General features: G+C 73.9%; 48 protein-coding genes (1 of these 48 only partly in view). 34 read left to right on the forward strand and 14 right to left on the reverse strand.

Translation table 11 applies throughout. The features are described from left to right. Nucleotides 1-123: 123 nt before the first annotated feature. The 3 genes from ABT160_RS30455 to ABT160_RS30465 all read right to left on the reverse strand — a co-directional run bounded on the left by ABT160_RS30455 (nucleotide 124) and on the right by ABT160_RS30465 (nucleotide 2,143). Nucleotides 124-543, reverse strand: a complete 420-nt coding sequence (locus tag ABT160_RS30455) for a hypothetical protein (RefSeq protein WP_351651135.1) — start codon at nucleotides 541-543, stop codon at nucleotides 124-126. A gap of 283 nt (nucleotides 544-826) precedes the next feature. Beyond that, nucleotides 827-1,063 carry a hypothetical protein gene (locus ABT160_RS30460; protein ID WP_351651136.1) on the reverse strand — a complete coding sequence of 79 codons (237 nt, stop codon included), beginning with the start codon at nucleotides 1,061-1,063 and terminating at the stop codon, nucleotides 827-829. Between the two features lie 240 nt (nucleotides 1,064-1,303). Further along, nucleotides 1,304-2,143: a TauD/TfdA family dioxygenase gene (locus ABT160_RS30465; protein WP_351651137.1), complete on the reverse strand. Its 840-nt coding sequence runs from the start codon at nucleotides 2,141-2,143 to the stop codon at nucleotides 1,304-1,306. Nucleotides 2,144-2,612: 469 nt separating this feature from the next. Here ABT160_RS30465 and ABT160_RS30470 point away from each other — a divergent pair, with 469 nt between their 5' ends. The 6 genes from ABT160_RS30470 to ABT160_RS30495 are packed head-to-tail and all read left to right on the forward strand — an operon-like array spanning nucleotide 2,613 to nucleotide 7,661. Then, complete coding sequence (locus ABT160_RS30470) at nucleotides 2,613-3,812, forward strand: efflux RND transporter periplasmic adaptor subunit (protein WP_351651138.1); 1,200 nt, start codon at nucleotides 2,613-2,615, stop codon at nucleotides 3,810-3,812. Further along, a complete protein-coding gene (locus tag ABT160_RS30475) occupies nucleotides 3,809-4,528 on the forward strand; it encodes an ABC transporter ATP-binding protein (RefSeq protein ID WP_351651139.1) in 720 nt (239 codons plus the stop codon). The genes ABT160_RS30470 and ABT160_RS30475 overlap by 4 nt, the downstream gene beginning before the upstream one ends. Next, nucleotides 4,525-5,781, forward strand: coding sequence for an ABC transporter permease (locus ABT160_RS30480; protein ID WP_351651140.1), 1,257 nt, complete (start codon nucleotides 4,525-4,527; stop codon nucleotides 5,779-5,781). The genes ABT160_RS30475 and ABT160_RS30480 overlap by 4 nt, the downstream gene beginning before the upstream one ends. Before the next feature lie 10 nt (nucleotides 5,782-5,791). Continuing rightward, nucleotides 5,792-6,298 carry a hypothetical protein gene (locus ABT160_RS30485; protein WP_351651141.1) on the forward strand — a complete coding sequence of 169 codons (507 nt, stop codon included), beginning with the start codon at nucleotides 5,792-5,794 and terminating at the stop codon, nucleotides 6,296-6,298. Continuing rightward, the gene (locus tag ABT160_RS30490) at nucleotides 6,295-7,158 is read left to right on the forward strand and encodes an efflux RND transporter periplasmic adaptor subunit (RefSeq protein ID WP_351651142.1); all 864 of its coding nucleotides are present in this window, start codon (nucleotides 6,295-6,297) and stop codon (nucleotides 7,156-7,158) included. Before ABT160_RS30485 ends, ABT160_RS30490 begins: the two co-directional genes overlap by 4 nt. Beyond that, entirely contained in the window at nucleotides 7,155-7,661 is a 507-nt protein-coding gene (locus ABT160_RS30495) for a hypothetical protein (protein WP_351651143.1), read from the forward strand. Before ABT160_RS30490 ends, ABT160_RS30495 begins: the two co-directional genes overlap by 4 nt. Before the next feature lie 31 nt (nucleotides 7,662-7,692). On the opposite strand, the gene ABT160_RS30500 is transcribed toward ABT160_RS30495, so the two are convergent. Next, on the reverse strand, nucleotides 7,693-8,760 hold the full coding sequence (locus tag ABT160_RS30500; RefSeq protein ID WP_351651144.1) for an aldo/keto reductase: 1,068 nt from the start codon (nucleotides 8,758-8,760) through the stop codon (nucleotides 7,693-7,695). Between the two features lie 322 nt (nucleotides 8,761-9,082). On the opposite strand from ABT160_RS30500, the gene ABT160_RS30505 reads away from it, so the two are divergent. Beyond that, nucleotides 9,083-9,739 (forward strand): deoxynucleoside kinase, encoded by a 657-nt coding sequence (locus ABT160_RS30505; protein ID WP_351651145.1) that lies wholly within the window; start codon nucleotides 9,083-9,085, stop codon nucleotides 9,737-9,739. A 154-nt stretch (nucleotides 9,740-9,893) separates the two neighbouring features. Here the strand turns inward: ABT160_RS30505 and ABT160_RS30510 are convergent, their stop codons facing one another. Beyond that, a complete protein-coding gene (locus tag ABT160_RS30510; RefSeq protein WP_351651146.1) occupies nucleotides 9,894-12,014 on the reverse strand; it encodes an FG-GAP repeat domain-containing protein in 2,121 nt (706 codons plus the stop codon). 206 nt (nucleotides 12,015-12,220) lie between these two features. Between ABT160_RS30510 and ABT160_RS30515 the strand changes: the two genes are divergently transcribed. From ABT160_RS30515 to ABT160_RS30540, 6 genes are all read left to right on the forward strand, one after another. Further along, the gene (locus tag ABT160_RS30515; protein WP_351651147.1) at nucleotides 12,221-13,627 is read left to right on the forward strand and encodes an amidohydrolase family protein; all 1,407 of its coding nucleotides are present in this window, start codon (nucleotides 12,221-12,223) and stop codon (nucleotides 13,625-13,627) included. A gap of 114 nt (nucleotides 13,628-13,741) precedes the next feature. Continuing rightward, nucleotides 13,742-15,229, forward strand: coding sequence for a nucleobase:cation symporter-2 family protein (locus ABT160_RS30520; RefSeq protein WP_351651148.1), 1,488 nt, complete (start codon nucleotides 13,742-13,744; stop codon nucleotides 15,227-15,229). A gap of 24 nt (nucleotides 15,230-15,253) precedes the next feature. Further along, a complete protein-coding gene (locus ABT160_RS30525) occupies nucleotides 15,254-15,997 on the forward strand; it encodes a GntR family transcriptional regulator (protein WP_351651149.1) in 744 nt (247 codons plus the stop codon). A gap of 85 nt (nucleotides 15,998-16,082) precedes the next feature. Beyond that, entirely contained in the window at nucleotides 16,083-18,416 is a 2,334-nt protein-coding gene (locus ABT160_RS30530; protein WP_351651150.1) for a molybdopterin cofactor-binding domain-containing protein, read from the forward strand. Nucleotides 18,417-18,491: 75 nt separating this feature from the next. Next, on the forward strand, nucleotides 18,492-19,421 hold the full coding sequence (locus ABT160_RS30535) for an amidohydrolase family protein (RefSeq protein ID WP_351651151.1): 930 nt from the start codon (nucleotides 18,492-18,494) through the stop codon (nucleotides 19,419-19,421). A gap of 69 nt (nucleotides 19,422-19,490) precedes the next feature. Beyond that, nucleotides 19,491-20,882 (forward strand): UbiD family decarboxylase, encoded by a 1,392-nt coding sequence (locus ABT160_RS30540; RefSeq protein ID WP_351651152.1) that lies wholly within the window; start codon nucleotides 19,491-19,493, stop codon nucleotides 20,880-20,882. A 22-nt stretch (nucleotides 20,883-20,904) separates the two neighbouring features. On the opposite strand, the gene ABT160_RS30545 is transcribed toward ABT160_RS30540, so the two are convergent. Then, the gene (locus tag ABT160_RS30545; protein ID WP_351651153.1) at nucleotides 20,905-22,053 is read right to left on the reverse strand and encodes a DUF4034 domain-containing protein; all 1,149 of its coding nucleotides are present in this window, start codon (nucleotides 22,051-22,053) and stop codon (nucleotides 20,905-20,907) included. Between the two features lie 201 nt (nucleotides 22,054-22,254). On the opposite strand from ABT160_RS30545, the gene ABT160_RS30550 reads away from it, so the two are divergent. The 3 genes from ABT160_RS30550 to ABT160_RS30560 all read left to right on the forward strand — a co-directional run bounded on the left by ABT160_RS30550 (nucleotide 22,255) and on the right by ABT160_RS30560 (nucleotide 25,823). Then, nucleotides 22,255-22,962, forward strand: coding sequence for a spherulation-specific family 4 protein (locus ABT160_RS30550; protein ID WP_351651154.1), 708 nt, complete (start codon nucleotides 22,255-22,257; stop codon nucleotides 22,960-22,962). A gap of 171 nt (nucleotides 22,963-23,133) precedes the next feature. Next, entirely contained in the window at nucleotides 23,134-24,111 is a 978-nt protein-coding gene (locus ABT160_RS30555) for an LLM class F420-dependent oxidoreductase (protein WP_351651155.1), read from the forward strand. 62 nt (nucleotides 24,112-24,173) lie between these two features. Next, the gene (locus ABT160_RS30560) at nucleotides 24,174-25,823 is read left to right on the forward strand and encodes a class I adenylate-forming enzyme family protein (RefSeq protein ID WP_351651156.1); all 1,650 of its coding nucleotides are present in this window, start codon (nucleotides 24,174-24,176) and stop codon (nucleotides 25,821-25,823) included. Nucleotides 25,824-25,925: 102 nt separating this feature from the next. Here the strand turns inward: ABT160_RS30560 and ABT160_RS30565 are convergent, their stop codons facing one another. Then, the gene (locus ABT160_RS30565) at nucleotides 25,926-27,086 is read right to left on the reverse strand and encodes an acetyl-CoA C-acyltransferase (protein WP_351651157.1); all 1,161 of its coding nucleotides are present in this window, start codon (nucleotides 27,084-27,086) and stop codon (nucleotides 25,926-25,928) included. Nucleotides 27,087-27,132: 46 nt separating this feature from the next. Here ABT160_RS30565 and ABT160_RS30570 point away from each other — a divergent pair, with 46 nt between their 5' ends. From ABT160_RS30570 to ABT160_RS30590, 5 genes are all read left to right on the forward strand, one after another. After that, on the forward strand, nucleotides 27,133-28,365 hold the full coding sequence (locus ABT160_RS30570) for an acetyl-CoA acetyltransferase (RefSeq protein ID WP_351651158.1): 1,233 nt from the start codon (nucleotides 27,133-27,135) through the stop codon (nucleotides 28,363-28,365). Continuing rightward, nucleotides 28,355-29,878, forward strand: a complete 1,524-nt coding sequence (locus ABT160_RS30575; protein ID WP_351651159.1) for a carotenoid oxygenase family protein — start codon at nucleotides 28,355-28,357, stop codon at nucleotides 29,876-29,878. Before ABT160_RS30570 ends, ABT160_RS30575 begins: the two co-directional genes overlap by 11 nt. A gap of 35 nt (nucleotides 29,879-29,913) precedes the next feature. Next, nucleotides 29,914-30,876, forward strand: coding sequence for a winged helix-turn-helix transcriptional regulator (locus tag ABT160_RS30580; protein ID WP_351651160.1), 963 nt, complete (start codon nucleotides 29,914-29,916; stop codon nucleotides 30,874-30,876). Nucleotides 30,877-30,949: 73 nt separating this feature from the next. Further along, nucleotides 30,950-31,531, forward strand: a complete 582-nt coding sequence (locus tag ABT160_RS30585) for a hypothetical protein (protein ID WP_351651161.1) — start codon at nucleotides 30,950-30,952, stop codon at nucleotides 31,529-31,531. A 204-nt stretch (nucleotides 31,532-31,735) separates the two neighbouring features. Next, a complete protein-coding gene (locus ABT160_RS30590; RefSeq protein WP_351651183.1) occupies nucleotides 31,736-32,872 on the forward strand; it encodes a serine hydrolase domain-containing protein in 1,137 nt (378 codons plus the stop codon). A gap of 22 nt (nucleotides 32,873-32,894) precedes the next feature. Here the strand turns inward: ABT160_RS30590 and ulaA are convergent, their stop codons facing one another. From ulaA to ABT160_RS30620, 6 genes are all read right to left on the reverse strand, one after another. Then, complete coding sequence (gene ulaA, locus ABT160_RS30595; RefSeq protein WP_351651162.1) at nucleotides 32,895-34,469, reverse strand: PTS ascorbate transporter subunit IIC; 1,575 nt, start codon at nucleotides 34,467-34,469, stop codon at nucleotides 32,895-32,897. A gap of 18 nt (nucleotides 34,470-34,487) precedes the next feature. Next, nucleotides 34,488-35,261, reverse strand: coding sequence for a PTS sugar transporter subunit IIAB (locus ABT160_RS30600; RefSeq protein ID WP_351651163.1), 774 nt, complete (start codon nucleotides 35,259-35,261; stop codon nucleotides 34,488-34,490). A 316-nt stretch (nucleotides 35,262-35,577) separates the two neighbouring features. Then, nucleotides 35,578-36,444: a hypothetical protein gene (locus tag ABT160_RS30605; protein WP_351651164.1), complete on the reverse strand. Its 867-nt coding sequence runs from the start codon at nucleotides 36,442-36,444 to the stop codon at nucleotides 35,578-35,580. 46 nt (nucleotides 36,445-36,490) lie between these two features. After that, the gene (locus tag ABT160_RS30610) at nucleotides 36,491-37,093 is read right to left on the reverse strand and encodes a 4'-phosphopantetheinyl transferase family protein (RefSeq protein ID WP_351651165.1); all 603 of its coding nucleotides are present in this window, start codon (nucleotides 37,091-37,093) and stop codon (nucleotides 36,491-36,493) included. Between the two features lie 22 nt (nucleotides 37,094-37,115). Continuing rightward, nucleotides 37,116-37,358, reverse strand: coding sequence for an acyl carrier protein (locus tag ABT160_RS30615; protein ID WP_351651166.1), 243 nt, complete (start codon nucleotides 37,356-37,358; stop codon nucleotides 37,116-37,118). 67 nt (nucleotides 37,359-37,425) lie between these two features. Continuing rightward, a complete protein-coding gene (locus tag ABT160_RS30620) occupies nucleotides 37,426-38,298 on the reverse strand; it encodes a class-II aminoacyl-tRNA synthetase family protein (RefSeq protein WP_502984330.1) in 873 nt (290 codons plus the stop codon). Between the two features lie 369 nt (nucleotides 38,299-38,667). Here ABT160_RS30620 and ABT160_RS30625 point away from each other — a divergent pair, with 369 nt between their 5' ends. The 12 genes from ABT160_RS30625 to ABT160_RS30680 all read left to right on the forward strand — a co-directional run bounded on the left by ABT160_RS30625 (nucleotide 38,668) and on the right by ABT160_RS30680 (nucleotide 55,661). Next, nucleotides 38,668-39,753, forward strand: a complete 1,086-nt coding sequence (locus ABT160_RS30625) for a phytanoyl-CoA dioxygenase family protein (protein WP_351651168.1) — start codon at nucleotides 38,668-38,670, stop codon at nucleotides 39,751-39,753. Beyond that, a complete protein-coding gene (locus ABT160_RS30630) occupies nucleotides 39,735-41,042 on the forward strand; it encodes a DUF6271 family protein (protein WP_351651169.1) in 1,308 nt (435 codons plus the stop codon). Before ABT160_RS30625 ends, ABT160_RS30630 begins: the two co-directional genes overlap by 19 nt. Nucleotides 41,043-41,230: 188 nt before the next feature. After that, nucleotides 41,231-42,967 carry a condensation domain-containing protein gene (locus ABT160_RS30635; protein ID WP_351651184.1) on the forward strand — a complete coding sequence of 579 codons (1,737 nt, stop codon included), beginning with the start codon at nucleotides 41,231-41,233 and terminating at the stop codon, nucleotides 42,965-42,967. A 1-nt stretch (nucleotide 42,968) separates the two neighbouring features. After that, nucleotides 42,969-44,300 (forward strand): MFS transporter, encoded by a 1,332-nt coding sequence (locus ABT160_RS30640; RefSeq protein WP_351651170.1) that lies wholly within the window; start codon nucleotides 42,969-42,971, stop codon nucleotides 44,298-44,300. A 328-nt stretch (nucleotides 44,301-44,628) separates the two neighbouring features. Continuing rightward, nucleotides 44,629-45,192, forward strand: a complete 564-nt coding sequence (locus tag ABT160_RS30645) for a bacilysin biosynthesis protein BacA (RefSeq protein ID WP_502984331.1) — start codon at nucleotides 44,629-44,631, stop codon at nucleotides 45,190-45,192. Beyond that, nucleotides 45,189-46,457 (forward strand): DUF6421 family protein, encoded by a 1,269-nt coding sequence (locus ABT160_RS30650; protein ID WP_351651172.1) that lies wholly within the window; start codon nucleotides 45,189-45,191, stop codon nucleotides 46,455-46,457. Before ABT160_RS30645 ends, ABT160_RS30650 begins: the two co-directional genes overlap by 4 nt. Nucleotides 46,458-46,465: 8 nt before the next feature. Beyond that, nucleotides 46,466-47,599, forward strand: coding sequence for a DMT family transporter (locus tag ABT160_RS30655; protein ID WP_351651173.1), 1,134 nt, complete (start codon nucleotides 46,466-46,468; stop codon nucleotides 47,597-47,599). After that, a complete protein-coding gene (locus ABT160_RS30660; protein WP_351651174.1) occupies nucleotides 47,596-48,912 on the forward strand; it encodes an ATP-grasp domain-containing protein in 1,317 nt (438 codons plus the stop codon). Before ABT160_RS30655 ends, ABT160_RS30660 begins: the two co-directional genes overlap by 4 nt. Continuing rightward, nucleotides 48,909-49,805 carry a branched-chain amino acid aminotransferase gene (locus ABT160_RS30665; protein WP_351651175.1) on the forward strand — a complete coding sequence of 299 codons (897 nt, stop codon included), beginning with the start codon at nucleotides 48,909-48,911 and terminating at the stop codon, nucleotides 49,803-49,805. Before ABT160_RS30660 ends, ABT160_RS30665 begins: the two co-directional genes overlap by 4 nt. A gap of 164 nt (nucleotides 49,806-49,969) precedes the next feature. After that, on the forward strand, nucleotides 49,970-50,986 hold the full coding sequence (locus ABT160_RS30670) for a protein-glutamine glutaminase family protein (protein WP_351651176.1): 1,017 nt from the start codon (nucleotides 49,970-49,972) through the stop codon (nucleotides 50,984-50,986). A gap of 387 nt (nucleotides 50,987-51,373) precedes the next feature. After that, nucleotides 51,374-53,452 (forward strand): cellulase family glycosylhydrolase, encoded by a 2,079-nt coding sequence (locus ABT160_RS30675; protein ID WP_351651177.1) that lies wholly within the window; start codon nucleotides 51,374-51,376, stop codon nucleotides 53,450-53,452. Between the two features lie 100 nt (nucleotides 53,453-53,552). After that, on the forward strand, nucleotides 53,553-55,661 hold the full coding sequence (locus ABT160_RS30680; RefSeq protein ID WP_351651178.1) for a glycoside hydrolase family 6 protein: 2,109 nt from the start codon (nucleotides 53,553-53,555) through the stop codon (nucleotides 55,659-55,661). Between the two features lie 37 nt (nucleotides 55,662-55,698). On the opposite strand, the gene ABT160_RS30685 is transcribed toward ABT160_RS30680, so the two are convergent. Continuing rightward, nucleotides 55,699-56,199: a hypothetical protein gene (locus ABT160_RS30685; protein ID WP_351651179.1), complete on the reverse strand. Its 501-nt coding sequence runs from the start codon at nucleotides 56,197-56,199 to the stop codon at nucleotides 55,699-55,701. Between the two features lie 460 nt (nucleotides 56,200-56,659). On the opposite strand from ABT160_RS30685, the gene ABT160_RS30690 reads away from it, so the two are divergent. Beyond that, nucleotides 56,660-57,396 carry the 5' portion of a trypsin-like serine peptidase gene (locus ABT160_RS30690; protein WP_351651180.1) on the forward strand. The gene runs 1,039 nt beyond the window's last position, so the window shows 737 of its 1,776 coding nt (coding positions 1-737); it begins with the start codon at nucleotides 56,660-56,662; its stop codon lies off the right edge, out of view.

Raw genomic sequence — 57,396 nt, forward strand, 5'->3', positions numbered from 1 at the left:
GGCGTCCCCGGCCCCCGCCCGCGGGGGGCCCCCCGGGGGGGGGGTCTGGGGGGGGGGGCCCCCCCCCCCGCCCCCGCCCCCCCCCCCCCCCCACACGCACGCGCGTCGGAAAGTCCGGCGCACTCAGCGCACGGTGACCTGGAACACCGGTGACGCGACGTTGCCGTTCACGATGCGCAGGTCGTTCTTGCCCTTGAGCCCCAGCTTGACGCCGAGGGAGTACGAGCCGTTGCGCGCGGTGGGCACCGAGGCGGGCAGGGTGACCCACTTGCCGTGCTGCTTCTGCTGGAGCGTCACCTTGCTGCCCGCCTTGAGCCCGGTGGTCTTGCCGGTGACGCGGAACAGCTTCCACGCCGCGACCGAGGAGACGGACGGCTTGGCGGTGATGCTCGCCTTGACGGCCGCGGCGCCGGGAGCGACCGCGGCGGACTCGGCCCGGGCGATGGCCGGAGCGGCCGTCGCGGTGCCCGCGAGGGCCACGGAGGCGGCGCCGAGGACGGCGACGGCGGCGAGGCGGAGGGAGTGCCGCTTGGTGACGATCATGAATCCATGCCTTTCACTACGGAACCACGGGTTTCGCGCCGGAGGCGGCATAACCGCCCAAGGCGTGATGTCACCGAAGAAGAGGACGGAACGCCCGAACGCGTTCCCCTCACCTTGTCACCGTCCCGTAACAGCAGGCCCGTTGGTGCCGGCGGTACGAACTCCCGTCGGGCGAAAGGATCCTGGAGGGCGGAGCGGGCCCCGCAGACGTGCTGCGGGGCCCCTCCGCTTCACACGGACTTGCTTCGAAAGACCTTCCGTAGACCTTCCGTTGAACGGTGGTTCAGAGGATGCCGAGGCCCAGGCCGAGCCCGAGGTTGAGGCCGACGCCCACGGTGGGACCGTAGTAGTCGTCGTAGCCCACGCAGTGCACGTGCCCGTGGCGGACCCAGCAGTGGTGGGCGGCGGCGGGCTGTGCGGACTTCTCGGCCGGAGCCGCGGTGGCGGCACCGGCGAGGGGGATGAGGGCGGCGGCGGCGAGGGCCGTGGAGACGGCGGCCCGGGCGATGGTCTTGCGCATGTGTTGCTCCCAACTAGTGGGGAATGGGACGCAAGGAGGCATGCCGCTTTCCGTGCGCGTTGCGTCCCCCCGGCCCGCGCGTCACCCCTTAGAGGCGCCTTATTGCGCCGTATGCTCCATCGCGGAGGGCGGGACGACGGCCCGCTGAAGATCAACTTCCTTGACGGCGGGGGCCGCTGTCGGTCCGGCGCCCGGACCCGCCGGAACTGCCGTGCCGCGCGTCCCTGTCGGCGGCGCGCCTCACCCCGCGGGGCGGACGGTGTCGATCCAGGTGCGGGTCAGCAGCCGTCGCGCGACGGGGGAGTGGGTGAAGGCCGTCCGGCCGTGCAGCACCGTGGAGTTGTGCACCAGCAGGAGGTCGCCCGGGCGCAGCCGCAGCCGCAGCGTGATGCCGGGCTGGTGCAGGGTGTGGTCGAACGCGGCGAAGGCGGCCTGCTGGGCGCTGGTGGGAGACAGGCCCCGCTCGTGGAGGGCGCGGACCATGTGGAAGCGGTTGTAGGCCACGCGCACCGCACCGCCGTCCTGGCGGAACACGGGGCTCCGGCGGACGTGTCCGTCGACGGTGCCGAAGTGCTGGTCACCGTACAAAAGTTGCAGCTGGTCGGGGTGGTCGGCCCGCAGGTGGTTGTGCACCGTGGGCCCGCTGGCGAGCAGGCTGTCCCCGCCGGTGGTGGCCTGGCGCACGCACAGCAGGGCCATCAGGTCCGCGACGGAGGAGCCGTCGCACCGGTCGGTGTGCGGGTCCAGGTGGCCGTCGTCCGCGTCGAGGCCGGGCGTGCGGGTGCCCGGCGACAGGGCGTTGTCCGCGCGGCGGTGGCCGCTCAGCGGGCGCGGCGTGCCGAAGCACGCGCCGAGTTCCTGCGACAGGCCCAGGCAGGCGTCGTCGTCGAGGCCGTCCAGGTCGATCCCGCTGACCAGGGCGAAGCCCGGGCCGTGGTGCAGCGCGCGGGCCGCCGCGCCGGCTATGTCCGGGCCGAGGCGGCCGTGCCGGGCCTCGAAGGACCACGACGCCCCGTCCAGGGACGAGGCGTTCCACACGGTCGGCCCGCTGGCGGGGGCGGGCAGTGCGACGACGGGCATGCGGTCTCCTGACCTCGGTTCGGAGGGCCCGAACCACCGGTGATCTTCCTGCGGTTCGGGCACCGAGGTGGCTTCTGCCCATGCGGGGGCACCCTCACGACCGGGCGCGGCCCGGAGCGGGCGGCGCTTTGGAGCGCGGGGGCGCGGCTGCGGGACCTGGCGCGCCCACGCGCCGCACCGGCCGCTCCGGTGGCGCGGGGGGTCGTGGAGGTGGTGCGGACGGGGGCGTCGGCGGTCCGCCGTGGTCCTTTGCGGTCTTCGGCGGTTCTCCGCGGTCCTCGGCCGGGACCCGTTGGTGCGCCGGTGGCGTGCCGGTGGACCCGTGCGCCGCTGTGCGGAGCACGGGCGGTTCGCCCGCGTGCGGGGCACGAGGTTGGCCCGCGTGCGGACGCCGTCTTCCCGCGTCTCATGGCTGATTCACATGGAATCGCTAAGGAAGTCACAGGTCGGTCGACCAGCCTGACGGGCCATGAGATCCCCCACCGGAGGCCGGGCCGCCCTGGTCAACGGCACGCTCGCCGTGCTGCTGGCCGCAGGCATCGGCCTCGCCTATGTGTCGCTCGGCGACGACGAGGCGACCGCCTCCTCCACCACCAGGACGACCGCCGTGCTGCGCGGCGACGTCACCGCTTCGGTGGCGGCGTCCGGCCCGATCGCGAGCACCACGACACGGGCGGTGTCCTTCGCCGCGTCCGGCACCGTGGCGAAGGTCCGGGCGAAGGTCGGCGCCACGGTGAAGAAGGGCCAGGAGCTCGCCGAGCTCGACCCGACCGAGGCGCAGGAGCAACTCGACGCGGCCCAGGCGGACCTGGCCGTGGCCGAGGAGGGCGACACCAGTACGGCACAGGGCTACGCGAGCTACGTACGGGCCAGGAACGCGGTGAACGCGGCCCGGCGCGCGCTCGACGGGACCGTCCTGCACGCCCCCTTCGCCGGCACGGTGACCGCCGTCAACGGCACCGTCGGTGGGCCGGCGTCCGGCTCCTCGGGGTCCTCCGGCTCCACCGGCTCTTCGGGTTCGGCGGGCTCCTCCGGCTCCTCGGGCTCCGGAGGTTCCTCGTCCTCCTCGGGCTCCTCGTCCTCGGGCTCCTCCTCCGGCTTCGTCGAACTCGCCGACCCGGCGCACCTCCAGGTCACCGGCGACTTCACCGAGGCCGACGCCACCCGCCTCAAGGTCGGCCAGGCCGCCGCGGTCACCTTCGACGCGCTGCCGGGGGTGAGCGCGCAGGGCCTGGTGAGCGCGATCGCCGACACCCCCACCACGGAGAACAACGTGGTGTCCTTCGCCGTGACGATCACCCTCAAGGACCGCCCCGCCCAGGTCCGCATCGGGCAGACGGCCGCCGCCACCGTCACGGTCGCGCAGGTGAAGAACGCGCTGTACGTGCCGAGCGCGGCCGTCACCAGCGCGGGCGGCCAGAGCACGGTCACGGTCGTGGAGAACGGCCGGCCGGTCGTGCGCACGGTCACCGTCGGCATCGCGGGCAGCGCCGGTACGGAGATCAAGTCCGGCCTGAGCGAGGGCGAGCAGGTCCGCATCACCGTCGCCACCGGCACGACCGGTACCAACGGCGGTGGCGCGCAACGGTCCGGTGGCGGCTTCGGCGGCGGCTTCGGAGCCGGCGGCGCGGCCGTGGGCGGCGGGCGCGGCGCGGGCGGTGGCCGGTGAGCGCCCCCGCGGCCGGGTTCCGCGAGCCCGTCCGGGCGCCCGTCATCGAGGTCCGCGACCTGACCAAGGTGTACGGGCAGGGCGAGACCGTCGTCCACGCCCTGCGCGGCACCAGCCTGACGGTCGAGCAGGGCGACTACGTCGCCATCATGGGGCAGTCCGGCTCCGGCAAGTCCACCCTCATGAACATCCTGGGCTGCCTCGACGTGCCGACGCGCGGCAGCTACCACCTCGACGGCACCGACGTCGGCGGTCTCAGCGAGCGGCAGTTGTCGATCCTGCGCAACCGCAAGATCGGCTTCATCTTCCAGAGCTTCAACCTCATCCCCCGCATGACCGCCCTCGCCAACGTCGAACTCCCGCTGGCCTACGGCGGGGTGAAGCCGGCCGAGCGGCGCGAGCGCGCGCTCGCCGCGCTGGAGCTGGTCGGGCTCCTGGACCGGACCGGCCACGAGCCCAACGAGCTGTCCGGCGGCCAGCAGCAGCGCGTCGCCGTCGCCAGGGCGCTGGCCACCGCGCCGTCCCTGCTGCTCGCGGACGAGCCGACCGGCAACCTCGACAGCGGGTCGACGCTCGACATCCTGGACGTCCTCGACCAGCTGTCGGCGGCCGGCCGCACGATCGTCCTGATCACGCACGAGGACGAGGTCGCCAAGCGCACCCGGCGCGTCATCCGCCTGGTGGACGGAGCCGTCGTGGAGGACCGCGGTCGATGAGCCCCTTCGAGATCCTGCGCTTCGCCCTGCGGGGCCTGGGCGCCAACAAGCTCCGCAGCGGCCTGACCACGCTCGGCATCCTCATCGGCGTCGGCGCCGTGATCCTGCTGGTCGCCGTCGGCAACGGCTCCTCGCGACAGGTCCAGGACAGCATCGCCCGGCTCGGCGCGGGCGCCCTGACCGTCACCACCTCCACCACCGGACAGGCGGGCGGCGCACGCCAGGCGGGCCCGGCGGGCCGGCAGGGCGCGAACACCGCCACCGGACCCCGCACCCAGGCGAGGAAGCTCACGGTGGCGGACGCCCGGGCCCTCGTTGACCCGGTCGGCGCGCCCTCGGTGGAGAGCGCCTCGCCGGTGGTCAACGCCAGCTCCCAGACGACCACCTACCTGACCTCCAGCCACAGCATCGGACAGTTCGTCGGCAGCGACACCGCCTACTTCAAGGCCAACAACAAGACTGTCGAGCGCGGTTCGGCCTTCACCGCCCAACAGGTCGAATCCGGCCTCAAGGTCGCGGTGATCGGCCGGACGGTGGCGACCGAACTCTTCGGCCGGGTCGACCCGATCGGCAAGAAGATGAACGTCAACGGCGCCTTCTTCACGGTCACCGGGGTGCTCGCCCAGTCCGGCTCGTCCTCGGGCGGCTTCCAGGACGCGGACGACGTCGCCATCGCCCCGTACACCGCCGTGCAGGGCACGCTGACCAGTTACGGCGCGCTCAGCCAGATCGTCGTGCAGGCCAGGACGCCGGACGCGGTCGACGCGGCGCAGGCCGAGGTCACCGCGGTCCTCGAACAGAGGCACGGCACCACCGACTTCCAGGTCTTCAACCAGGCCAGCGTGCAGTCGGCGGTCGCCGAGTCGAGCCGGACCTTCACCGTGCTGCTCGGAGCGGTCGCGGCGATCAGCCTGCTGGTCGGCGGCATCGGGGTCACCAACATCATGCTCGTCACGGTGACCGAACGGACCCGGGAGATCGGCGTCCGCAAGGCCATCGGAGCCCCGCGCGGGGCGATCCTGGGCCAGTTCATCGCGGAGGCCACCATCCTGTCGCTGATCGGCGGCGTCCTCGGGGTGATCGCCGGGGTCGTCGGCGGGCAGTTCACCATCGTCGGGGTGCGGCCGGTGATCGCCCCCTGGTCGATCGGGCTCGCGCTCGGGGTGTCCGTCGCCATCGGCCTCTTCTTCGGCAGCTACCCGGCCAACCGCGCCGCCTCCCTGCGCCCGATCGAGGCGCTGCGCCATGAGTGAGGACAGACCCTTGACCCCGACTCCCACCCCCGACGGCCCGGCCGACGCCCCGCCGCCCGGCCCGCCCGAGCGGATCGGGGCGGACGGTCCCGGCCCCGTACCGGCGCGGCGCCCGCGCCCGCGCCCCGCCGTCTTCCTGGCCGCCGGTCTCGTGGTCGTCGCCGGGTTCATCGCCGGGGTGTACGCGGACAAGGGCGGCGACCCCGCACCGGCCGCGCGCCCCGGCGCCGGGCAGGCGACCGGTGCCCGCGGCCAGGGCGCCCCGTCCGGCCCGTCGGGCGGGGGCGGGTTCCGTCAGGGGGCGGGATCCGGGACCCTCGGCACGATCAAGGACGGGAAGGCGGAGGTCACCACCCCGGACGGCCGGACCGTGGAGGTCGGGGTGGGGGACACCGTCCTGGTGACCACTCCGGACGCGACACCGAGCGCGTCCGCGGACAGCACCCCCGGCACCCGTCCCGGCACCACCCCCGGCGCCGCTCCCAGCGCCACCCCGAGCGGAGGAACGCGCGAATGAGCCTGCGCAGACGTGTGACGGGACGGCACAAGGGGCGCGCCGCCACCGTGTACGGGGTGCTCGGCGCCGTCCTCGTGGGCGGCGGCCTGGCGACCCTGCGCGCCGAGGAGAGCAGCGCCGCCCCGTCGGCGCCGGCCCGGGCGGAGGCATCACCCGCCGCGCGGACGCCGGTGGCCGGCACGGACCCGTCCGCCTCCGGGACGCTGGCGAGCGCCGCGACCCGCTCGCTGGCGTTCAGCACCGGCGGCACCCTCACCACGCTCGCGGTCAAGGCCGGGCAGAAGGTCGCGAAGGGCGACGTGCTGGCCCGCACCGACTCCACCGAGGCGGTCGAGAGCAGGCAGGCGGCCTACTCCTCCTACCTCGCCGCCTCCGAGGCCCTGGACGCGGCGGACGACTCCGCCCACAGCAGGGCCTACGCGTCCTACGTCAAGGCGCGCAACGCCTACCACCAGGCCCGGCGCGCGGTCGAGGGTACGGAGATCACCGCCCCGTTCTCCGGCACGGTGACCGCGGTCGACGCCGCGGCCGGCCAGTCGGTGAACGCGGGCACGGCGGTGCTCACCCTCACCGACCTCACCCGGCTGACCGTCACGGCCGACTTCACCGAGGCCGACGTGGTGCGGCTCGACGACGGCCAGAAGGCGTCGGTCACCTTCGACTCGCTCGGCACCGCGGTGACCGGCACGGTGTCCTCGGTGTCGCCCGTGCCCGTCGCCGCCGCGTCCTCGGGAGGCGGCTCCGGCGGCGGCACGCAGTCGTCGACCCAGGTGGTGCGCTACGCCGTCGAGATCACCCCGGAGCGGCTCCCCGCGACCGCCCGGGCAGGCCAGGCCGTGACCGTGGAGGTGCACCCGTGAACCCGTCCCGGCCCGATCCCCGCGAGGTCCTGCGGACCTCGCCGTTCCGGGGGACCCTGCGGGAGGCCCTCGCGGCCCACCCACCGCGCCCCAGGCCCCCGCTGGCCACCACGTTGCTCGCCGTGGGCGTGCTGGCCGTCGGCGGGCTGGTCGGCGGGGTGCAGGCCGACCGGCACTGGAAGGACGGCAGCACGTCGACGGCGTCGACCGAGGGCCCGGCCGCCGCCCGCTCCGGACAGGGCCGGTACCCGGGCGGGACGGGCCAGTACCCGGGCCGGGGAGGCGAAGGGCAGTACCCGGGCCGGGGTCAGGGCGCGGGCGGGGCGTCCGGCGGATCCGGCGGGGCAGCCGGGGCCGGCGGATTCGGCGGCTTCGCGGGCCTGGCGCGCGGCACGGTCACCAAGGTCACCGCCGACTCGGTCACCGTCACGACGTCCGACGGCAGGACCGTCGTACTGAAGGCCGGGGACGAGCTCAGGACGCTCCCGACGCGGGCGCGCTGACCCACCGGGCGGCGGCCCGCAGCCCGCGCGCTCAGCGCGTCCCGTCCCCGTCGGCGGCGGCGCGCTCCGAGGCGGCGCGCCTGCGGAGGGCCGGGTCGGTGAGCGCGGGCGGCAGCCAGACGCCGTCGGCGCGGTACAGGTCGGTGCCGGGCGGCACGATCTCGTCGATCCGGTCCAGTACGGCGTCCTCCAGGACCAGGTCGGCGCCCTTGAGCAGCGAGGTGAGCTGGTCCATGGTGCGCGGGCCGACGATCACCGAGGTGACGGCGGGGTGGACCAGCGGGAAGGCCACCGCGAGCTCGGGCAGGGTGCGGCCGGTCTCCTCGGCCAGGGCGACGAGCCGCTCGACGGCGGCGAACTTCTCCTGGTTGCCCGGCGCCGCCGGGTCGAAGCGGTGCGGGGTGAGCTTGGCGCGCCCGGTCGTGAGGTCGACGGGGCGGCCCTGGCGGTGCTTGCCGGAGAGGAAGCCGGAGGCCAGCGGGGACCAGGTCAGCACGCCCGTGCCCAGGCGCTGGGCGGTGGGGAGCACGGAGCGCTCGACGCCGCGCGCGAGCAGCGAGTACGGCGGCTGCTCGGTGCGGGGCCGCATCAGGGCCCGGCGGTCGGCCACGTGGTGGGCCTCCACGAGCTCCTCGGCCGGGAAGGTGGACGTACCGAAGGCGCGGATCTTCCCGGCCCGCACCAGGTCGGTGAGGACGGAGAGGGTCTCCTCGACGTCGGTCGCGGGGTCGGGGCGGTGGACCTGGTAGAGGTCGATCCAGTCGGTGTCCAGGCGGCGCAGGCTGTCCTCGACGGCCTTCAGGAGCCAGCGGCGTGAGTTCCCGCTGCGGTTGCGCCCCTCGCCCAGCGGGAAGTGCCCCTTGGTGGCGAGGACGACGTCGTCGCGGCGGCCCTTGAGCGCCTTGCCGACGATCTCCTCGCACTCGCCCGCCGAGTACATGTCGGCGGTGTCCACGAAGTTGATGCCGGCGTCGAGCGCCGCGTGGATCACCCGCGCGCCGTCCTCGTGGTCCGGGTTCCCGACGGCACCGAACATCATGGTGCCCAGGCAGTGGGTGCTGACCTCGATGCCGGTCTTTCCGAGGACGCGGTAGCGCATGGCGGTGCTCCCTGGGGGAGGGGGTGGGTGGGATGCGTCACCCTAGGAGCTGGAGTGCACTCGATGGCAAGGCCCCGGCCCCCGCGGGCGGCCGTGCGGGGTGCTCTCTGGTCGGGGCGCGGCGCGGCTTCGTCTAAGGTTCTATGCGGTCCGTGGGGCCCTGGTCCGGGCGGGACCGCCGGGCGCTGGTCACGAGGCCCCGGGGGGCGACACCGACACCCCGGGACGCCGTGTGGCCGTCGACGTGCGTCCGGGGTGGGTACGGGGCGCGCAGCCCACCCGTACACGGACTGCACGATGACCCCCCAGGGAGAAGTGAGGAATGCCGGTGATCTGCGTCGGAGGCATGATCGGGATCGGTAAGACGAGCGTGGCCGAGCTGCTCGCCAAGGAGCTCGGCAGCGAGGTCTTCTACGAGAGCGTGGAGGACAACCCGATCCTGCCGCTCTTCTACACCTCGACCCCCGAGGAGATCCAGGCCAAGCGCTACCCCTTCCTGCTCCAGCTGTACTTCCTGCAGACCCGCTTCGCCGCCATCAAGCAGGCCTACAAGCAGGACGACAACGTCCTGGACCGGTCCATCTACGAGGACTGGTACTTCGCCAAGGTCAACCACGACCTGGGCCGCATCAGCTCCCTGGAGATGCGGGTGTACGAGGGCCTGCTCGACGAGATGATGCGCGAGATCGACGGCCTGCCCTACCGCAAGGCGCCCGACCTGATGGTCTACCTCAAGGCGGACTTCGAGACCGTCCTGCACCGCATCGGGCTGCGCGGCCGCGACTTCGAGCAGGACGCCGGGCTCGTCGAGTACTACCGCACGCTGTGGTCCGGCTACGACGACTGGGTGCACCACCACTACGCGGCCAGCGAGGTGCTCGTCATAGACATGAACAGCACCGACGTCGTGAACAACCCCGAGGACGCCGCCCGCGTGGTGCACGAGGTCAAGGCGGCCCTGGCCGCGGCCAAGGCCTGACGACACCCCCGGGGCCCCACCAAGCGGGCCCCGGGTCTCCCCGGGCCCCACGGATCAGGCCCCGGGCCAGGAGGACCAAGGCATTCCGGGGCCCCGGGACCACGGATCAGGCCGCGCGGTCCCGTCCGGCCCCGGGCCCGCCGCCCGCGCCGCCTCAGCGGACGCTGGCGTACGTCTTCCAGCCGGTGCCGATCTTGACGCCGGAGCCTATGCCTCCGGCCCCGTTGCCCGCGTACCGGTACAGGTCGCCCGTCGCGGTGCGGCCCAGGATGTCGTCCCTGCCGTCACCGGTCAGGTCGCCGGTCCCGATGAAGTCGGCCATCCCGCCCCAGCCGGAGCCGATCTTCGTGCCGCTGCCGATCGTGCCCTTGCCGGTGCCGTAGTAGCGGTACAGGTCGCCGTTGGTCGTACGGGCGATCAGGTCCGCGTTCCGGTCGCCGTTCAGGTCGCCGGCGCCGACGATGGTGAGCGACTTCCAGCTGGTGCCGATCTTCCCGGTGCGGGTGAAGCCGCCCGCCTTCGTGCCGCCGTACAGGTACAGGTCGCCCGTCGCCGTGTGCCGCGCCACCAGGTCCGGTATCCCGTCGCCGGTGAAGTCGCCCGAGTACGTCAGGCCGTCGTACGCCGACCAGCCGCTGCCGATCTTCACGGACGGCGACTTGTCCGTGACCGCGGCGCCCGAGGCGGGGCTGTAGCGGTAGAGGTCGCCCGCCCAGTCCGTCACCAGCGTCTCGTTGACCCCGTCGCCGGTGAAGTCGCCGAACGGGACGATCGTCGAGGTGGTGGGCCAGAAGCCGCCGTCGTTCCGCTCCGAGAAGGTCCCGGCAGCGCTGCCCGCGAAGACGGTCAGCCGGCCGTCGGTCCCGCGCGCGTACACGTCGGGTACGCGGTCGTTGCCCACGTAGTCCCGGCGCGCGGCGGGCGCCGCGGTCCTCGGGCCGCCCGTCGACGCCGCCCAGACCTTGTTGATCTCGCGGGAGTCGCCGGTGCGGCCGAGCAGTTCGTTCCACACGGTGACCGCGCGCCCGTCGGCGCCGGCGGCGACCGTCCCCTGCGCGTACTCGTACACCTTGCCCACCCGCACGGGCTTGCCCCAGCCGTCGGAGCGCGTGACCGCGAACAGGTCGTGGTCGAACGTCGTCCAGGCGATCGCGAGCGTGCCGTCGCGGCCGATGCCCGGGGTCCACAGGCTCAGGACGCCGCGGTCCTGCTCCAGGACGGTCGGCGCGGACCAGGCGCCGCCCACCGCGCGGTTGGCGACGGCCAGCTTCGAGGAGTCGGTGACCCACACCGCCGACACCGAGCCGTCCGCCTCGATCAGCGGCGTCGAGGTGTCGCCCCGGTCGGCGTCCACGGGGAGGCCCTCGCTCGGGCCCCACTGGGCGCTGCCCGCGGGACGGTAGACGAACCCCCGGTTCCGCGTGGCACCGTCCCAGGTGAGCAGGGTGGCGCCGGTCGCCGCGAACTGCACTGATATCTCCGACGGGTTGGTGCCCCCGACGTTCACCGGCTCCGGGGCGCTCCACTGGGCGGCGCCCGGCGCGCGGGTCGACACCCGCAGCTTCTCCGCGCCGTCCAGGGCGGCCTTCCAGGCGACCGTCACCGTGCCGTCGCTCCCGGCGGCGGCCGCGAGTTCGTACGGGTAGCCGATGCCGACCTGGACGGCGGGCGACCACGCGTCCCCGGTCGCGGCGAGGTCGGAGACGAACACCCCCTCGTCCTGGTCGTTCTCGCCGGGCGTCGGGTTGCCGGACCACACGGCGGTGAGGTGGCCGCCTTCCCCGTTCACCAGCCGCAGGTCGTTCGCGTAGGGCGCGGTGGTGAGGGTCGCGGGCGCCGTCCACGCGGTGGCCCCGGAGGCCAGCGTGGCGGTCCGGTAACGGTTGGGGCCCTCCTGCGCGGTGTCGCGCCAGGACACGGTGGCAGAGCCGTCCTTCGCCGCGACCAGGAAGACGTCACTGACGTCCTTCAGGTTCGAGGCGACGAGGACCGGGGCGCCCCAGGCGGTGGCGTCGGCGGGCCGGGTGGCCGCCCACACCTCCTGCGCCTCCTCTCCGACGCCCTTCTGCCAGACGGTCACGGCGGTGCCGTCCGGCAGCACCTTGGCGCCGGGGCTGGTGGCCTTCTCGCCGGTCAGGGCGACGGGCGCGGGCCAGGTCCGGTCGGCGGCCAGGGCCGTGGACGCCGTCACGACAGTGGTGGCGACGGCCGCGCCGACCAGGCCCAGCGCGAGCGCGGGCACGAGCGCGATACCGGCGAAGTCGCGGGCATGCATGTGGAATCCCCCCAGTGATGCCAGTGATGCGTGGTGCAACAACGAAGCAGAACCTAACAGCCGGGTCTGACAGCGGCACCGGCGTTTCCCGGCCGTCCGGTGTCCGGGGGCGCTCCAACTCTTGTCGTATGCAAGGGGGTTGACAGCCAGGAGAGCCGGAATATGTTACATGCAACATGGAGTCAGGCCGAATCCCTGGGGGTCCCGTGGCCGAGACGCGCCGTTCCTGTGATCTGCTCTTCTCCCGAGGACACGTCCTCACCGTCGACGACCGGCGGGAGGTGTACGAGAACGGGTCCGTGGCCGTCGTCGGCGGACGCGTCGCGGACGTCGGCCCGGCGGACGAGGTGGAGGCCGCCTGGACCGCCGCCCGCACGGTCGACTGCCGGGGCAAGGCCGTCGTCCCCGGCTTCACCGACGGGCACAGCCACCTCTTCCAGGCCTTCGCCCGGGGCCTCGGCGAGGGACGGTCGATCTGGCCGTGGCTCTGCGACTTCATGTGGCCGTACGCCATCGCCGTCGACCCCGACGACGCGCGGGTCGCCGCCACCCTGGGCGCCGTGGAGGCCCTGCGCTCCGGCATCACCACGGTGATCGACCACCACTACGCGCCCACCGACGCCGAAACGGTTCTCTCCGTCGCCGAGGCGCTGGAGCGGGCCGGGCTCCGCGGCGCCGTCGCCCGTGGCATGGTCGGCCCGCGCACCGCCGTCGCCGAGGCGCGCGGCCTGCCCACCGCCCTCTTCCGCCACTCCCTCGCCGAGGAACTGGAGCTCACCCGCGCCTGCGTGCGCGCCAGGCCGCCCGGCTCCCGGGTCACCGTCTGGCCCGCCCCGCTCAACCTCTCCTACGCCGACCAGGACCTGGTGCGCGGCGCGGTCGAGCTGGCCGCCGGGGCCGGGACCCGCTGGCACACGCACTGCAGCGAGGGCCGCAAGGACCCGGAGAGCTACCTCGACGCGTACGGCGTGCGCCCCGTCGGCTGGCTCGCCCGCGAGGGCCTCCTCGACGGCCGCGCCACCCTGGCGCACGCGATCTGGCTGGACGACGAGGAGATCGAGCTGGCCGGGGGGAGCGGGGCCGGCGTGTGCCACAACCCCGCCTCCAACGCCTACCTGGCCTCCGGCGTCATGCCCCTGCGCAGCCTGCGCGAGGCCGGGGCCGTCGTCGCCCTCGGCACCGACGGACCGAGCGCCGGGCACCGCCAGGACATGTTCGAGGCCATGAAGCTGACCCTCTTCGCCCAGCGCCAGGAGACCCTCGACCCGGCCGTGGCCCGCTGCGAGGAGGCCCTGGAGCTGGCCACCAGGGAGGGCGCGCGCTACGCGGGCACCGGCGCCGGGGTCCTCGCCCCCGGCGCCCCCGCCGACCTGGTCGTCGTCGCCCTCGACCGCCCCCACCTGCGGCCCCTGCACCGCGCGGTCGCCGCCCTCGTCTACTCCGCGCGCGGCTCCGACGTGGAGATGACCGTCGTGGACGGCCGGGTCGTCTTCGAGGACGGGCGCTGTACGTACGTCGACGAGGACGCCCTGCTCGCCGAGGCGCAGGAGCGCGCGGAGCGGCTGGTCGAGCGCGCGGGCCTCGCCAAGCTCACCGTCCCCTGGCAGCACTGATCCGACAGCGCGAAGACCCTCCGACAGCACAGATCCGACAGCGCGAAGACCTCCTGGCAGCACAGATCCGGCATCCAACAAGCCCCCTGGCAGCTCGGCGAAGGGACCACGCACATGTCACGACCGACCGGGACACCCCCACCGGGCGGGCCGGACGCCTCCGACCCCGCCTCCAGCACCTCCACCACCACTCCGGGTCCCGCCCGCGACGAGGTCGACTCCGTCCCCCCGTTCTGGCGCCTCGCCCTCTACGGCCTCCAGCACGTCCTCGCCTTCTACGCCGGCGCCGTCGTCATGCCGCTGCTCGTCGCCGAGGGCATCGGCATGCGCGGCCAGGACGTCGCGCTGCTCGTCAACGCGTCCCTGCTGACCTGCGGGCTCGCCACCCTGCTGCAGTCCGTCGGGCTCCCGGGCATCGGGATCCGGCTGCCCGTCGTACAGGGCACCTCCACCACCGCCGTGCCGTCCCTGGTGTCCGTCGGGCTCGCCGCGGGCGGGGCGCGGGCGGGGCTGCCGACCGTGTTCGGCGCCGTCATCGCGGCGGGCCTCGCGCTGTTCGTCGTCGCGCCCGTCTTCAGCAGGCTCGTACGCTTCTTCCCGCCCCTGGTCACCGGCACGATCGTGACCATCGTCGGCGTCACCCTGCTCGCGGTGGCCGCCCGTCAGGTGGGCGGCGGCGACCCCGGGGACGCGTCGTTCGGGGCCCCGGCGCACCTGGGGCTCGCGGCGGTGACGCTCGCCGTGATCCTGCTGCTCACCAAGGTCTCGCGGGGGTTCCTCTCCACGGTCGCGGTCCTTGCGGGTCTCGCCGTGGGCACGGCGGTGGCCGCGCTCGCGGGACGTACGGACTTCTCCGCGATCGGGCCCGCGGGCTGGCTGGGCATGGAGGCGCCGCTGCACTACGGGCCGCCGCGGTTCGAGACGGTCGCGGTGCTCTCCGTGGTCCTGGTGATGGTGATCATCGCGGTGGAGTCGATCGGGCAGTTCTTCGCGGTCGGCGAGATCGTGGGCCGGGAGGTCGGGCCACGGGACGTGACCCGGGCGCTGCGCGCGGACGGTCTCGCCACCGCGGCGGCCGGGGCGCTCAACTCCTTCCCCACCACGGTGTACTCGCAGAACCTCGGGCTCATCCGGCTGACCGGCGTCACGTCCCGCTGGGTGGTGGCCGCGTCCGGCGTCATCATGATGCTGTTCGGCCTGGTGCCCAAGGTCGGCGCGGTGGTCGCGGCGATGCCCGCCTCGGTGCTCGGCGGCGCGACGGTGGTGCTGTTCTCGACGATCGCGGTGGTCGGCGTGCAGATCCTGGTCCAGGCGGACCTGCGCGACCAGCGGAACACCATCCTGGTGGCCACCAGCCTGGGCGTCGGCTTCCTGCCCACGGCGTTCCCGCAGTTCGCCGAGAAGATGCCGGGACGCCAGCTCCAGGCGCTGTTCGACAGCGGGATCATCCTGGGCACCCTCGCCGCCGTCCTGCTCAACCTGTTCTTCCACCACCTGCGGCTGCCGCGACGACTGCGGCGCGGTCGGGCGCGCGCACCGGGCGAGGGCGTCAACTCCGTTGACGGGCCAGCACATTACATGCAACATGGCGTACGGAAGTAGCAGCGCGGGACGGGGAGGGGAACCATGGTCGCTGAGAAGGCGGTGAACCCGGTCGCGGCGGGCAGTCTGCTCGCGGACCGCGCGTACGAGGAGCTGAAGGCCGCCGTGCTCGCCAACCGGCTGCGCCCCGGCGACGCGCTCTCCGTCCCCGCGCTCGCCGCCCAGCTCGGCATCAGCCGCAGCCCCGTCCGCGAGGCCGTGCAGCGCCTCATCCACGACGGGCTCGCCAGCCACGCCCCGCACCGGGGCGCGGTCGTGGCCACCGTGGACATGGAGGACGTGCGCCAGCTCTACGTGGTCCGCGAGGTCATGGAGGGCCTGGCCGCCCGGCTGGCCACCGAGCGCCTGGACGCCACCAGCGTCGGCGAGTTGCGGGCCCTCCTGGAGCGGCACGAGCACTCGCTCTCCGACGGCGACGACGAAGGCACCCACATCGAGCTGGACATGGCCTACCACCGGCTCATCCGCGAAGTGGCGGGGAACAGCCACCTCACCGCGGCCCTCGACACCATCCAGGGCAAGGCCCACCTCGCCCTGCACCAGCTCTGGCGCGGCAAGGAGGCGCCCCGCCTCGCCGTCGAGGAGCACCGCAGGATCTTCGAGGCGATGACCGCGGGCGACCCGGACGCCGCCGAGCAGGCGGCCCGCGAGCACATCAGACGCCTGCGGGTCCGCCTCTCCCAGGCCATCGCCCCGGGCCCGGCGCCCGACGGGGGCGACGGCACCACGCGCCCCGGCCGCGCCGGGCGGGTGCGCCCGCTGCCCTGACGGGGCGGCGCCCGATCCCCGTACCGCTCCACGCACAGCACCCCTCCACCCGGCACCCCCGCACGGCAGAAGGGAAGCGAAGCCCGTGAGCACCATCGCCCCCGCCAGCACGCCGGTCCGCTCCGGAGTGGGCGCGAGCACCGCGCGCCCCGACGGACGGCTCAAGGTCACCGGAGACTTCGCCTACTCCTCCGACCTGCACGCCGCCGACATGGTGTGGGGCGCCACCCTGCGCTCGCCGCACCCCAGCGCCCGCATCGTCCGCCTCGACGCCACGGCCGCGCTGCGGCTGCCCGGCGTGGTCGCGGTGCTCACCCACGAGGACGTGCCGGGGCGGCCGTTGTACGGGATGAAGGTCGCCGACCAGCCGGTGCTCGCCGCCGAGCTGGTGCGCTACCAGGGCGAGCCCGTCGCGCTGGTGGCCGCCGACCACCCGGAGACCGCGCGCCGCGCGCTGCGCCTGATCGAGGTGGAGTACGAGCAACTGCCCGCCCTGACCGACCCGGAGGACGCGGTACGGGGCGTGGGCCCGCTGGTGCACGCCGCCCGGGTGGACGGCCGGCGGGGCAACGTCGTGCGCCACGTCCGCATCCGCCACGGCGACCTGGCCGCGGCCCGGCGCGCCGCGGACGTCGTGGTGGCGGGGACGTACGAGGTCGGGATGCAGGACCAGGCCTTCCTGGGGCCGGAGTCGGGGCTGGCGGTGCCCGACGGCGAGGGCGGCGTCGACGTGTTCGTCTCCACCCAGTGGCTGCACGACGACCAGCACCAGATGTGCGGGGCGCTCGGGCTGCCGCCGGACAAGGTGCGGCTGACCCTGTCGGGGGTGGGCGGCGCGTTCGGCGGGCGCGAGGACGTGTCGGTGCAGATCCACGCGGCGATGCTGGCGCTGGGCACCGGGCGGCCGGTGAAGATGAGCTACCACCGCGAGGAGTCGTTCTTCGGGCACGTCCACCGCCACCCCGCCCGGATGCGCTTCGAGCACGGTGCCACCCGCGACGGCCGCATCCTGTACGTCAAGGCGCGCCTGCTCCTCGACGGCGGCGCCTACACCTCCACCTCCCAGGTCGTCATCGCCAACGGCAGCTACTTCGCCGCCGGGGCCTACGAGGTGCCCGCCGCCGAGATCGACGGCTACTCGGTGTTCACCAACAACCCGCCGTGCGGCGCGATGCGCGGCTTCGGCGCCGTCCAGTCCTGCTACGGGGTCGAGTCCAACCTGGACAAGCTGGCCCGCGAACTCGGCCTGGAACCGGTGGAGTTGCGGCTGCGGAACGCCATGACGACCGGCACCGTCCTGCCGACGGGCCAGGCGGTCGACGGCCCGGCACCCGCCGCTGAACTGCTGCGCAGGCTGCGCGACCGCCCGCTGCCGCCGCCGCCCGACGGCCCGTTCGCCCGCCCCGGCGGGCTCAACAACACCACGCGCGGCGAAGGGGTGCGGCGCGGGGTCGGGTACGCGATCGGGGTCAAGGCGATCGGCTTCTCCGGCGGTGTCGACGACCGCTCGGTGGCCCGGGTGCGGCTCTCCCTGGTGGGCGGCGAGCCCGTGGCCGAGGTGCACACCGCCGCCGCCGAGTGCGGCCAGGGCATCGTCACCGTACAGGCGCAGATCGCGCGCACCGAGCTGGGCGTGGAGCGGGTGGTCGTGCTGCCCGCCGACACCCGGGTCGGCGACGCAGGATCCTCGTCCGCGTCCCGCATCACCTGGATGAGCGGGGGAGCGGTGCAGGGCGCCTGCCGCCGGCTCAGGGAGCGCGCGGGGGACCGCCCGCTGGCCGAAGTCCTCGCCGAGTGCGGCCCGTTGGAGGAGGAGTACGAGTACCGGCACCGGCGCACCTTCCCCGTCGACGACGAGCGCGGCCAGGGGGACGCGCACATCGCGTTCGCGTTCGCCGCGCACCGGGCGGTGGTCGACGTGGACACCGAACTGGGCCTGGTGAAGGTGGTGGAGCTGGCCACCGCGCAGGACGTCGGCAAGGCGCTGAACCCGCTCGCGGTGGAGGGCCAGATCGAGGGCGGCACCGCCCAGGGCCTGGGCCTGGCGCTCATGGAGGAGCTGCGGGTGGACGGCGGCCGGGTGCGCAACCCGTCCTTCACCGACTACCTGATCCCGACCATCGCGGACATGCCGCCGGTCCCCATCGACCTGCTCGAACTGCCGCACCCCGACTCGCCGTACGGCCTCAACGGCGTCGGCGAACCGCCCACCCTGTCCTCCACCCCGGCCGTCGCCAACGCCCTGCGCGACGCCACCGGCCTGGCGCTGGAGCGGGTGCCGGTGCGGCCCGACGACTTCCTCGACCTCCGCGACGAGCTCGGCGACGACCTCCGCGACGGGTTCCGCGAAGAGCTCGGTGACGCGCCCGGTGACGAGCCGGGCCGGCCGTACGGCTCCGACGACGACGGGGGGAGGTGAGGCGGGCCCTGCCCTGGGTCCCCGGACGGTCCACCACGCAGCACGCGGTAGGTACCAGTCGGAAAGGACAGCAGCATGATCATCGACACCCACATGCACCCCACGAACGTCGTGGACCAGGCCTGGCGGCACGACGGCTCCCCCTTCACGGGCGAGCGGACGCTGGCGATGATGGACGGCCCGTACATGATCAACGGCAAGCCGCGCCGCATCGACTACGGCTGCATCATGCCCCCGCCCGGCAACAGCGTCTGGCAGGACGGCATGCGCACCGGGCGCGAAGGCATCCGCGACTACATGGCGTACATCACCGAACTCGTCCAGCGCTACCCGGACCGGTTCATCGGGAACTTCATGTACAACCCGCGCTTCGGGCCCGAGAACGGCGCCAAGGAGCTGGAGTTCCACGTCAAGGAGTACGGGTACAAGATGCTCAAGCTCCACGCCAACATGCACGCCTACCGGCCCGACCGGGCGCTGGACTGGCTGCGCCCGGTGCTGCGGGTCTGCGACGAGCTCGGCGTGGTCGTCCTCATCCACACCGGCGACGGGCCCTACTCGATCCCGACGCAGTTCTACCCGGTCATCCGGGAGTTCAAGGACGTCAACTTCATCCTGGCGCACTTCGGGGTGCAGACCGGCGGCGTGTACTGCTTCGAGGCGCTCTACATGATCCTCGACTCGCCCAACGTGTACGGGGAGTCCGGCTGGCTGCTCCAGTCGCGCATCGTGGAGTTCGCCCAGCAGATGGAGCGCCACCAGCTGGTCTTCGGCACCGACTCGCCGCCCAACGAACCGGGCATGTGGGCGCGGGAGCTGGAGGTCCTGTGCGGACCGCCGCCGCAGGGCATGCACCTCTCCGAGGAGGACCTGGAGGGCTACCTCGGCAACAACATGGCCAAGCTCCTCGGCCTGAAGCCCACGCCCCCGCCGCGCGACCTCGCCGAGGCCCAGCTGCGCCTGAAGGACACCTACGCCACCCTCGACCCGGCCGCCAGGACCTGACCGACCGGCCACCCCGGGGCCGGCCCCGCGCCGGACCGGCCCCACCGGCGCCCGACGAGGAGGCAGCCGATGCCCCGCACCGCACCGCAGGACCTGCGCACCTTCCTGGACTCCTACGCACGGGCGCACCCCCGCGACGTCCTCACCGTGCCCGAAGCGGTCGACGGCGAGGACGTCGCCGCGCTGGTCGCCGAACTCGCCGCGCGCGAGCGGCACCCGGCCCTGGTCTGCCCGCGCGTCAACGGACTCGGCACCACCCTGGTCACCAACCTCTTCGCCTCCCGCCACCGGATCGCCCGCATGCTCGGCACCACCCCCGACCACCTGCACGCCGCCTACCAGGAGGCCGCCGCCCGGGCCGTGGAGCCCCGGGTCGTCCCCGAAGGGCCGGTCACGCACACCGTCCTGTCCGGCGACGCCGTGGACCTGGCCGCGCTCCCGCTGATCCGGCACTTCGCCACCGACCGGGCCCCCTACCTGACCAGCGGGGTCGTCACCGCCGAGGCCCCCGAGGGGGTGCCGGGCCGGGCCGGGAACCTCAGCTACCACCGGGCCATGGTCCACGGCCCGCGCGCACTGGCCACCAGCCTGCACTCGCGCGGGCACCTCTGGCAGCTCCTCGGGATCGCCGAGCGGCGCGGCGAGGTGCTGCCGGTCGCCGTGGTCATCGGCGCCCACCCGCTGTTCCTGCTGGCCGCCTCCGCCCGGGTCGGCCCCGAAGTCGACGAACGCACCCTGGCCGGGGGCCTGTTGGGCGCCCCGCTCGACGTGGTCCGCACCCCGGTCCACGGCATCCGGGTCCCGGCCGCCGCCGAGATCGTCCTGGAGGGGCACATCGACCCGGCCCAGCGGGCCGACGAGGGCCCGTTCGGCGAGTTCTCCGGGTACTCCTCCGACCGCTCCACCCGCAACGTCCTCACCGTCGAGACGGTCCTGCGCCGCGACGGCGCGCTGCTGCTCGACGTGGTGGGCGGCAACAGCGCCGAACACCTCAACCTGGCCCGCGTGCCGCGCGAGGCGGAGATGGCGCAGCAGCTGCGCCGGCGCTTCCCCGAGGTCACCGCGCTGCACTACCCGACCTCTGGCACCCACTTCCACGCCTACGTGGCGCTGCGCCCCTCGCGCCCGGGCCAGGCGCGCCAGGTGATGCTGGCGCTGCTGGGCTGGGACCCGTACCTCAAGACCGTGGTCGCGGTCGACGACGACGTGGACCTGACGCGCGACGGCGACGTGCTGTGGGCGATGGCCGTCCACCTCCAGCCGCACCGCGACGTGTTCCGGGTCGACGGCCTGCCGGGCTCCCCGCTCGACCCGTCCGCGACCGCCGAGGGCACCACCTCGCGGATGGCCCTGGACGCCACCAGGGGCCCCGACTTCCACGGCACCCGCGCCCGCGTCGACGAGGCCAGACTCCGCGCGGCGGCGGCCCTCCTGGACCGGCTGGAGCCGCTCCCCGGGTGACCACCGCACCCCGCCCGGAGGCTCAACGGGTCATCGACGCCCGTCCCTTGGCCGCCGCACCGCTCCTGAGCGCCCTGCGGGCCGAGGACCCCTTGGCGGCCAGGCCGCGCGCGTGGTCGAAGGCGGCGACCGGGTCGGCCGCCTCCGTCCACGGGTACGCCCCGCACCAGCGGCCGAGCAGCCGGAACTGCTCCAGGGCCGCGTCGTTGTTCCCCGTCGCCAGGAGGTAGTGGGCCAGCAGGTGGCGCAGCCGGGGGAGGCGCTCGTCCTCGGGGCCGACCAGGGCGAACGAGGCGTGCACCCGCTCCAGGAGCTTCCTCGACCCGGACGAGCGGGCGCGCACGAGGCCGGTGCCGCCGCGCTCGTCCAGCTCGTGCAGCGCGTGCAGGTACATCCCGGCGAGCGGGCTGCCCGCCGGGGCGTTCGCGGCGGCGCGCCGGGCGAAGCGGAGCATCAGCCGGTCCGAGCCGTGCCACTTGGCGCACCAGTACTGCAACGCCTGCCAGTGGCCCGCGTAGTGGTACGGGGCGCGGGCGACCAGGTTCTCCCAGAGCTCGCCGAACTGCCGGCGGGAGGGGGCCAGCGCGCGCGACGCGGTGATCATGACGACCCAGGGCCCGGGGTCGCGCGGGTCGAGGGCGGCGGCCGCGCGGGCCACCTCCACGGCCTCGGGGAGCATCTCCTGGAACCGCCGCATCCGCTCGTCCCCGACCTCGCGGGCGTAGCCGGAGCCCCGGACCTCCCACGCCCGGTGCACCAGCAGCGAGGCGTGCAGCGTCGCGGCGTCCGCGTTGCCGGGCTCCTCGCGGCGCCAGGCCCGCAGCCAGTCGTCGCCGTCCGTCGCGAGCTCCTGGAGGAACTCCGTACGCGACCAGCGGGCGTCCCAGTCCTCGCCCGCGGCGGCCACGTACGCGGAGGCCGCGCGCCAGTCGCCGTCCCGGACGGCGAAGGCGACGGAGCGCATCCCGGCCAGCCGGTGCTCGCCGAGCGGCGGTCCGGCCCTTCCGGCGTCGAGGGCCGCGGCCGGGACGAGGCCGAAGGCGGCGGGCGCGAAGGACTCGCGCACCCACTTGTCGCTCCCGGGGCGCCGCACGCGCCGGGCGCGGCTGAGGCTCACCCGGTGCACGAGCGCGCCGAGGAGCAGGGGGACGAGGACCATGAGGACGGACACAGGCGGGATCATCACCGATCGCCCCCGTCCAGGCAACCGTCCGTCCGTGGCCGGGCAACCGTCCGCCCCCGTCCAGGCAACCGTCTGTCCGTGGCTGGGCAACCGTCCGGGCGACCGCCGGGCCCCGGCCACGGACTGGCGCCCGCCCAACAGGCCCTAACCTGGCACCTGGTAGACGCACAGCCGACGGGAGACGACCACATGGCCGCAGCGCGGTCCGCGCCCCCGGCGGCGGCCGGGGTTCCGATGTACGGCCACCCCGGTGTCGCCGCCCCGGCCTGGGCCGCGCTGGCCCTGGCGGACGCGCCGCTGCGCTGGGTGGTCCTGAACCAGGCCGACGGCCCGGGGGAGCACGAGGACCCGGTGCTGTACATGGCGGCGCGCGCCGTCCGGGACGCGGGCACCCGGGTGCTCGGCTACATCACGCTCGACGGCGGCGCGCGGGAGGACTTCCACACCAACGCCGAGGCCGAGGCGTACGCGGCGCGCGGCATCACCGGCGCGTTCCTTGACGAGTGCCCGGCCACCGGGGAACTGCTCCAGGCCACCGCGCTCACGGTGCTCCACCAGCGCGCCAAGGGCATGCGGTACGTCGTCCTCAACCCCGGCGTCGTCCCGGCCCGGGGCTACTGCGACATCGCCGACCAGGTCGTGGTCTTCGAGGGCGACCTTGAGGCCTACCGCCGGGCGGTGTTCCCAAGCTGGACGCGCGACTACCCGCCGTCCCGCTTCGCCCACCTGGTGCACGGGGTGCGCACGGCGGACGAGGCGGCCGAGGTCGTACGGCTGGCCGGGGCGCGGGGCTGCAGCACGGTGTACGCGCACTCCACCAGGCACACCCCGGCGACGAACACCTGGGACGGGCTGCCGCCGTACTGGCCGGAGTTCACGCGCATGCTGGCGCTGTAGTCCACGCGCACGCCGGCGCCGTGGTTCACGCCGGCGCCGTGAGAGGGCGCTCCCCCGCTCCCCGGACCCCGCCAACTGCCGGACTCGGCCGCCGGAATGGGCACGGGCGCCTCCCGAGAAGTGGGTACGAACCCCTCCCGAAGTAACTTCGCTTATTGTAGTTTCGGCCTCATGATTCCCGCGCTGTCGGCGTCGCCCGGCTACTGGCAGGACCGTCCGCCCTCCGAGTGGGCCCCCATGGTGGAGGCCGCGGACGGGCTCGGGTACGACGAGCTGTGGCTGGGCGAGATGGCCACCTACGACGTCTTCGCCCTCGCCGTCGCCGTGGCCGCCCGCACCCGGCGCGTGCCGCTGACCCTCGGGCCGCTCGCCGTCGGCGTGCGCGACCCCATGACCATCGCGCGCGGCGTCGCCTCCGTCGCCGACCTGGCGCAGCGGCCCGTCGCCGTCGCCCTCGGCGCGTCCAGCCCGGTCGTCGTCCGCGACTGGCACGGCAGGGACCACTCCGGCTCGGGGACCGCCCTGCGCGAGTCCGCCGTCGCCGTGCGCGCCCTGCTCGCCGGGGAGAAGGCCGACTTCGCCGGGGAGAAGGTGCGCACCCACGGCTACCGCCTCCGACTCCCGGCGCCCAAGCCCGAGTTGACCGTCGCCGCCTTCGGGCCCGCCGCCGTGCGCACCGCCGCCCGGCTGGCCGACCGGATGGTCCTCAACCTCGTCACCCCGGCATCCGTGGCACGCCTGGCCGCCGCCGTGCGCGAGGAGGCGCGGGCGGCCGGCGCGGACCGCGCGCCGCGCGTCGCCGTGTGGACCACGGCGGCCGTGGACCCCGCGCCCGCCGCCCTGGAGCAGCTGCGGCGCGGCGTCGTCGGCTACCTCGCCGCGCCCGGCTACGGCGAGATGTTCGCCGAGGCCGGCTTCGGCGACCTCGTCGCGTACGCCCGCACGCGCCCGCACCCGCGCGAGCTGCTGGACGCCGTGCCGCACGAGGCGATCGCGGCCGTCGGACTCGTCGGCGACCGGGCCCGCGTCCGCGCCCGCCTGGCGGAGTACGCGGCGGCCGGCGCCGACGAGGTCGTGGTCATCCCCGCCAGCACCGACGACGACCCCGGCGGCGTCCGCACCCTCGAAGCGGTCCGCTCGCTGCCCTGAGGCACCGCTCCCGTACCACCCCGTACCGAAGGCGTCCTGGACGAGACACACAGGAGGTATGCATGGGACTGCACCCGGCCGAGCGGGTGGCCGAGTACCGGGCGGCCGGCTGGTGGGGTGACGACACCCTCGACGGCCTCTTCCGCGCCCGTGTCGCCGCCCGCCCCGACCGCCTCGCGCTCGTCGACCCCGCCAACAAGCGGGACCTGGTGGGCCGCGACCCGCGCCGCCTGACCTGGGGCGAACTCGACGCCGAAGTGGACCGCCACGCCGCGCTGCTGCTCCGGCACGGCCTGGGCGAGGGCGCGGTCGTCGGCGTACAACTCCCCAACACCGTCGAGCAGATCGCGCTCTACCTGGCCTGCTGGCGGCTCGGGATCGTCGTGTCGCCGCTGCCCATGCAGTACCGCGAGCACGAGACCACCCGGCTGTCCCGGCTCGCGGGGTTCGCCGCGTACGTCACCGTCGGCTGCTTCGGCGACCGCGCGCCCGCCGCCGAGGCCGGCGTCCTGGGCCTGCCCGTCTTCGCGTACGGCGACGACCTGCCGCCCGGCGCCGTCCCCATGGACGCCGAACTCGCCCTGCCCCACGACCCGGTGGAGCCGCACCGGGCCGACGCCAACGACTGCGTGACCATCTGCTGGACCTCCGGCACCGAGAGCGTCCCCAAGGGCGTGCCGCGCTGCCACAACGACTGGCTCGCCATCGCCTCCGTCTGCGCGGAGGCCCCCCGCATGACGGCCGACGACGTCCTCCTCAACCCCTTCCCCACCGTCAACATGGCAGGGTTCGCGGGCCTGTTCCTGCCCTGGCTCCAGGTCGGCGGCGTCCTCGTCCAGCACCACCCCTTCGACCTGCCCACCTTCCTGGGCCAGATCGCCGCGGAGCGGGTCACCTACACGGTCGCCGCCCCGGCCCTGCTCACCATGCTGCTGGCCCGCGAGGACCTGCTCGCCACCGTCGACCTGTCGTCCCTGACCCGCATCGGCTCGGGCTCGGCGCCGCTGTCGCCCGCGATGGTGCGCGGCTGGCAGGAGCGCGGCCTCGGCGTCATCAACTTCTTCGGCTCCAACGAGGGCACCGGCCTGCTCACCGACCCCTACGACGTCCCCGACCCCGAGGACCGCGCCCGCTACTTCCCGCGCTACGGCGTCCCCGGCGCCCGCTGGTCCACCCGGGCCGCCTCCTGGACCTCGATGCGCATCGTGGACCCGGCCACCGGGGAGGACGTCACCGAGCCGGGGCACCCCGGCGAACTGCGCATCAAGGGGCCGCAGGTGTTCGCGGGCTACCTCAACGCCGACGAGCTCGCCGACCCCTTCGACGAGCAGGGCTACCTGAGGTCGGGCGACGTCTTCGAGATCGCCGGGGAGCGGGGCGAGTTCATCCGGTACGTGGACCGGGCCAAGGACCTCGTCATCCGGGGCGGCATGAACATCGCCCCCGCCGAGCTGGAGGCCCTCATCGCCCGCCACCCGGCCGTGGCCGAGGTCGCCGTCGTCGGAACCCCCGACGAGGTGCTCGGCGAACGGGTCTGCGCGGTCGTCGTCCCGGCCCCCGACCACAAGCCCACCCTCGACGACCTCGTCGCGTTCCTGCGCGACCAGCGCATCGCCTCCTACAAGCTGCCCGAACGCCTCGAACTGCGCGCCGAACTGCCGCGCAACCCGGTCGGCAAGGTCCTCAAGCGGGAGCTGCGGGACGGCATCTGAGGCCCCGGCCGCCTCCCGAGAACGCGAACGGCCGGTCCCCGGAGGGGAGGACCGGCCGTTCGCCGTCGACCGGGGGCGCACCCCCGGCGGACGGGTGCTCCTTCACGCGGTGACGCGTTCGAGCAGGACCGCCACCCCCAGCCCGGCCGCGCCGCTCACCGCCGCCACACCGTAGCGCCCGCCGCGCCGCTCCAGCTCGGCCACGCAGTCGCCGACCAGGATCGCGCCCGTGGCGCCGAAGGCGTGGCCCTTGGCGATGGTGCCGCCGTTGGGGTTGAGCCGGTCGGGCCCGGCGCCCAGGTCCCTGCGGAAGCGCAGGCAGAGCGCGGCGAACGCCTCGGCGAACTCGAACACGTCGATGTCGGCGGGCCGCAGCCCGGCCCTGGCGATGACCTTCTCCACCGCCGTCTGCCCGGCCGTCAGCATGATGACGGGATCGGTGGCGGCGGTCGCCGAGGCCACCACGCGGGCCCGTGGCCGCAGCCCCGTACGCTCCGCCGCGCGCTCGTCGCCGAGGACGAGCAGGGCCGCCGCGTCGGCGAGCGCGGGGGAGGTGCCCACCGTGTGCAGGTGCTCCAGGCGCCCGGCCTCCGGGTGCGCGGCGAGCGCGAGCGCGTCCTGGTCCGGCAGGTCGGCGAAGGCGGGCTTCAGCGCGGCCAGGGTCTCCGCCGTCGTCGCGGGCCGCACCAGCTCGTCGTGGTCCAGGCCCGCGACCGGGACGAGGCCGTCCGGTTCGTCCCCGGCCGCCTTGGCCTGCGTCTCCAGGCCGTACGCGTCCAGCTCCTCGCGGGTCCAGCCGTCCAGGGTGGCGTTGAGGTCGGCCGCGATGCCCATGTGCACCGAGCCGATGGCGGCGACCGTCGCCGGGTCGCCGAACAGCGGGCCCCCGTCGCTGAACATCGGCACCCGCGAGGTGCTCTCGACGCCGCCCGCGACGGCCAGGGCGACGTCGCCGGCCCGGATCCGCGACGCCGTCTGGGCGACGGCGTCGATGCCGGAGGCGCAGAAGCGGTTGAGGGTGGCGCCCGGCACGTCGCCCCAACCGGCGAGCAGCGTCGCCGTGCGCGCCGGGTTGGCACCCTGGTCACCGACCTGGGACGCCGCCCCGACCAGCACGTCGTCCACCTCGGAGGGGTCCAGGCCCCGTGTCACGAGCGCCCGTTGGAGCGTGACCAGCAGGTCGACCGGGGAGACGCCGTGCAGGGCGCCGCGTGCGGAGCCCTTGCCCCGGGGAGTGCGGACGAAGTCGAGGACGTAGGTCATGGCGCAGCCCTTCGCGAGTCACTCTGTTAGTTGTAGCATCGCATGCATGAGCGTATGGGTACTGGGCGGTCATCAGACGGACTTCGCACGCAACTGGGCCCGCGCCGGGCTCGGTTGGTCCGACCTCGTGGGGGAGGTGGTGCAGGGCACGCTCGACGACTGCGGCGTCGCGGCCGAGGACGTCGACGTCGTCCACGTGGGCAACGCGTTCGGCCAGCTGTTCACCGGGCAGGGCCAGCTGGGCGGCATGCCCGCCACCGTCGACGAGGGGCTGTGGGGCCTGCCCGCCTCCCGGCACGAGGCCGCCTGCGCCTCCGGCGGCATCGCGGTCCTCTCCGCCATGGCCGACATCGAGGCCGGGCGCTACGACTGCGCCCTGGTCATCGGGGTCGAGCTGGAGAAGACGGTCCCGGGCGACGAGGCCGCCCGCCACCTGGGCGCCGCCGCCTGGGTCGGCCACGAGGGCGAGGACGCCACCTTCATGTGGCCCTACATGTTCAACGAACTCATCGGCGAGTACGACCGGCGGTACGGCATCGACGACCGGCACCTCCAGGCGATCTCCGAACTGAACGTCCGCAACGCCCGCGCCAACCCCCTCGCCCAGACACGCGGTTGGACCTTCACCGAAGCGAGCTTCACCTCCGACGACGAGGCCAACCCGCCCGTCGAGGGCCGGGTGCGCAGGCAGGACTGCAGCCAGATGACCGACGGCGGCGCGGGCGTCGTCCTGGTCTCCGACCGCTGGCGCCGGCGGCACGCACGCGCGGGGGCGGCCCGGATCGCCGGCTGGGGCCACCGCACGGTCGGCCTGCCGCTGCGCCGCAAGACGGAGAAGAGCGCCGGCCAGCCGTACGTACTGCCGCACGTCCGGCACACCGTCCTGGACGCGTTCGCCCGCGCCGGGATCGAGGACGTCGGCGCCCTCGACGGCATCGAGACCCACGACTGCTTCGCCATGTCCGAGTACATGGCCGTCGACCACTTCGGCATCACCGGCCCGGGCGAGAGCTGGAAGGCCGTGGAGAACGGCGACCTGGAGATCGGCGGGCGCATCCCCGTCAACCCGAGCGGCGGCCTCATCGGCGGCGGCCACCCCGTGGGCGCGACCGGGGTGCGCATGCTGCTCGACGCCACCCGCCAGGTCACCGGCCGCGCAGGTGGCTACCAGGTCGAGGGGGCGCGCCGGTTCGGCACGCTGAACATCGGCGGCAGTACGACGACGAGCGTGGCCCTGGTCGTGGAGCGGGCCGACGAGGAGGAGAACCATGGACGTTGAGATCGTGGGCCGGGCCCTGTCGAGCCTGCCCGAGGACGACGACCACCCCTACCGCACCGGGCCCTGGCGCCCGCAGACCACCGAGTGGAGCGCCGAGGACCTCGACGTCGTGGAGGGGGAGGTCCCCGCCGACCTCGACGGGATCTACCTGCGCAACACCGAGAACCCCGTCCACCCGGCCATCCGCCTCTACCACCCCTTCGACGGCGACGGCATGGTGCACGTCGTCGGCTTCCGCGACGGGACGGCGTTCTACCGCAACCGGTTCGTGCGCACCGACGGCTTCCTCGCCGAGCAGCAGGCGGGCGAGGCGCTGTGGGCGGGCATCGCCGACCGGCCCGCGCTCTCCAAGCGCGCCGACGGCTGGGGCGCGCGCACCCGGATGAAGGACGCGTCCAGCACCGACATCGTCGTGCACAACGGCACCGCCCTGAGCAGCTTCTGGCAGTGCGGCGACCTCTACCGCCTCGACCCGCTCACCCTGGACACCCGCGGCAAGGCCACCTGGGGCGGCGCCTTCCCCGCCGACTGGGGGGTGTCCGCGCACACCAAGACCGACGAGCACACCGGGGAGCTGCTGTTCTTCGGGTACGCGACCGAGGCGCCCTACCTGCGTTACGGCGTCGTCGACGGCACCGACCGGCTCGTGCACCACGTGGACGTGCCGCTGCCGGGGCCGCGCCTGCCGCACGACATGGCGTTCACCGACAACTACGCGATCCTCAACGACTTCCCGCTGTTCTGGGACCCGGAGCTGATCGCCCAGGGCAAGTACGCCTCCCGCTTCCACCCCGACCTGCCCAGCCGCTTCGCCGTGATCCCGCGCCGGGGCGACACCACCCAGATCCGCTGGTTCGAGGCCGACCCCACGTACGTACTGCACTTCACCAACGCCTACGAGGACGGCGACGAGATCGTCCTCGACGGCTTCCACCAGGGCTGCCCCGAGCCGCCCGACCCCAAGGGCGAGGGCGTCTACCAGCGGATGTTCCGCTTCCTGGCGCTGGAGCGGATGCAGACCCGGCTGCACCGCTGGCGGCTGAACCTCGCCACCGGACAGGTGAAGGAGGAGCACCTCAGCGAGCGCCACACCGAGTTCGGCATGATCAACCCGGGCCACGGCGGGCGCCCGTACCGCTACGCGTACGCCACCACCCAGAAGACCGGCTGGTTCCTCCTGGACGGCATCGTCCGGCACGACCTGCTGACCGGCGCCGAGGAGCGCTACGCGCTGCCCGAGGGCGTGTACGGCAGCGAGACCGCGATGGCACCCCGGGTGGGCTCCACGGCGGAGGACGACGGGTACCTGATTACACTGACCACCGACATGAACACCGACCGGTCCGAGTGCCTGGTGTTCGACGCCTCCCGCCTCACCGAGGGACCGGTGGCCCGCATCCGCCTCCCGGAGCGCGTGTCGAGCGGCACCCACTCCACGTGGGCCCCCGGCACGTCCCTCCCCGGCTGGCGCGACCGCGACGCCCACGAGGCCCCGGGGGCGGTCGGACTCTGACGGGCCCCGGGCGGGCCGAACCGAGGGGACCGCACGTGGACGAGGTGACGCCGACCCGGCTGCGGGCGGGCGGGGAGAACGCCATCGGCGTCACCATGGGCCTCATCGGCGACGAGTGGACGCTGCTGATCCTGCGGTACGCCCACCAGGGCGTGCGCCGCTACGCCGACTGGCGCGAGCGGCTGGCCATCTCCGACTCGGTGCTCTCCGCCCGGCTCGGCCTGCTCACCCGCACCGGCCTGCTGGCCCGCGACGCGTACCAGAGCAGGCCCGTCCGCTACGAGTACCGGCTCACCCCGCGCGGCCGCGAGGTGTGGCCGGTCCTGGTGGCGCTCTGGGCCTGGGAGTACCGCTGGGTCGCCGACCACGCCGAACGCCTGCCGTGGATGCGCCACCGGGGCTGCGGGCGGCCCATGGAGCCGCGCCTGGCGTGCGCCGCCTGTGGGGAGGCCGTCCAGCCGCGCGACGTGCGCAGCGCCCTGGGCCCCAGCGGCGGCGACGGCCGTTCCGTCCCGGCCGCGGCCACCCGGCGCCGCTCCGCGTCCGGCGGCGGTACGGGCGCCGGACTCTTCCCGGAGACCACGGCCCTCATCGGCAACCGCTGGTCGGTGATGCTGCTGGGCGCCGCCTTCCTCGGCGCCCACCGCTTCGGCGACTTCCAGCAGGCGATGGGCGCGCCGCCGACGATGGTCGCGGACCGGCTGCGCACGTTCGTCGGCCTCGGCGTGCTCAGCGCCGAACCCGGTACGGAGCGGGCCGACTGGCTCTCGTACCAACTCACCGACAAGGGGCGGGCGTTCTTCCCCGTCATCATGACGGCGATCGACTGGGGCCAGCGCTGGTTCCGGGCGCCGGACGGGCCCGCCCTGGAGTCGGTCCACCGCGCCTGCGGCGCCCCGTTCGCGCCGGTGCTGTGCTGCGACGGCTGCGGCGAGGTGCTGCGCGAGGCGGACGTCCTGGTGGTCGAGGACGCGTCGGCGCGGGCCGGGACGGGGTGAACTGCCTTCTAGGCTGGGCCTGTCGACCTGTGTGCAGGGTCGGCACGCGTACAGGGAGGCAAGGGTGGAGCGGATGACGGTACGGCAGACCCGGTACGGCGGGCGCGCGCCCGCATGGGTGACGGTGACGGCTGTGGCGGTGGCGGCCCTGGCCGGTTGCGGCGCACCGGGGGAGGACCGTACGCCGACTCCCCTCGGCACGGCGGCGGTCGAGGTCACCGTGGTGCGCGAGGCGGGCGTCACGTACCCGATGAGGGCCGCGATCACGGGCTGGAGGGCGAAACCGCACCCGCAGGCCCCCGACCGGGGCGACGCGGTGTTCTTCGACTACCGCGTCACCAGGACGGGCCCCGTGCCCGAGTCCCGGGTGTCCCTCGCGGTGTGCGCCGTGGACGCCTCGGACATGGTCCTGCTGTGCACGACCGTCTCCGTGGAGCGGGACGGGGCGCCGTCCCCGGAGAAGGGCGACGGCTCCCTCGGCCCCACCGGGAGCGACCCGGACCTGTCGAGGACGGCCCGGGTGCTGTTCCTGCCGAACCAGATGAAGGACGACGGCCGGGCCGGCGACCCCAAGGACCACGACGGTTACACCCCGCCGCGCCTCCCCGGACCGGGCGACCAGCTGCGCGCGCGACCTGCGGCGACACCTCGGTGAAATAGACCGGGCACGTACTATTTTCATCACACTTTCAAGGAAATCCCTGTGCGGCCTCCTCGGGCGGGAGTACGTTCCCGCCGATCACGACGATCAGAGGAGGGCTCCATGGCTGTTCGTACCCCGCTCGCCCGTTCCCCACTCGCCCCTTCCCCGCAGGGACAGTCCCCGCACGGACGGTCCCCGCACCGCACCGCCCGTCCGATGCGCGCCCGGTTCCTGCTCGCCGCCGTCGCGGCCGTGCTCGGCGCCACGGCGCTCACCGTGCCCGCCGCCCAGGCCGCCGCCACCCCCGCCGCGCGCTCCCACGCCGCCACCCGGGCCGCCATGGCCGCCGCGGTCGCCGACGGCGTGCCCGGAGTCGCGGGCAAGGCGGTCGACCGCGACGGCACCTGGGGCGTCGCGGTCGGGGTCGGCAACCTCCGTACCGGGGCGCCCCGTTCGGCCGACGACCGGTTCCGGGCCGGCAGCATCACCAAGACGTTCGTCGCCACCGTGCTGCTCCAGCTGGAGGCCGAGGGACGGCTCGACCTCGACGACACCGTCGACCACTGGCTACCCGGCCTCGTCCGGGGCAACGGCAACGACGACCGCCGCATCACCCTGCGGCGGCTCCTGAACCACACCAGCGGGATCTTCAACTACACCAACGACGCGGACTTCCGCGCGCGCGTCCTCGGCCCGGAGTTCTTGGAGCACCGCTACGAGACCCACACCCCGCGGGAACTCGTCGCCGTCGCCCTGCGCCATCCGCCGACCAGCGCGCCCGGCGGGGCGTGGAGCTACTCCAACACCAACTACGTCCTCGCCGGGATGGTCATCGAGAAGGCCACCGGCCGCCCCTACGGCGACGAGATCCGGCGCCGGATCATCCGGCCACTCGGCCTGCGCGCCACTTCCGTCCCCGGCCTCGACCCCCTCGTCCGGGGCCCGCACTCGCGCGGCTACTCGCTGCTGGGCGGCGCCACCGCGTACGACGTCACCACGCTGAACCCGTCACTCGCCGGGGCCGCCTTCGAGGTGATATCCGACGCGGACGACCTGAACCGCTTCTACTCGGTGCTGCTGCGGGGCGGGCTGCTGCCCCGGGCGCAGCTCGCCGAGATGAAGACGACCGTGCCCTCGGGCGGGGGCGGCGGCTACGGCCTGGGCCTCACCGTCCAGACGCTCCCGTGCGGCGTCGAGGTGTGGGGCCACGGCGGCCTCATCCACGGCTCCGCGTCGACGGCCGCCACCACGGCGGACGGCCGCCACGGCATCACGTACAACGTGAACGCCGACTGGGGGTCGGGCGAGGCGTCGACGAAGGTGCTGGCGGCGGAGTTCTGCCCCGCGGGATAGCGCGCCCTCCGGGACCTCGCCGTCATCCGGCGTCCGGTGGCGGCGGGGGAGTCGGGGCGCCCGCCGGGCGGGCGATCTTCGCGTACGTGCCCGTGGCCGCCGGGGCCCCGGCGGCTGCCGGTGCGGCGCCGGGCGCCGTGGTGCGCGGCATCAGGGCGTCGCGCTTGGCGCCCGGGTCCCAGCCGGTCTCCACGACGCGCTTCTGCACCACGATGGCACCGGCCAGGATCGCTGCGCCGATCAGCAGCATGAGGATCACGCCGGTGGCCGAGCCCGCCTTGGCGGAGTAGCCGATCAGGGTGCCGAACCAGCCGAAGTCGGCGTCGCCGAAGGTGGTGTTCTCCTTGCCGAAGGCGCCGAGCACCTTCAGGAGCAGGGCCGGCAGGAACGTGATCAGCACGCCGTTGAGGAACGCGCCGACGACGGCGCCGCGCCGCCCGCCGGTCGCGTTGCCGTACACGCCCGCGGCGCCGCCCGTGAAGAAGTGCGGCACCAGACCGGGCAGGACCAGGGCGAGCCCGAAGGCCGGGTGGAACACCCACGACAGCAGGCCGAGGCTGATCAGGCCGCCGACGAAGCTGGAGATGAAGCCGATCAGCACGGCGTTCTGGGCGTACGGGAAGACGATCGGCGCGTCCAGCGAGGGCACCGCGCCGGGGACGATCCGGTTGGCGATGCCCTGGAAGGCGGGGACCAGCTCGCCGAGGATGGTGCGCACGCCGAAGAGGATCACGGCGACCGCGATGCCGAACTGCAGGCCCTGCATCACCGACTTCATGACGTAGTTGCCGACGTCGGTGGCGGGGGCGCCGCCGCCGATGGCGTACGCCCGGAACGCCGCCTCCTGGCCGACCTTGGCGAGGAACACCAGCGCCATGATCACGTAGATCAGCACCATGGACAGGGCGGTGGCGACCATCGAGTCGCGCAGGAAGCGCAGCCCCTCGGGGAGCTTCATGTCCTCGGTGCTGCGGCTGCGCTTGCCGACGAGCTGGCCCGCCGCGCCCGCCGTGATGTACCCGGCGGTGCCGAAGTGGCCGATGGCGACGCTGTTGTCGCCGGTGACGCGCTTCGTCCACGGATGGGCGAAGGCGGGCATGGAGACCAGCAGGATGCCCAGGAGCACACCGCCGACGATCACCACGGTCACCGACGACTGGCCCGCGATGGCCAGCACCATGGTCAACAACGTTGCCATGAAAAGCATGTGATGCCCTGTCAGGAAGACGTACCGCAGCGGGGTGAACCGGGCGAGCAGCAGGCTCACCGCGAACCCCACGATCATCAGCCAGGCGACCCGCGCGCCGAACTGGGCCTGGGCGATGCCCACGATGGCCTCGTTGGTGGGGATGACGCCGTGCGCGCCCGTCGACCCCTGGATCATCTCACCCAGCGGCGCCAGCGCCGCGACCACCAGTGACGCGCCCGCCCCGATGAGCAGGAACCCGAGCGTGGCCTTGATGGCGCCGCCGAGCACCTGCCCGGTCGACTTGCGCAGCGCGATCAGGCCCGCCGCGGTGATCAGGCCGATGAGGTACGCGGGCTGGCTGAGGACCTCGTTGACGAGGAACTCGGCGCCGGTGACGAGCCAGTGCATGCTGCTGCCCTGCCTTCCTCAGACGTCGTAGGTGTCGCGCAGGACGCGGTCGACCTCGGTGGTGCTGGTGAAGTCCGTGATGACCCGTACGGGGACGCCCACGTCGCCGAGGGTCTTCGCGATCTCGCCCGAGGTGAGGATCGCGACGGCCTCGGACGCCTTGCCCTTGGCGGAGATGGTGTCGGTCGCCTCGACGGTCACGTACCGCGACCAGCCCCAGCGGGTGAGGACCTGCTCCAGGGTGTTCTTGAGGAACAGGCTGGTGCCGAGGCCGTTGCCGCACACGGTCAGGATCTTGTGCTGCCCGGCCGGACCGGCCGCGGCGGCACCCGCCCCGGGCGCCGCCGCCCCGCCCAGCAGGGCGTGCACCTCATCGGGCCCGGTCGCCGCGCGCAGCGCCCGCTCGGCCTCGGGGTCGGCGAGCAGCCGGGCGAGCGCGCCCATGGCGGCGGTGTGCTCGGCGGCGTCCTTGGCGGCGAGGCCCACGACGAGCCCGACGGGGTCGTTGGTCTCGTGCCCGAACGCGACGGGCCGCGCGAGGCGCACCCAGGACATGCCGGTCCGCAGCACGGCGGGCGAGGGCCGCGCGTGCGCGAGGGCGAAGCCGGGCGCGATCACGATGTACGGCCCGTTCTCCTCGACGTTGCGCACCATCTCGCCGGTATACGCGTCCGTGGCCGCCCCGGTCGCCACCATCAGCGCCCCGGCGGCCTCGACCGCCTCCCGCCAGGAGTCGGCCGCCACGTCCAGCCGGATGGCGTCCACCGGAAGAAGATCGCTCAGTGCTGCCATACGTCGGATGCTCGCACGATTCCCCCACCCCGGCGCGCCCGCGCGAGGCACCCACCGCGGAGGACGGGCCGGCCGTGGCGTGCCGCTCCGGGGGTTTTTGCAGGTCAGGGGGTGTGGGGTGGGTGCGGGGGTGTCCGAGGCGTTGCCAGGTTCAGCTGCCCCCACCGGGAGCGGGGGGTGACACCGTGGAGGGGGCGGGTGTGCACGAGAACGTGGCCGGCAGCGTCACGTACCGCGATCCGGACGCGAGTGCCGTCGTCGTGCGGGTGCCGCGCGACGCACTCGGCCCCGACCCACGCCCCACGGCGGACCGCGGTCACACCGTGCCCTCCACCTCCGGTGGCCAGTGGGCGAACAGTGCCTTCACCGCGTGGGCCGCGTCCGTGATCCGGGTGCCCGCCCCGGGGTCCGTGTCGCGGCGGCGGTAGGCCGTGTCCAGGGCCAGCACCGTCGAGGCCGCGAGCTCCAACTGAGCCAGCTGGGTGCGCAGTCGGGACTCCGCGTCGGCCCCACGCTCCGCCGCCGTGACCAGCGCGCGCCACTGGAACGCCTTCGTCGCCCTCTTCACCTCGGAGAGGTCGACGAAGTCGCCATCGCTCAGCGCGCGGCAGTCCCGGATCGCCTTGCATCCCCGCCGGACCCGGAGCGCCAGTTCGCCCTCCGCGCTGTCCAGGTCCCGGATCAGTACGTAGCGGTGGTGCATGCGGCGCAGCACCTGGGCCATGGTGGTCACGCCGCGCACCACCTTCCTGCCCCGGCTCGCCACCTCGTCGTTCCACCGCGGAGCGCACGCGAACTCCTCCTCGCGCCGGTACCGGACCCGGTGCAGGTGCTCCCACTCCTTGTAGTCCAGGCCGGGGTCGGTCATCGCCGGGTCGCGGTACGGCGTGCGCTCGTAGTCGGCGAGGTAGAGCGCCACCAGTTCGTCGATCGCCCCGCCCTTGGCGGTGACGACGGGGGCGGGCGGGGTGTCCTCCACGGGCGGCGGTACGGGGTCGTCCTGCGGGCCCTCCCCCTCCAGGCGCGGCAGCACCGCGCTCGTCAGGGCACGGGCCGCCGCCGACAGGTCCCTCGCCCGGGTCGCGTCGGGGTGGTCCGCCGCCGCGTCGAGCAGCCCCGCCGCCAGCTTCCGCAGCCCCCGGGTCAGTTCGTCGACCCGCGCCTCCACGTCCAACTCGCCCATCAGTCCCCCCGGGTTCGTGAGATCGCGATCATAGTGTCAGCGGCGCCTACCGGGCAGTCACCTCCACCACCACCCCCTTCGCCGTCGCCACCGACACCACCGCTCCCCGCCCGTCGTCCGTCCAGGTGGTCACGGAGAGGTCGCCGCCGCCCGCCTTGAAGTGCGCCTCGGCCTCCACCCACAGGCGCAGCAGCGCCGTGGCCGGGTCGGTGGACGAAGCGGCGCGGCGCAGTGCGGAGGCGCGGTCGGGGAACCTCCTGGCGAAGCTCTCCGGCGTCGGGGCCGTGCGCCCGGCCGGCTCCACGTCGACGCCCGTCGGGCCGGGGCCCACGGCGACCGCCACCAGGCCGTCCGCGTGGCTGAGGCTGATCCCGACGCCCGGGTGCCCGGGCAGGTACGGGCGCCCGTGGTGCGGGCGGTGGCAGTCGGGGCAGTACTGCGCGACCTCCACCTCCCCCGGGCGGCAGCCCAGGTACCGCGCGGCCTGCTCGCGCAGCAGCAGGCGGGCCGCCGTGACGTCGTCGCGGCGGCCCGGGACGCGTACGAGCCCGAGGCGCTCCCGCTCCCAGGGCGCGAGGACGTCCGGCGTCAGCCCTGGCCGGGCCAGCACCTCCGCGGTGCGGGCCACCGCCGCCCGAGCGCCGGTCACCGCGTGCCCCGGAGGGCGCGCCTCACGCGGAGGCCGGCGCGGAGGGCTTCAGGAAGCGCTCGTTGATGCGGTTCAGGGTGCGGAAGTCGTCGATGGTCGACTCCTGGAGGTCGATGCTCTCGCCCGAGAGCGACTCCAGCAGGTCGATGAACTCCAGGAAGTCCATGGAGTCGATGAGCCGTGCCTCGATGAGGTCCTCGTCGGGTCCCACGGTGCCTTCGAGGCCGGGGTTCTTCTCGTGCAGCCACTCGGTGATCTCGTCCATGCTCGTCTTCCTCACTGCTGGTGCCGCTACTTGACTGGTGTCGCTGGTGGTTGGGGACGTGGTGCGCTCAGCGCGTGCCCGGCGCCGACTCCTGGGCCGCGCGCAGCGCCTCAAGCGCCGCCTCGGGACCGCCGTGGGCCAGGAGCATCGCGTGCACCCAGCGCTCCACGCCGAAGGCGACGCAGGCGCTGTACGCGCTGCCGTGCGCGCCCGCGCGGATGTCCAGGCGCTCGCCGAAGAAGTTGCGGTGGCGGTTGACGGAGGCGATCGCCGTGCCGTCGGGCGCGCTGTACTCGTGCTTGACCGGGTCCAGCGCCATGAGCTTGGCCCGGGAGCCGCCGCGGTCGTAGAACGGGTCGTCGGCGGTGGCCCGGGTCAGGGTCAGGCCGAGCCGCTCGGCGAGCCCCTGCACGAACGCGCCACCGGCCTCCAGGTGCCGGGCGGCGCCGTCCTTGGTGCCCAGGTAGACCACCTCGCGCATGTGGAAGCCCCACAGCCTGCGCAGCCCGTCGTAGTGGGTCTCGTTGCGGAAGCAGCGGCCGGTGGCGGACAGCCGCAGCCCGTCCTCGCCGACGTCCTGGCCCTCCAGGGCGAGCAGCAGGCCGTAGCAGGTGGCCGACGGCAGCAGGTGCCCGGTCTGCTCCAGGGGCAGCCCCTCGGTGCCGCCGCCCGCGGCGAGGGAGTCGTACGCCTCCGGGGAGAACCGCCCGGCGGGTACGCCGAGGTGGGGGAAGTTGCGGAAGTAGTCCAGGCGCGCGAGGCCCTCCGCGGGCAGCAGCGGGGGGCCGACCACCTCGGGGGCCGCGAGCTCGGCGGCGAGGCCCGACAGGAGCGCGTCGAGGCCGTGCAGCAGCGCCGCGTGCGCGGGGTCCAGGACGACGAGTCCGGCGCCGGGGTTCCGGAGCACGGCGGCCGACGGGGTGGTGGTGTTCATGTGCATCGCTCCCTGGGGGATGTGGGCGTTCCACCGCGCGCACCGGCCCGCGCGGCCGTGGCGGCCGGCGGCGGGCACGGGTCGAGGGCGGGGGCGGTCGAGCGTCGCGCTCGTCGTGGACCGGCACCGGAATCTGGACACTAGGCGGCTCACACAGATGTTGTCTAGACCAGAAAAACCGGCCAGCGCCCCGCCATGTCGCCCTATGGCGGGGCCACTTGACATACTCTCCGGTCTAGACCATTGTGCGAACACGTCACCCGACCAGCTCGCCCCGACGTCACCCGCCCCGTCCGTCCCGACGGTGGCCGCCGCGCCGCCCCGCCCAGGGCCCGCGCCCCCACGCCCGCAGTCCCGCACGTCCGAAGGACCGGCATGACCGCATCCTCCCCGCCTCGCACCCGCCACCCCCGGCTGCACCGGGCCGCCACCGAGCGGGCCTACTTCAGCACCGACGGCGAGGCCTACCTGGCCCAGACCACCCTGCGCGAGCTGGAGAAGACCCGCCCGCTGCGGGTGCTGTCCGAAGAGGACTTCACCCACTGGCAAACCCACGGCTACGTCGTCGTGCGCGAGGCGATACCCCCGGCCCACGCCCGCCGGCTCCTCGACTTCACCTGGGACTTCCAGGGCCTCGACCCCGACCGCCCGGACAGCTGGTACGAGGACCGCCCCTGGCGCTCCCAGCTCGACCGGCAGCTGCACATCTACGGCTTCGTCGAGGCGTACCACCACCAACTCCTGTGGGACAGCCGCCAGAACACCCGCGTCTACGACGCCTTCGTGGACGTGTGGGACGCCGAGGAGCTCTGGGTCACCCTCGACCGGCTCAACCTCAACCCGCCCAACCGCGGCAACCGCGACCGCGCCCTGATCGACTCCACCGACCGCGGCTTCGACATCGAGCTGCACTGGGACATCGACACCACCCTCGGCGTCCCCCCGCAGCGCGTCCAGGGCATCATCGCGCTCAACGACACCCGGCCCGAGACCGGCGGCTTCCAGTGCTGCCCCGAGCTGTTCCGGCGCTTCGAGACCTGGCGCCCGCTCCAGCCCGCAGGCCGCGACCCGCTGCGCCCCGACGTCGACCACGCGGAGTACCCCGTCGTACGGCCCGACCTGCGCCCCGGCGACCTGCTCATCTGGAACGGGCTGCTCGCCCACGGCGTCGCCCGCAACCTCTCCGAGAGCGGCGTGCGCGCGGTGCAGTACCTGTCGATGATGCCCGCCCTGGAGGAGCACGAGCGACTGCGCAAGTCCCGCGTGCAGTCCTGGGAGCAGTTGCGCACCCCGCGCTGGAACCGCACCCTGGTCGGCGACCCGGTCCTGCCCGAGGCCAAGCGCTACCCCACCGCCACCCTCGACGCCCTCGGCGAGCGGCTGCTCGGGCTCGCCCCGTGGCACGGCACCACCCCCGCACCGGCCACCGACGGGGAGCGCGCGTGCGCCGCGTCTGCCTGACCCTGCCCACCAACCGGCCCTGCGCCGGTGCCGTCGCCGACATCGTTGCCGAAGCGGCCCACGGCGCCCGGGAGTTCGGCGTCGAGGTGCACGTCGTCGTCCTCGACTCCTCCGACGAGGCGTCACGAGCCGTGCACCGCAAGGCCGTCGACGCCCTGCCCGAGGCGCCCGGCGTCGTCGTCCACCACCTCGACGAGGACGCCCAGCGCGCGTTCCTGACCGGGGCCGCCGTCCGCTCCGGCGCGGCGGAACCCGAGCGCCTGGTCGACCTGATGCTGCCCGACGGGGTCTCCTACGGCGCCTGCACCAACCGGGCCTTCCTCGTCGCGGAAGCCCTCGGCTGCTCCTCCGTGCACCGTAGGGACTCCGACAGCGGCTACCAGGAGCACGCGGGCGCACCGGTCCACCCGCTGCACCAGGAGCTCGCCTTCCTGGGCGAGCGCGCGGACCGGGCGAAGGAGCGGGCGACGTCGAGCCGCCTCGACCCCGCGTCCGCGCACCTGCCGGTGGCGCTCGTGGGCGGCTCGTTCATCGGCGAGATGTCCGTCGACCTCGACGAGATCCGTACCCTCGACCCGGCCGTGTACGAGCGCGTGGTCACCCTCTCCGTCCCCGACGACCACCCGTCCCTGTGGCGCGCCCGGCTCGTGGCGGACGCCTTCCGGGGCGCCGGCACCGAGCCCTTCACCGCCGACCGCACCACCCTCGGCCGGCTCGCGCCCACGCGCGTCGACATGTGCAACGTCGCGCTGGGCCGCGAGGTGTACGCCAGCCTCCCGCTCCCGCCCGCCCGGGACACCATCGGCAGCGACTACTTCCTGCTGCACGCGGTGCACGGCGCCAGGCTCCCCGCCGTCCTGCACAACCGGCACATCGTCAACCACCACACGCCCGAGCGCCGCACCGGCGACGGGTTCCTCGCCTACCAGGTGCGCCTGGCCAAGTACTTCCTCGCCGTCCCCGCCCTGCACGCCGTCCACACGGGCATGGCCGCCCGGGGCACCGCCCTGCTCGACGCCGCCGGACACCTGCGCACCAGCGCCGTCACCGACCTCGTACGGGACGCCGCCTCCGGCGACCCAGCGGCGGGCGCCCGCCGCCTCGACGTACTCGACCGGGCCTACCGGGCGCTCGGCGGACGCTGGGCGCGGGCCGCCGACCACCTCGCCGGGCAGCGCGCCGACCTGCTGGCCGGGGCCCGCGCCGACATGGAGGACTTCGCCGTCCTCCTGGACGCCTGGCCGGCGCTGACCGGGGCGAGCCGGAACCAGGAACTGGTGACCACGTGAACACGACCTCCGCCACCGGGCCCGCACCGGCCGGTACCGGTACCGCACCCGCCGGTACCGGTACCGCGACCACAATCGCCGATACCGATGCGTCCGTTGACACCGCGACGTCCGCTGATACCACGACGTCCGCGCGCACCGTGGCCGTCCGCCACGGCGGCGGCAGCGCCCGCCGGGGCCCGCTCACCATGGGGCAGGCGAACATGATCCGGTGCATCCTGCGCGACGACCCGGTGCAGATCAACATCCACGCCGTGTGGCCCGTGCCCGACGGCGCGTCCGTGGACGCGGTCGCCGACGCGCTGGGCGTCCTCGTCGCGCGCCACGAGGCCCTGCGCACCACCTTCCCGGGTGCCGCGACCACCTTCCCTGACGAACAAGTGGTGGCACCGGAAGGGGAGTTCACCTTCACCGTCCGGGACCACCACGGCTTCACCGGGGACCCGGGCCGGCACGCCGAGACGGTCGCCCGGGACGCCCGCGTCGAACGCTTCCGCCTCGACCGCGACTTCCCGCTGCGGATCACCCTCCTGTCGTACGACGGCGTCCCCCGCCACCTCGCCCTGGCCGCCAGCCACGCGGCCACCGACGGCGGCGCGCTCAACGTCCTGTACGAGGAGTGGCGGACCCTGCTCGGCGGCGGCGAACTGCCCGCCCCCGCCGCGCTCGCCCCGGTCGACCTGGCCCTGGAGGAGCGCTCGCCCGCAGGGCAGCGCAAGTCCGCCGCCGCCCTGCGGTACTGGGAGCGGGTCATCCGTACCGGACCGCAGGCCATGTTCGCCGAGCCCGGGGTACGCCCCGGGGACACCGCCACCCCCCAGCTCACCCTGCGCTCGCTGCGGGCCGGGCGGGCGCTCGCCGCCGCCGCCTCGCGCACCGGCAGCCCGGCCCAGACGGTGCTGCTGACCGCCTGGTGCACCCTCATCGGCCACCGGGCGGGCCAGCGCTCCTGCGTCGCCGCCGCCCCGACGGCCAACCGGCAGCGCCCGAACCTGGCCCGCGCCGTCACCACGCTCTCCCAGGACGCCCTGCTCCAACTCGACCTCGGCGGGCCCACGTTCGACACCGTCCTGCGCAAGGCCTGGGGCGCGGCGCTGGACGCCTACCGGCACAGCCGCTTCGACTCCGTACAGCTCTGGGACATGATCGGCCGCACCACCCACGAGCGCGGCAGCCAGTTCGCGCGCGACGTGGTCTTCAACGACGTCAGCAGCGTCCTGGCCACCCGCACGGACACCGGGGGACCCGGTGCCGCGCACCCGGACCTGGAGCTGTCCTGGGGCCCCGAGCAGGAACTCCCCAGCCGCGCGCTCACCTTCGTGTACGCCTCGGAGCCCGCGCTGCACCTCGCGCTGTGGGCCGACCCGCGGCTCTTCGACCGGCAGGCGGCCGAGGGCTTCCTCACCGGGCTCGTCCGCCTCCTGGAGGCCGTCGCCGTCGCCGACGTACCGCTGGACGCGCTGACCGGAGTGACCGGCGTGCCGGCCGCCCGCCGCGACGAGCGATGGCGGCGGGTCGACGGCTGCTGGATCTCGCCGCAGGCCGTAACGGAAGCCCTGCGCACGGCACTTGGGCATTTTGCTCCTGTGAAGGAAGGGAGCGAAGGGAACGAAGGGAGTGGCGGGCCGCAGGTGCACGTCGCCGTCGAAACGCCCCGGGTGCACGTCTCCGTCGACGCGCCGTCCGGCCCGGACGCCGGAGCTGACCCCGAGCTCACGGCCTTCATCGCCGCCGGGGACGACTCCGCGCTCACCCCCACGCGTGCGCACGCGGCGCTGATGGAGGTTCTGCCCGGCCGACCCGAACTCCTCGCACCCCACCGGTACGTCATCGTCCCGGCCCCGCCGTCCCACCCCGGCGACACCGCCGCCTGGCGCCGCCTGCCGGTCCTCACCGAAGGGAGCGGCCGGGAACGGCCGATGTGACATGACCACCGACGACACCCCCGCCAAGCCGTCCCCGGACTCCCCGGCGCCCACCGGCGCCCCGGTCCACCCCAGCCCCTGGCGCTCCGGCCCCTTCCGGCTGTTCTTCACCGCCCGCAGCGCCTCGCTCCTGGCCGACGGCATGCTGATGGTCTCCCTGACCACCGCCGTCCTCGGCACCGGGTACGGCGCCTCCGGCGTCGGCTACGCGCTCGCCGCGTGGATGACGCCGATCGTGCTGCTCGTCCTGTTCGGCGGCGTCCTGGCCGACAAGTTCACCCCGCAGCTGATGATGGTCGCCGCCGACCTGGTCCGGATGGTCGCGATGATCGTCATGGCCGCCCTGCTCACCTTCACCGACGCCCGGCTGTGGCAGATCATGGCCCTGATGGCGCTCAGCGGCGCCGCCACCGCGCTCTTCCAGCCGGGCCTCGCGAGCCTGGTCCCGCAGGTCGCCGAGGACATCCAGCGGGCCAACGCGCTGCTGCGCGTCTCGGAGGCCATGAGCGCCCTGCTCGGCCCCGGACTCGCCGGGCTCCTCGTCGCGTACTGGCACGTCGCCGGCTCCTACACGGTCATCGCCGCCGCCTACGCCCTCAGCGCGCTCGGGCTGCTCCCGCTGCGCAGGCTCGCCTCGCGCCGCGACGACGGCGACGCCCCGATGTGGCAGCGGCTCACCACCGGCTGGCAGGAGTTCCGCTCCCGCGACTGGCTGTGGGGCGTCATCGCCATCTGGTCGCTGTTCGGCCTGCTGGTCTTCGGGCCCGCGCTGCCGCTCGGCGCCGCGCTGATCACCGAGCAGCACGGCGCGAACGGCTTCGGCTGGATCGCCTCCGCCGACGGCCTCGGCACCATCGTCGGCGGTCTGCTCGGCATGCGGGTCCGCCCGCGCAGGCCGATCGTCGCGGGCGCCCTCGCCATGTTCTGCTTCGCCCTCAACCCCCTCGCCCCCGCGCTCGAATGGCCGTTCGCGGCGACGGCCGCCGCACACATCCTGGGCGGGGTCGGCTTCGCCTTCTGGGGCGTCATGTGGGCGACCAGCGTCCAGACCCACATCCCGCTCTCCGTGCTGAGCCGCGTCTCCGCCTACGACGTGGCGGGATCGATCATGGTCATCCCGCTGGGCCGGGCGCTCGCGGGCCCCGCCGCCGAGGTCTTCGGCGCCAACGAGGTGCTGGTGTTCTCGTCGGTGATGGCCCTGGTCTGCCTCACGGCGATGCTCTGCCTGCCCGCCGTACGACGGCTGGGACGCGCGCCGGAGAACCCCGTCGTACCGGACGCTGCGGTGCTCGCGACCGCTCCGGCGGCGGGCGGGGGAGCGGCCGCCGGGTGACCACGGCGGGAGCCCCCGGTGGCGTGATCTTGGCATGTGAGAATTCACGAAAGTGCCCTTGCCCGGGCCCGTGCCAGCGTGTTTGATCGATCAGGCCCGCCCCCGCTCGAGAGCGGATCCAGCCGCGCACGAGGCCCCTGCCGGGCCACGGTCGAGCGGACCCGCGACGCGGCGGCGGGCCAGTGACGGGGCCGCGCAACGACGCCGGTCCGCCGGGGCCGGTGGGTTCCACCGGCCGCCACGAACGAGTCGGCTCCGGCCCCAACCGGAGCCGCACACGCATGGGGGAATCTTGACCGTCGCCACCGGAAACCGTCCCCGAACGGGCATGGGCGTGGACAGCATCCGATATCTCCACACCCTGGGCCCGCACGGGACGAACCTGGAGACCGCGGCCCACGAGTGGCTCCAGCGCAGGGGCATCGACGGCAGCGTCGAACTGCACGCCTCCCTGGAGAGCGCTCTCGAAACCGTTCCCGACGACGGCCGGCACGCACTCGCCGCCTGCGCCGTCTACCCGGCCCTGCACACCCTGACCTTCGGGAACCTGCACCGCCTGCACATGGTCGACAGCTTCATCATGCCGACCCACAACATGGTCCTCGCCACCGCGGGCACCGACGCCCCGCGCAGCGTCTCCTCGCACCCCGCCCCCGCCGGCCTCGTCGCGCCGGACGCCGAGACCCGCATCGTCCTCAGCAACTCCCAGGCCGCCATCGACTGCGCCGCCGGGATCACCGAGGGCTGCATCACCACCATCGTCGCCGCCGAGCGCCACGGCCTGCGCGTCGTACGGGACTTCGGCCCGGTGCCGATGGTCTTCACCATCCACCAGGTCCTCGCCGTGGACGAGCCGGCCGACCGCCCCGAGGACGCGGGGGTCCTGCTGTGACGGCGAGCGCCCCCCTCGACGACGGGCTGCGGGCCCGCGCCGCCGAGCTCACCGGCTCGCTCATCCCCGCCGTCAACCGCTTCCGTACCCGGCAGGCCGACGACGGCACCATCGCCGAACCGACCGCCCAGGACCGCGCCCTGCTCACCGCGATCCGCGACGAGGCCACCGCGTGGTACGGCCGGGGCGGGCTCGGCCACCAGGCCGACGCGCTCGCCGCCGACGTGGACGACTGGATCTCCGAGGGCCTCGACAGCGCGCCGCACTTCGCCCGCTCCCGGGACGCCCTGACGGCGCCCGACGACGGCGCCCCGGTGTTCTTCCTGGCACCCGCCCAGAGCACCAACTCCGTACCCCCGGTGGGCAAGCGCCTCGACTGCTTCTTCGCGCTGCGCAAGGAGCCCGACGCGCTCCCGCGCCTGGCCGAGACGTACCCCCACCCGAAGAACAACTGCCAGTCCCTGGTGCTCATCGCGGGCAGCGACGGCTTCACGCACGGCAACTGCATCGTCTTCTTCCCGGAGAACGTCGCCGCGCGCGACAAGGTCGTGGACCAGGCGTACGCGATGTTCTTCTACAACAAGATGCGGAAGATCCACGAGACGTACGCGCTGCCGGGCGCCGAGGCCGTCCTGACCGCGGAATCCGTGCCGCGGGCCTCCTCCGGACTCGACCCCGAGGTGTGCTTCGAGGCCCGGGCGATCTGGGGCTACCTGCACGACTCGATGCACTACCAGGGCCGGTGGCCGTTCGACCAGCACATCTCCCTGAAGATGAACTGGTTCGTCGGCCTCCTCGAAGAGATCAAGGTCGACGCCAAGACCGTGCTCGCCTGCGCCGGCGGCGGCGTGCCGTTCGCCCGCGAGCAGATCGACATGATCCTGCTGGAGCGCGTCTTCCGCTACCCGCAGGCCGACGACGCCACCCGCAACTTCGACTCCGGCACCGGCGTCTTCCTCTACTCCTGGCTCCGCGAGCACGGCGCGCTCACCGGCACGCCCGAGAACGGCGGCCTGCTGCACCTGGACCGCGACAAGGCCCTGGACGCCCTGCGCGCGTTCGTCGCCACCGTCGAGGAACTGGAGGAGCGGGTCACCACCGACGCCGAGTACAAGGCCGCCGCCAAGGCCCTGGTGCGCGCCCACCTGCCCGAGGGCGAGCCCAAGCAGCGCTACCGGTTCACCGAGGACCAGAGCGTCCTGCTGCGGGCCAAGCAGCCGCTGGCGGACCTGCCGCCGCTGCGGTTCGCGCAAGCGGAGTGGTGAGGAACGCCGTGGAGGGGACCCGCCGGGGCGACGGCCGTCTGGTCGTCCCCGTGCTGTCCTGCCTGATGGTGCTGCTGCTGGCGGCGGGGTGGGTCGCGTCCGGGAAACTGGTCAGCGACACCCCGCCGCTGGCGGTCGCCGCCGGGCGCACCGCCGCGAGCTTCCTGACCATCACGGCCGTCGCCGCGCTGCGGCCCAGCGCCTGGGGCGCGATCCGCACCAGCTCCCGGCGCCACGGGGCCGTCGCCCTGCTGGCGTTCCTGGGCTTCTTCGCGTACTACACGGGCACGCTGCTCGGCGTGGAGCAGATCGGCGCGTCCCGGGTGGGCCTCGTCGTGTCGCTGCTGCCGTGCATCACCTTCGCCATCGGCATCGTCGCCTTCCGCGAGCACGCAAGTGTCCGCAAGGTCGCCGGGGCCGTACTCGCCGTCGGAGCGGCCCTGGGGTACGCGCTCGGCGAGGGCCCGGAGAGCGGCGGCGCCACCGGATCACTCGCGACCGGCGTCCTGCTGGCCCTCGCGGGCACCTTCACCTACGCGTTGTACGGGTACGTGTACCGCCGCCACATGGCGGACGTGCCCCCGATGGCCGCCCTGCCCGCGGTCACCGGCGCGGGCACCGTGATGCTCGGGATCGCCACCGCCGTCTACGTGCCCCTGGGCGGTGTCACCGCGGGCCAGTGGGCCGGGGTGGCGCTGCTCGGCGCCGTGCTGACCGCGCCCGTGTTCCTCATCTCCCACGAACTGATCCTGCGCAAGGGGCCGTTGTTCACCTCCGCGCTCGCCCTCACCGTGCCGTTCCTCATCCGGCTCGGCGAATGGGCCGCCGGCGAGGCGGACGCGCCCGGCCCGCTCGCCATGCTCTTCCTCGCCCTGTGCGCCGCGGGCGTGTGGATGACCGTGGCGGCCCGGCGGCCGAAGCCCGCGGAAGCGGACGGACCCGCCGATCCGGAGGGGTCCGCCGTGCGTGAGGAGCCCGACGGGCCGGAAGAGCCCGCCACGCCCGCCGAACACGCTGGATCCGCCGCGACCGCCGCCACCACCGCAACCGCCGGATCCACCGCAACCCCCGCAACCCCCGCACCCGTCGAGAACGGCGAACAGCCGCCGAGTCCCACCCCGTCCGAGAGAAGCACCACGTGACCAACGCCGCCACCGAGCACCTCACCGACCCCCGCGCGGACCGTCCCTCCGGCCGCCCCACCGTCGTCCTGGTCTACCAGCGCACCTCGCTGCCCTGGGTCTTCGAGAGCGCGCGGCGCGCCGGGATCGACCTCGTCCTCGTCCCGCGCCCCGACGAGGACGTGGACGCCGACCGGCTGCCGCCCGGCGTCGTCGACGTGCTCCGCCTCGACGTGGACCACGCGCCCGCCGAGGCGCTCGCCGCCCTGGTGGCGCGCCACCGCAGCGACCCGTTCGACGGGATCGTCACGCTGTACGACCCGGCCGTGCCGTTCGTCGCGGACGTCGCCGACGCCCTCGGGCTGCCCGGACTCGGCGGCGACGTCGCCCGGGCCGTGCAGGACAAGCGGCTGATGCGCCGGGCCCTGGCCGACGCGGGCCTGAACGTCCCCGGCTTCGCCGCCGTCGACGACCCCGGCGCCCTGGACGAGGCCGCGCGCCTGGAGTTCCCCGTCGTCGTCAAGCCCGCCAACGGCTTCTCCAGCCTCGGCGTGACCAAGGCCGACACCGCCGAGGAGCTCGCCGCGGTCGTCGCCGAGGTCTGGCAGGTCTGCGCGAGCAAGCTCTCCCGGGTGACCGGGCTGGTCGTCGAGGAGTACCTGGACGGGCCCGAACTGGCCGTGGAGTCCCTGGCCCACGGCGGCAGGGTCCAGGTCCTGTCGATCGGCTACAAGGGCGAGCCCGTCGGCCCGTACTTCGAGGAGGGCGTCTACCGCGCCCCCGCGCCGCTGCCGCCGCACGTCCAGGACGCCGTCGTCCGCGAGGTCGTCGCCGCGCACGCGGCCCTCGGCGTCACCGAAGGACCCACCCACACCGAACTGCGGCTGCGCGGCGGCGAACGCCCCTACCTCCTCGAACTGGGCGCCCGCGTCGGCGGCTCGGGCGTGTCCCACTACATCGCCCACCACGTCACCGGCACCGACCTGGCCGCCCAGGCGCTGCGCATCGCGGCAGGGCTCGCCCCGACGCTGCCGGAGACCGCGGAGCAGCCCGCACCGGCGACCGGCGCGGCAGCCAACTACATCGTGCCGTGCGGCGGTTCGGGCCGCATCGTGGCCCTCCACGGCCTGGAGGAGGTGGCCAAGGACCCGCGCGTGGACCACCTCGTGCAGATGCTGCACCCGGGCGACGTGGTGCGCCCCTACCCGGACTTCACCGGCTACCCGGCGTTCGTGCTCTCGCACCACCCGAGCACCGCCGACGCCGAGGAGTTCCACCGCTACCTGGCCGAGCACATCCGCATCGACTACGCACCGGAAGGCGACGCGAAGTGAGCACCCCGCCTCTCGACGACCGCGACGGCGTCATCTGGTACGACGGCCGCTTCGTGCCCTGGCGCGACGCGCAGCTGCACGTCCTGTCCCACGGACTCCACTACGGCGGCGGCGTGTTCGAGGGCGAACGCGTCTACGACGGACGGGTCTTCAAACTCACCGAGCACACCGAGCGGTTGCACGCCTCGGCGCGCGAACTGGGCTTCCAGATCCCGTACTCCGTCGAGGAACTGGACCGGGCGACGCTCGAACTGGTGGCCCGCCAGGGCATCCGGGACGGCTACGTGCGCCCGGTCGCCTGGCGCGGCAGCGAGCAGATCAGCGTGGCCGGCGCCCGGGCCTCCGTGCACGTCGCCCTCGCCACCTGGGAGTGGCCGCACGTCTTCTCCGAGGACGCCGCGTCGCTGGGCATCCGCCTGGCCACCTCGCGCTGGCGCCGCCCGGCCCCGGACACCGCGCCGGTACGGGCCAAGGCCGCCTCCCTGTACAACATCTGCACCCTGGCGCGCGACGCGGCCGACGAAGCGGGCTACGACGACGCCCTGCTGCTCGACTACCGGGGTCACGTGGCCGAGGCCACCGGCGCCAACCTGTTCCTGGTCTCCGACGGGATCCTGTACACGCCGACCCCGGACTGCTTCCTGTCCGGGATCACCCGCGGGACCGTCCTCGACCTGGCGGCGGACCTCGGCATCGAGGTGGTCGAGCGCCACATCCTGCCCGGGGAACTCGGCGACTTCGAGGAGTGCTTCCTGACCGGCACGGCGTACGAGGTGCAGCCGGTGCGCTCGATCGACGCGCACGAGTACCGCATCGGGAAGACGACCAGGGCCCTGTCGGAGGCGTACACCCGCCTCGTGCACGCACCGGCGGACGCGGCGACGGGGGTCTGATCGCCGACGGCGGCTGCGGCGACAGGGGCGTGAACGTCCGATCGCGGCCGCTCGTCGGGGACTTCCGTGAGAAAGCTCCGTGAGGACCCGGCGGTCGCCCCCGCGCACGATCATGCGAGCATGGGGGACCGTCCCGCCACCCAGTGCAGCAAGGGAGCCCGTCGATGCGCCGCTCGGTCCGTGACGGAACACGCGAGCAGGAGGCGGCGCCCCCGTCGACGCGTACCGCCGGAGCACCGGCGGAGCGACGCGCGCTCCCGCGGCCGGCGGGCGGCCCGGCCGGTCCGGTGGCCCTGCCGCACGGCGCGGGCAACGCGGCCGTCTCCCAGGTGATCCAGCGCATGGAGGCGCAGCCGGGCAAGCGCAGGCGGTCCGGGTCGCCGGAGGACCAGGAGCCGGCGAAGCAGGCCCGCGAGGCCGACACCTCCTCCGAGGAGTTCGAGTCGTCCTCGGAGGAGGAGTGGGAGGAGCCGTTCTCGGCGGAGAGCGTCGCGGCGATCGACCGGGAGCAGACCCGGCTGACGCAGCTCCTGGAGCGGATGGACGAGCAGGGCGCGCCCGAGCACATCAAGCAGGCCGCCGAGGACAAGCGGCAGATCCTCACGCTCCTGTCCAACCTGACCCCGCTGCGGTCGGCGGAGACCGTGCGCGAGGCCATCCGGCTCCTCGGCGAGATGCCCGACAGCGCGTCGAAGACCAAGTACCTGGCCAGCCTGCGTGATCAACTCGCTTATCTGGAGGCGGAGTTCCCGTCGGAGGGGGCTCCGAGCGCCGAGACGGTCCAGGCCATGTGGCCCTCGCTCGCGCCCTCCTTCGGCTCGGCCGGGGGAGAGGTCGGCCAGGACGGCTGCGAGGACCGGGCCCACGCCATCTGCCGGGCGATCGCCGACGCCGCTCCGGCGATCGCCGTCCACCACCTGTCCAAGCAGTGGGCCACCCCCGACGGCGGCCGGCTGCACGCCGACCACCAGTGGAACCACCACGTCGCCGCGTCCGTCACGACCACGGACGGGGTCCTGGTGATCGACCCGGTCTTCTCGCGCGAGGGCCCCCTCGCGCTGGCCGAGTGGGCCCGGCTCGTCCAGGTGGACCTGGACACGAACGTCCACGAGACCGCCTGGGGATTCCTGGGCAAGCCGGGTCCCGACAACCGGCCCGACGCCAACAGCGCGGTGAAGTAGGCCCCGTGAGCTGGGCCGACGCATGAATGTCTGCCGGGACCGTTGACGTCTCGGCCGTCGGCCGCAACCATTCGAGCGATTCCCCGCACCCGCTCCACCCCGCGCCCCTCCCGTACGCCGGGGGCCGGGGGCACCGCGCGCACCGTACGACGGCGCACGCGGCACACGGCACGTCCGCGCACTCCACCGCACGCGTACGGCAGTACGGCACACGTCGGCGCACCGCTCCACCCGCACCGGCACTGCCACCTTGCACCCGCACCTCGCACCGGCAGCACCCCGCACCCGCACGGACCGAGCGCTCCGCCCTGCTCCACCCCCGCCCCGCACCTGGGCTCCGTACGCCTACGAGTGGGAGCGCTCCCATACCGGAAGGAGCAATTCCGAATGGCATCTCCCCCCACCGGGTCGCGCCACCGCGGCCTGCGCGCCCTCGTCGCCCTGGCGGCGACCGCCGCGCTGGCCCTGACCGGCCTGCTGCCCGCCGCCGCGGCCCCGCCCCCCACCGCACCACGGGCCGCGGCGGCCACCTCACCGACGACCGCGACCGGTTCGCTGGCCGCCACCGCCGACTGGCTGCACACCTCCGGCAACAAGATCGTGGACGCGGACGGCCGCGAGGTCTGGCTGACCGGGGCCAACTGGTTCGGCTTCAACGCGAGCGAGCGCGTCTTCCACGGCCTGTGGTCCGCCAACATGGAGACCATCACGCGCCAGTTGGCCGAGCGCGGCATCAACATCCTGCGCGTGCCCATCTCCACCCAGCTCCTCCTGGAGTGGAAGAACGGCCAGGCCGCCGTCCCCAACGGGATCAACTACTACGAGAACCCCGAACTGCAGGGCAGGACCAGCCTCCAGGTCTTCGACGCCTTCCTCGCGCTGGCCGAGAAGTACGGCATGAAGGTCCTGCTCGACGTGCACAGCGCGGAGGCCGACAACTCCGGGCACATCTACCCGGTCTGGTGGAAGGGCTCGATCACCACCGAGCAGTTCCTCACCGCCTGGGAGTGGGTCGCCGCGCGCTACCGCACCAACGACACGCTCGTCGCGATGGACATCAAGAACGAGCCGCACGGCAAGCAGACCGAGAACCCCCGCGCCAAGTGGGACGACTCCACCGACCAGGACAACTTCAAGTACGCCTGCCAGAGCGCGGGCCGGCGCGTCCTGGCGGTCAACCCCGAGGTCCTCATCCTCTGCGAGGGCATCGAGATATACCCCAAGGACGACCGGACCTGGACCTCCACGGCGGAGGGCGACTACCACTTCGACTGGTGGGGCGGGAACCTGCGCGGCGCCCGCAACCACCCCGTCGACCTCGGCGCCCAGCAGGACCAACTGGTCTACTCCCCGCACGACTACGGGCCGCTGGTCTACCAGCAGCCCTGGTTCCAGGGCGACTGGAACCGCACCACCCTGGAGCGCGACGTCTGGGACCCCAACTGGCTCTACCTGCACAAGACGAACACCGCGCCGCTGCTCATCGGCGAGTGGGGCGGCCTCCTCGACAACGGGCCCAACCAGAAGTGGATGACGGCCCTGCGGGACCTCATCGTGGAGAACCGGATCAGTCAGACGTTCTGGTGCGTGAACCCCAACTCCGGTGACACCGGTGGCCTGTTGAACAACGACTGGAAGACCTGGGACGAGGCGAAGTACGCCCTGCTCAAGCCCGCTCTCTGGCAGTCCGGCGGCAAGTTCGTCAGCCTGGACCACCAGGTGCCGCTCGGCGGCGCGGGTTCCACCACCGGCATCAGCCTCGGCGACCTGCCCGGTGGTGGCGGGGGCGGCGACACCCGGGCCCCCGCCGCGCCCACCGGGCTCGCGAACCCCGCCCGCACGGCCACCACCGCCTCGCTGACCTGGACGGCCGCCACCGACGACGTCGGTGTCACGGGCTACGACGTCTACCGCGACGGTACGAGGGCGGGGTCCACGGCCACCACCGCGTACACCGACACCGGGCTGACCCCCGACACCGCCTACCAGTACACCGTCCGGGCGCGGGACGCGGCGGGCAACGTATCGGCGCCCTCCGCCGCGCTCCCGGTCCGCACCGACCGGGCGACCGGCGGCGGCACGCTCCTGTCCCAGGGCCGCAACGCCTGGGCGTCGTCCACCGAGGGCGACCTCCAGCCCGCGAGGGCGGTGGACGGTGACCTCAACTCCCGCTGGGGCAGCGCCTTCCAGGACAACCAGTGGATCAACGTGGACCTCGGCGCGTCCCGCACCCTCACCCGTGTCTCGCTGCGCTGGGAGGCGGCCTACGCCAGGGCCTTCCGCGTCCAGGCCTCCGACGACCCGGCCTTCGCCACCTGGACGGACCTGTACGCCACCTCGACCGGCAGCGGCGGCACCCAGGACATCGCCGTGTCGGGGCACGGACGCTACGTCCGGGTCCTCGGCCAGAGCCGCGCCACCCCGTACGGCATCTCGCTCTACGAGCTCCAGGTGTACGGGAGTTGAGCCCCGCGGGCGGGGGCGCACGGCCCCCGCCCGCACTCTTTGCTCCCCCCTCGCCCCACCCCCTTTGCCCCCCACCGCCCCGCCCCACGAAAGGGACCCCGTGAGACCTCCGAACGCCCCACGACTGCGCGCCGCCACGACGGCCGCCGCCCTCACCGCCGCCCTGCTCTGCCCCCTGCCCTCCCTGGCCGCCGCCGCACCCGCCCGCGCGGCGGGCGAAGCCCACCAGGACAACCCGTTCGCGGGCGCCACCCAGTACGTCAACCCGCTGTGGAAGGCCAACGTCCTGCGGGAGGCGGACGCCACCCCCGACAGTGCGCTCGCGGCGCGGATGCGCGCCGTCGCGGGCCAGCCCACCGCCGTGTGGATGGACAACATCCGGGCCATCGCGGGCGCCCCGGGCGGCATGGGCCTCGAAGCCCACCTCGACGCGGCCCTCGCCCAGAAGGGCAGCGCGCCGCTCGTCTTCAACGTCGTCGTCTACGACCTGCCAGGACGCGACTGCAACGCGCTCGCCTCGAACGGCGAACTGCCCGCCACGGCGGCGGGACTCGACCGCTACAAGAGCGAGTACGTCGACCCGCTCGTCTCCGTCCTCGCCAAGGCGAAGTACGCGGGGCTGCGCATCGTCGCCACCGTCGAGCCGGACTCGCTGCCCAACGTCGTGACCAACTCCTCCGTCCCCGTCTGCCAGACCGCGGGCCCGCTGTACGAGCAGGGCATCGCCTACGCGCTGACCAGGCTGCACGCGCTCACGAACGTGTACACCTACCTGGACTCGGGGCACGCGGGCTGGCTCGGCTGGCCGTCCAACTCGGGCCCCACGGCAGCCGAGTTCGTGAAGGTCGCGGGGATGACGCCGGCGGGCGTGAACAGCGTGGACGGCTTCGTCACCGACACCGCGAACACGACCCCGCTCAAGGAGCCCTACTTCACCGGGGACACCGTCGTGGGCGGCACCAAGGTCATCGGCGCGCCTGCCCCGGACAACTTCTACGAGTGGAACCCCGACGTCGACGAGGCGTCGTTCACCGCCGACCTCTACCCCAAGCTCGTCGCGGCCGGTTTCCCCGCGGGCATCGGCATGCTGGTGGACACCTCCCGCAACGGCTGGGGCGGCCCCGGGCGGCCCGCGGCGGCCAGCACCAGCACGGACCCGGGCGTGTTCGTACGCGAGTCCCGCGTCGACCGCCGCCCGCACCGGGGCGCCTGGTGCAATCCGGTCGGCGCCGGGCTCGGCGAGCGCCCGACCGCGTCGCCCGCCGGGTACCCGGCCTCCCACCTGGACGCCTTCGTCTGGGTCAAGCCGCCCGGTGAGTCCGACGGCGCCAGCAAGGAGATCCCCAACGACGAGGGCAAGCGCCTTGACCGCATGTGCGACCCCACCTACGCGCCGCCGGCCGCGGGCTGGAACGGCAGGACCACCGGAGCCCTGCCCGACGCCCCGCTGTCCGGCAAGTGGTTCGGCGCCCAGTTCCGCCAGCTCGTCGCCAATGCCTACCCGGCGGTGAACGCGGGCCCCGCACCGGGTGACACCACCGCCCCGACCACGCCGACCGCCCTGCGCGCCGGCACCGCGAGCGCCACCTCCGTCCCGCTGACCTGGACCGCGTCCACGGACGACACCGGCGTGACGGCGTACGACGTCTACCGCGACGGCACCCGGGTCGGCACCGCGACCACCCCGGCCTTCACGGACACGGGCCTGCGCCCCTCGACGACGTACACCTGGACCGTCCGCGCCCGTGACGCCGCGGGCAACACCTCACACCCCTCCGCCCCGGCCTCGGCCACGACGAGTGCGGACGGCGGCAGCGGCGACGTCCTGCTGACCCGGGGCCGCACCGCCTGGGCGTCCTCGGTCGAGGGCGACCTCCAGCCCGCCAGGGCGGTGGACGGCGACCCCAACTCCCGCTGGGGCAGCGCCTTCCAGGACAACCAGTGGATCAACATCGACCTCGGCGCGGCACACCGCGTGTCCAAGGTGGTCCTGCGCTGGGAGGCGGCGTACGCCCGCGGCTACAAGGTGCAGCTCTCCGACGACCCGGGCTTCTCGTCCTGGACCGACCTGAGCACGGTCACGGCCGGCGACGGCGGCACCGACACCCTGACGGTCACCGGCCAGGGCCGCTACCTGCGCGTCCTGGGCCAGACCAGGGCCACACCGTACGGCTTCTCGCTGTACGAGATCGAGGCGTACGGCCTCTGACCCGGCGACCCGTCCCGCACCCCGGGGCCGGTGGGGCTCAGTTCCCGCCGGCCCCGGCACCCTTGCGCCGACGGGCCCGCACGAGGAAGCCGGCTCCGGCCGCGAGCACGACCGCGCCGCCGACGCCACCCACGACCCAGGGGAATGCGCCGCTCCCGGAATTGCCCGCCTCGCCGACCCGGAAATTCGCCTTCTTGACGCTCTTTCCACCGTGACTGATCACCTGCGCCCGTGCCTCGCCCGGTTCGGCGTCCGCGCGCAGTCGCGCCACACCGGTGTACTGGCGGCCGGTGAAGGTGAGGAGCGCGGGCTTCTCGAAAGCGTCGGACCTGACCGTGACCGTCCGCTCCTCCGCGTCGCGCCACTCGTCGAGCCAGGTCGCCTCGACTTCGCTGCCCGGTGCGCCGGTGGATACGGAAAGGGTCGCCGAAGGGGCGCTTTCCGGAGGCGCGGAGGATTCGGAAACCGTGAGGACGGAGGTTCCCGCCGCGGCGAGCACCCACGTGGTGGCAATGGTCGGCGCGATTGCGCGGAACATGACAGTTGGTCCTTTCTTGTGTTCTTATGCGTCACGAACATTACCCCCACCACCTCGCTCCCGTACGAACCGGGGTGAGGTGAACGATGGAAAGCAATACGCACTCATAATGAGAAGCTCAACCCTGCTGCGCAGTACCACACTTGGTATATGCGCGGTATTGCTCGCCGCTCCGATGGCAGTGGCGGCTCCCTCCCCGGACGGCCCCTCGGGAACCGCGGTCCCCGCGTCTCCGGCCGCGCAGTCACCCGCGCCCTCGGCATCGGCCGGGGTCCCGGGCGCGGAGCCGACCGGGACCCCCGCGCCCACCCCGTCCACCGACGGCGGCCCGTCACCGGACGGCCGCCCGTCGCCGGACCGGGACCCCGCCACCGACGGGGAAGCGTCCGGCTCCCGGGCGCCGTCCCCGGCCGCCGAACCGACGGCGAGCGGCTCGCCCGCCCCCAGCGCTTCCCCGCGGATGTCGGACGAGGAGTACTACCGCTCGCTCGGCATCGACCCCACGCCCCGCCCCCCGGCGCCCCTCGACGCGCGGGAACTGGCCGAGGCGAAGGCGCTGGACGCGTACTGGACCCCCGAGCGGCTGCGGAGTGCCAAGCCCCTGGACGACCCCGACGGGGCGCCGCTGGGCGAGGTCGGCGGCAAGAGCGGGCAGCTGCGTTCGCCGAGCCACCTGGTGCCCGGCGGGTTCGACAACGTGGGCGTGTTCGTCCTCAGCCGGCCCGGCGGGGCCGAGGACCGGTTCTGCACCGCCTCGGTCGTCGACTCCCCGTCGATGAACCTGGTCCTCTCCGCCGCCCACTGCCTCACGGACACGGACCGGTACGAGAACTTCGGCTTCGTGCCCAAGTACAACGACTCGGCGAACCCCAAGCCGTACGGCATCTTCCGCGCGGAGAAGAACCGCGTCTACCTGGACGCCCGCTACCTCAAGCTGGGCGCCAGCAAGGGCGACGACCTGGACTTCGCCTTCGTACGGGTGCAGCGCAACGAGAAGAACCAGGTCCTGGCGACCGCCGTCGGCGGCGGCAACAGGCTGAAGTTCGTCGGCGCGGGCGACTTCGTCCAGAAGGGCGCGCACCTGATCGGCTATCCCGGCGGTTCCAGGCAGCCCCGCGACTGCACGTCGAACACGAAGAAGTACGACGGCCGATTCGTGCAGATCGACTGCGACGGATATACGCCCGGCACCTCCGG

Origin of the sequence: Streptomyces sp. NPDC001941, from assembly GCF_040296945.1 — a bacterium.
Taxonomy (GTDB): Bacteria; Actinomycetota; Actinomycetes; order Streptomycetales; family Streptomycetaceae; genus Streptomyces.

What these genes read in the sequence shown, in the direction of transcription:
- ABT160_RS30455 (WP_351651135.1), bottom strand. Translation starts at nt 543, where the DNA reads ATGATCGTCACCAAGCGGCACTCCCTCCGCCTCGCCGCCGTCGCCGTC.
- ABT160_RS30460 (WP_351651136.1), bottom strand. Translation starts at nt 1,063, where the DNA reads ATGCGCAAGACCATCGCCCGGGCCGCCGTCTCCACGGCCCTCGCCGCC.
- ABT160_RS30465 (WP_351651137.1), bottom strand. Translation starts at nt 2,143, where the DNA reads ATGCCCGTCGTCGCACTGCCCGCCCCCGCCAGCGGGCCGACCGTGTGG.
- ABT160_RS30470 (WP_351651138.1), top strand. Translation starts at nt 2,613, where the DNA reads ATGAGATCCCCCACCGGAGGCCGGGCCGCCCTGGTCAACGGCACGCTC.
- ABT160_RS30480 (WP_351651140.1), top strand. Translation starts at nt 4,525, where the DNA reads ATGAGCCCCTTCGAGATCCTGCGCTTCGCCCTGCGGGGCCTGGGCGCC.
- ABT160_RS30490 (WP_351651142.1), top strand. Translation starts at nt 6,295, where the DNA reads ATGAGCCTGCGCAGACGTGTGACGGGACGGCACAAGGGGCGCGCCGCC.
- ABT160_RS30500 (WP_351651144.1), bottom strand. Translation starts at nt 8,760, where the DNA reads ATGCGCTACCGCGTCCTCGGAAAGACCGGCATCGAGGTCAGCACCCAC.
- ABT160_RS30505 (WP_351651145.1), top strand. Translation starts at nt 9,083, where the DNA reads ATGCCGGTGATCTGCGTCGGAGGCATGATCGGGATCGGTAAGACGAGC.
- ABT160_RS30510 (WP_351651146.1), bottom strand. Translation starts at nt 12,014, where the DNA reads ATGCATGCCCGCGACTTCGCCGGTATCGCGCTCGTGCCCGCGCTCGCG.
- ABT160_RS30520 (WP_351651148.1), top strand. Translation starts at nt 13,742, where the DNA reads ATGTCACGACCGACCGGGACACCCCCACCGGGCGGGCCGGACGCCTCC.
- ABT160_RS30525 (WP_351651149.1), top strand. Translation starts at nt 15,254, where the DNA reads ATGGTCGCTGAGAAGGCGGTGAACCCGGTCGCGGCGGGCAGTCTGCTC.
- ABT160_RS30535 (WP_351651151.1), top strand. Translation starts at nt 18,492, where the DNA reads ATGATCATCGACACCCACATGCACCCCACGAACGTCGTGGACCAGGCC.
- ABT160_RS30540 (WP_351651152.1), top strand. Translation starts at nt 19,491, where the DNA reads ATGCCCCGCACCGCACCGCAGGACCTGCGCACCTTCCTGGACTCCTAC.
- ABT160_RS30550 (WP_351651154.1), top strand. Translation starts at nt 22,255, where the DNA reads ATGGCCGCAGCGCGGTCCGCGCCCCCGGCGGCGGCCGGGGTTCCGATG.
- ABT160_RS30555 (WP_351651155.1), top strand. Translation starts at nt 23,134, where the DNA reads ATGATTCCCGCGCTGTCGGCGTCGCCCGGCTACTGGCAGGACCGTCCG.
- ABT160_RS30560 (WP_351651156.1), top strand. Translation starts at nt 24,174, where the DNA reads ATGGGACTGCACCCGGCCGAGCGGGTGGCCGAGTACCGGGCGGCCGGC.
- ABT160_RS30565 (WP_351651157.1), bottom strand. Translation starts at nt 27,086, where the DNA reads ATGACCTACGTCCTCGACTTCGTCCGCACTCCCCGGGGCAAGGGCTCC.
- ABT160_RS30570 (WP_351651158.1), top strand. Translation starts at nt 27,133, where the DNA reads ATGAGCGTATGGGTACTGGGCGGTCATCAGACGGACTTCGCACGCAAC.
- ABT160_RS30575 (WP_351651159.1), top strand. Translation starts at nt 28,355, where the DNA reads ATGGACGTTGAGATCGTGGGCCGGGCCCTGTCGAGCCTGCCCGAGGAC.
- ABT160_RS30585 (WP_351651161.1), top strand. Translation starts at nt 30,950, where the DNA reads ATGACGGTACGGCAGACCCGGTACGGCGGGCGCGCGCCCGCATGGGTG.
- ABT160_RS30590 (WP_351651183.1), top strand. Translation starts at nt 31,736, where the DNA reads ATGCGCGCCCGGTTCCTGCTCGCCGCCGTCGCGGCCGTGCTCGGCGCC.
- ulaA (WP_351651162.1), bottom strand. Translation starts at nt 34,469, where the DNA reads ATGCACTGGCTCGTCACCGGCGCCGAGTTCCTCGTCAACGAGGTCCTC.
- ABT160_RS30600 (WP_351651163.1), bottom strand. Translation starts at nt 35,261, where the DNA reads ATGGCAGCACTGAGCGATCTTCTTCCGGTGGACGCCATCCGGCTGGAC.
- ABT160_RS30605 (WP_351651164.1), bottom strand. Translation starts at nt 36,444, where the DNA reads ATGGGCGAGTTGGACGTGGAGGCGCGGGTCGACGAACTGACCCGGGGG.
- ABT160_RS30615 (WP_351651166.1), bottom strand. Translation starts at nt 37,358, where the DNA reads ATGGACGAGATCACCGAGTGGCTGCACGAGAAGAACCCCGGCCTCGAA.
- ABT160_RS30620 (WP_502984330.1), bottom strand. Translation starts at nt 38,298, where the DNA reads ATGCACATGAACACCACCACCCCGTCGGCCGCCGTGCTCCGGAACCCC.
- ABT160_RS30625 (WP_351651168.1), top strand. Translation starts at nt 38,668, where the DNA reads ATGACCGCATCCTCCCCGCCTCGCACCCGCCACCCCCGGCTGCACCGG.
- ABT160_RS30635 (WP_351651184.1), top strand. Translation starts at nt 41,231, where the DNA reads ATGGGGCAGGCGAACATGATCCGGTGCATCCTGCGCGACGACCCGGTG.
- ABT160_RS30640 (WP_351651170.1), top strand. Translation starts at nt 42,969, where the DNA reads ATGACCACCGACGACACCCCCGCCAAGCCGTCCCCGGACTCCCCGGCG.
- ABT160_RS30645 (WP_502984331.1), top strand. Translation starts at nt 44,629, where the DNA reads ATGGGCGTGGACAGCATCCGATATCTCCACACCCTGGGCCCGCACGGG.
- ABT160_RS30670 (WP_351651176.1), top strand. Translation starts at nt 49,970, where the DNA reads ATGCGCCGCTCGGTCCGTGACGGAACACGCGAGCAGGAGGCGGCGCCC.
- ABT160_RS30675 (WP_351651177.1), top strand. Translation starts at nt 51,374, where the DNA reads ATGGCATCTCCCCCCACCGGGTCGCGCCACCGCGGCCTGCGCGCCCTC.
- ABT160_RS30685 (WP_351651179.1), bottom strand. Translation starts at nt 56,199, where the DNA reads ATGTTCCGCGCAATCGCGCCGACCATTGCCACCACGTGGGTGCTCGCC.